General features: G+C 63.3%; 52 protein-coding genes (2 of these 52 only partly in view). 27 read left to right on the top strand and 25 right to left on the bottom strand.

Annotation, left to right across the window (positions count from 1 at the left end):
- Both MON38_RS17590 and MON38_RS17585 read right to left on the bottom strand, forming a co-directional pair.
- Window positions 1–335 carry the 5' portion of a hypothetical protein gene (locus tag MON38_RS17590; RefSeq protein ID WP_241937458.1) on the bottom strand. 361 nt of this gene lie to the left of the window's left edge, so the window shows 335 of its 696 coding nt (coding positions 1–335); the start codon lies at window positions 333–335; its stop codon lies off the left edge, out of view.
- A gap of 62 nt (window positions 336–397) precedes the next feature.
- A complete protein-coding gene (locus MON38_RS17585; protein ID WP_241937457.1) occupies window positions 398–1,825 on the bottom strand; it encodes a TlpA family protein disulfide reductase in 1,428 nt (475 codons plus the stop codon).
- A gap of 188 nt (window positions 1,826–2,013) precedes the next feature.
- Between MON38_RS17585 and MON38_RS17580 the strand changes: the two genes are divergently transcribed.
- Genes MON38_RS17580 through MON38_RS17555 form a run of 6 tightly spaced genes read left to right on the top strand, consistent with a single transcriptional unit; the run spans window position 2,014 to window position 6,412 of the window.
- A complete protein-coding gene (locus MON38_RS17580; RefSeq protein WP_241937456.1) occupies window positions 2,014–2,463 on the top strand; it encodes an ABA4-like family protein in 450 nt (149 codons plus the stop codon).
- Window positions 2,464–2,474: 11 nt separating this feature from the next.
- On the top strand, window positions 2,475–2,945 hold the full coding sequence (locus MON38_RS17575) for a DUF1772 domain-containing protein (protein WP_241937455.1): 471 nt from the start codon (window positions 2,475–2,477) through the stop codon (window positions 2,943–2,945).
- Window positions 2,946–3,004: 59 nt separating this feature from the next.
- A complete protein-coding gene (locus MON38_RS17570) occupies window positions 3,005–3,865 on the top strand; it encodes a hypothetical protein (protein WP_241937454.1) in 861 nt (286 codons plus the stop codon).
- Window positions 3,866–3,914: 49 nt separating this feature from the next.
- Entirely contained in the window at window positions 3,915–4,973 is a 1,059-nt protein-coding gene (locus MON38_RS17565; RefSeq protein ID WP_241937453.1) for a sensor histidine kinase, read from the top strand.
- Complete coding sequence (locus tag MON38_RS17560) at window positions 4,970–5,791, top strand: LytR/AlgR family response regulator transcription factor (RefSeq protein WP_241937452.1); 822 nt, start codon at window positions 4,970–4,972, stop codon at window positions 5,789–5,791. Before MON38_RS17565 ends, MON38_RS17560 begins: the two co-directional genes overlap by 4 nt.
- A 36-nt stretch (window positions 5,792–5,827) precedes the next feature.
- A complete protein-coding gene (locus tag MON38_RS17555; protein ID WP_241937451.1) occupies window positions 5,828–6,412 on the top strand; it encodes a Uma2 family endonuclease in 585 nt (194 codons plus the stop codon).
- Between the two features lie 108 nt (window positions 6,413–6,520).
- On the opposite strand, the gene MON38_RS17550 is transcribed toward MON38_RS17555, so the two are convergent.
- From MON38_RS17550 to MON38_RS17540, 3 genes are all read right to left on the bottom strand, one after another.
- Window positions 6,521–7,330, bottom strand: coding sequence for a LytR/AlgR family response regulator transcription factor (locus MON38_RS17550; RefSeq protein ID WP_241937450.1), 810 nt, complete (start codon window positions 7,328–7,330; stop codon window positions 6,521–6,523).
- A 173-nt stretch (window positions 7,331–7,503) separates the two neighbouring features.
- Complete coding sequence (locus tag MON38_RS17545) at window positions 7,504–8,643, bottom strand: sensor histidine kinase (protein WP_241937449.1); 1,140 nt, start codon at window positions 8,641–8,643, stop codon at window positions 7,504–7,506.
- A gap of 142 nt (window positions 8,644–8,785) precedes the next feature.
- Window positions 8,786–9,490: a hypothetical protein gene (locus tag MON38_RS17540; RefSeq protein ID WP_241937448.1), complete on the bottom strand. Its 705-nt coding sequence runs from the start codon at window positions 9,488–9,490 to the stop codon at window positions 8,786–8,788.
- A 242-nt stretch (window positions 9,491–9,732) separates the two neighbouring features.
- On the opposite strand from MON38_RS17540, the gene MON38_RS17535 reads away from it, so the two are divergent.
- A complete protein-coding gene (locus tag MON38_RS17535; protein ID WP_241937447.1) occupies window positions 9,733–10,419 on the top strand; it encodes an outer membrane beta-barrel protein in 687 nt (228 codons plus the stop codon).
- Window positions 10,420–10,542: 123 nt separating this feature from the next.
- Here MON38_RS17535 and MON38_RS17530 read toward each other — a convergent pair whose 3' ends face one another.
- The 5 genes from MON38_RS17530 to MON38_RS17510 form a co-directional block, all read right to left on the bottom strand.
- On the bottom strand, window positions 10,543–10,917 hold the full coding sequence (locus MON38_RS17530; protein WP_241937446.1) for a hypothetical protein: 375 nt from the start codon (window positions 10,915–10,917) through the stop codon (window positions 10,543–10,545).
- A 384-nt stretch (window positions 10,918–11,301) separates the two neighbouring features.
- Window positions 11,302–11,763, bottom strand: coding sequence for a helix-turn-helix domain-containing protein (locus MON38_RS17525; RefSeq protein ID WP_241937445.1), 462 nt, complete (start codon window positions 11,761–11,763; stop codon window positions 11,302–11,304).
- A 177-nt stretch (window positions 11,764–11,940) separates the two neighbouring features.
- The gene (locus tag MON38_RS17520; protein ID WP_241937444.1) at window positions 11,941–12,315 is read right to left on the bottom strand and encodes a hypothetical protein; all 375 of its coding nucleotides are present in this window, start codon (window positions 12,313–12,315) and stop codon (window positions 11,941–11,943) included.
- A 13-nt stretch (window positions 12,316–12,328) separates the two neighbouring features.
- Window positions 12,329–12,961, bottom strand: coding sequence for an ADP-ribosyltransferase family protein (locus MON38_RS17515; RefSeq protein ID WP_241937443.1), 633 nt, complete (start codon window positions 12,959–12,961; stop codon window positions 12,329–12,331).
- A 112-nt stretch (window positions 12,962–13,073) separates the two neighbouring features.
- Window positions 13,074–16,139: an Eco57I restriction-modification methylase domain-containing protein gene (locus MON38_RS17510; RefSeq protein ID WP_241937442.1), complete on the bottom strand. Its 3,066-nt coding sequence runs from the start codon at window positions 16,137–16,139 to the stop codon at window positions 13,074–13,076.
- A 261-nt stretch (window positions 16,140–16,400) separates the two neighbouring features.
- Between MON38_RS17510 and MON38_RS17505 the strand changes: the two genes are divergently transcribed.
- Window positions 16,401–17,429 (top strand): TonB family protein, encoded by a 1,029-nt coding sequence (locus tag MON38_RS17505; RefSeq protein ID WP_241937441.1) that lies wholly within the window; start codon window positions 16,401–16,403, stop codon window positions 17,427–17,429.
- A gap of 35 nt (window positions 17,430–17,464) precedes the next feature.
- Here MON38_RS17505 and MON38_RS17500 read toward each other — a convergent pair whose 3' ends face one another.
- Window positions 17,465–19,711 carry a TonB-dependent receptor gene (locus MON38_RS17500; RefSeq protein ID WP_241937440.1) on the bottom strand — a complete coding sequence of 749 codons (2,247 nt, stop codon included), beginning with the start codon at window positions 19,709–19,711 and terminating at the stop codon, window positions 17,465–17,467.
- 170 nt (window positions 19,712–19,881) lie between these two features.
- Here MON38_RS17500 and MON38_RS17495 point away from each other — a divergent pair, with 170 nt between their 5' ends.
- The gene (locus tag MON38_RS17495; RefSeq protein WP_241937439.1) at window positions 19,882–20,484 is read left to right on the top strand and encodes a Riean_0653 family protein; all 603 of its coding nucleotides are present in this window, start codon (window positions 19,882–19,884) and stop codon (window positions 20,482–20,484) included.
- 40 nt (window positions 20,485–20,524) lie between these two features.
- Here the strand turns inward: MON38_RS17495 and MON38_RS17490 are convergent, their stop codons facing one another.
- The 4 genes from MON38_RS17490 to MON38_RS17475 all read right to left on the bottom strand — a co-directional run bounded on the left by MON38_RS17490 (window position 20,525) and on the right by MON38_RS17475 (window position 25,778).
- The gene (locus MON38_RS17490; protein ID WP_241937438.1) at window positions 20,525–21,613 is read right to left on the bottom strand and encodes a formylglycine-generating enzyme family protein; all 1,089 of its coding nucleotides are present in this window, start codon (window positions 21,611–21,613) and stop codon (window positions 20,525–20,527) included.
- A 144-nt stretch (window positions 21,614–21,757) separates the two neighbouring features.
- A complete protein-coding gene (locus MON38_RS17485) occupies window positions 21,758–22,483 on the bottom strand; it encodes a class I SAM-dependent methyltransferase (RefSeq protein WP_241937437.1) in 726 nt (241 codons plus the stop codon).
- A gap of 109 nt (window positions 22,484–22,592) precedes the next feature.
- Complete coding sequence (locus MON38_RS17480; RefSeq protein ID WP_241937436.1) at window positions 22,593–23,417, bottom strand: alpha/beta fold hydrolase; 825 nt, start codon at window positions 23,415–23,417, stop codon at window positions 22,593–22,595.
- A gap of 81 nt (window positions 23,418–23,498) precedes the next feature.
- The gene (locus MON38_RS17475) at window positions 23,499–25,778 is read right to left on the bottom strand and encodes an aconitate hydratase (RefSeq protein ID WP_241937435.1); all 2,280 of its coding nucleotides are present in this window, start codon (window positions 25,776–25,778) and stop codon (window positions 23,499–23,501) included.
- A gap of 216 nt (window positions 25,779–25,994) precedes the next feature.
- Here MON38_RS17475 and MON38_RS17470 point away from each other — a divergent pair, with 216 nt between their 5' ends.
- Complete coding sequence (locus MON38_RS17470; RefSeq protein ID WP_241937434.1) at window positions 25,995–26,885, top strand: hypothetical protein; 891 nt, start codon at window positions 25,995–25,997, stop codon at window positions 26,883–26,885.
- A gap of 105 nt (window positions 26,886–26,990) precedes the next feature.
- A complete protein-coding gene (locus MON38_RS17465; RefSeq protein WP_241937433.1) occupies window positions 26,991–28,313 on the top strand; it encodes a peroxiredoxin family protein in 1,323 nt (440 codons plus the stop codon).
- A gap of 125 nt (window positions 28,314–28,438) precedes the next feature.
- On the opposite strand, the gene MON38_RS17460 is transcribed toward MON38_RS17465, so the two are convergent.
- A complete protein-coding gene (locus tag MON38_RS17460) occupies window positions 28,439–29,857 on the bottom strand; it encodes a cytochrome P450 (RefSeq protein ID WP_241937432.1) in 1,419 nt (472 codons plus the stop codon).
- A gap of 142 nt (window positions 29,858–29,999) precedes the next feature.
- On the opposite strand from MON38_RS17460, the gene MON38_RS17455 reads away from it, so the two are divergent.
- A complete protein-coding gene (locus tag MON38_RS17455) occupies window positions 30,000–30,308 on the top strand; it encodes a hypothetical protein (RefSeq protein ID WP_241937431.1) in 309 nt (102 codons plus the stop codon).
- Between the two features lie 190 nt (window positions 30,309–30,498).
- On the opposite strand, the gene MON38_RS17450 is transcribed toward MON38_RS17455, so the two are convergent.
- Entirely contained in the window at window positions 30,499–31,506 is a 1,008-nt protein-coding gene (locus MON38_RS17450) for a polyprenyl synthetase family protein (RefSeq protein ID WP_241937430.1), read from the bottom strand.
- Window positions 31,507–31,693: 187 nt separating this feature from the next.
- Here MON38_RS17450 and MON38_RS17445 point away from each other — a divergent pair, with 187 nt between their 5' ends.
- A complete protein-coding gene (locus MON38_RS17445; RefSeq protein WP_241937429.1) occupies window positions 31,694–32,554 on the top strand; it encodes an alpha/beta hydrolase family protein in 861 nt (286 codons plus the stop codon).
- Window positions 32,551–33,063 carry a 2-amino-4-hydroxy-6-hydroxymethyldihydropteridine diphosphokinase gene (folK, locus tag MON38_RS17440; RefSeq protein ID WP_241937428.1) on the top strand — a complete coding sequence of 171 codons (513 nt, stop codon included), beginning with the start codon at window positions 32,551–32,553 and terminating at the stop codon, window positions 33,061–33,063. The genes MON38_RS17445 and folK overlap by 4 nt, the downstream gene beginning before the upstream one ends.
- On the opposite strand, the gene MON38_RS17435 is transcribed toward folK, so the two are convergent.
- From MON38_RS17435 to MON38_RS17425, 3 genes are all read right to left on the bottom strand, one after another.
- Complete coding sequence (locus MON38_RS17435; RefSeq protein WP_241937427.1) at window positions 33,010–34,332, bottom strand: hypothetical protein; 1,323 nt, start codon at window positions 34,330–34,332, stop codon at window positions 33,010–33,012. The two genes, folK and MON38_RS17435, sit on opposite strands and share 54 nt — an antisense overlap.
- A 175-nt stretch (window positions 34,333–34,507) precedes the next feature.
- Window positions 34,508–35,395: an ACP S-malonyltransferase gene (gene fabD, locus MON38_RS17430; RefSeq protein ID WP_338423786.1), complete on the bottom strand. Its 888-nt coding sequence runs from the start codon at window positions 35,393–35,395 to the stop codon at window positions 34,508–34,510.
- Between the two features lie 133 nt (window positions 35,396–35,528).
- A complete protein-coding gene (locus MON38_RS17425; RefSeq protein WP_241937426.1) occupies window positions 35,529–38,492 on the bottom strand; it encodes a T9SS type B sorting domain-containing protein in 2,964 nt (987 codons plus the stop codon).
- Between the two features lie 237 nt (window positions 38,493–38,729).
- Between MON38_RS17425 and MON38_RS17420 the strand changes: the two genes are divergently transcribed.
- From MON38_RS17420 to MON38_RS17410, 3 genes are all read left to right on the top strand, one after another.
- Window positions 38,730–39,488 carry a succinate dehydrogenase cytochrome b subunit gene (locus tag MON38_RS17420; RefSeq protein ID WP_241937425.1) on the top strand — a complete coding sequence of 253 codons (759 nt, stop codon included), beginning with the start codon at window positions 38,730–38,732 and terminating at the stop codon, window positions 39,486–39,488.
- 103 nt (window positions 39,489–39,591) lie between these two features.
- Window positions 39,592–41,526 (top strand): fumarate reductase/succinate dehydrogenase flavoprotein subunit, encoded by a 1,935-nt coding sequence (locus MON38_RS17415; protein ID WP_241937424.1) that lies wholly within the window; start codon window positions 39,592–39,594, stop codon window positions 41,524–41,526.
- A gap of 136 nt (window positions 41,527–41,662) precedes the next feature.
- A complete protein-coding gene (locus tag MON38_RS17410; protein ID WP_241937423.1) occupies window positions 41,663–42,418 on the top strand; it encodes a succinate dehydrogenase/fumarate reductase iron-sulfur subunit in 756 nt (251 codons plus the stop codon).
- Window positions 42,419–42,591: 173 nt separating this feature from the next.
- On the opposite strand, the gene MON38_RS17405 is transcribed toward MON38_RS17410, so the two are convergent.
- Window positions 42,592–43,452 (bottom strand): aldo/keto reductase, encoded by an 861-nt coding sequence (locus tag MON38_RS17405; protein WP_241937422.1) that lies wholly within the window; start codon window positions 43,450–43,452, stop codon window positions 42,592–42,594.
- Between the two features lie 169 nt (window positions 43,453–43,621).
- Between MON38_RS17405 and MON38_RS17400 the strand changes: the two genes are divergently transcribed.
- The 3 genes from MON38_RS17400 (at window position 43,622) to MON38_RS17390 (ending at window position 46,353) form a co-directional block, all read left to right on the top strand.
- Window positions 43,622–44,860, top strand: a complete 1,239-nt coding sequence (locus MON38_RS17400) for an MFS transporter (protein WP_241937514.1) — start codon at window positions 43,622–43,624, stop codon at window positions 44,858–44,860.
- A 245-nt stretch (window positions 44,861–45,105) separates the two neighbouring features.
- On the top strand, window positions 45,106–45,540 hold the full coding sequence (locus MON38_RS17395) for a carboxypeptidase-like regulatory domain-containing protein (protein ID WP_241937421.1): 435 nt from the start codon (window positions 45,106–45,108) through the stop codon (window positions 45,538–45,540).
- A 246-nt stretch (window positions 45,541–45,786) separates the two neighbouring features.
- Window positions 45,787–46,353 (top strand): hypothetical protein, encoded by a 567-nt coding sequence (locus MON38_RS17390; protein ID WP_241937420.1) that lies wholly within the window; start codon window positions 45,787–45,789, stop codon window positions 46,351–46,353.
- 355 nt (window positions 46,354–46,708) lie between these two features.
- On the opposite strand, the gene MON38_RS17385 is transcribed toward MON38_RS17390, so the two are convergent.
- The 3 genes from MON38_RS17385 to MON38_RS17375 all read right to left on the bottom strand — a co-directional run bounded on the left by MON38_RS17385 (window position 46,709) and on the right by MON38_RS17375 (window position 48,592).
- Window positions 46,709–47,071: a hypothetical protein gene (locus MON38_RS17385; protein WP_241937419.1), complete on the bottom strand. Its 363-nt coding sequence runs from the start codon at window positions 47,069–47,071 to the stop codon at window positions 46,709–46,711.
- A gap of 56 nt (window positions 47,072–47,127) precedes the next feature.
- A complete protein-coding gene (locus tag MON38_RS17380) occupies window positions 47,128–47,493 on the bottom strand; it encodes a hypothetical protein (RefSeq protein ID WP_241937418.1) in 366 nt (121 codons plus the stop codon).
- Window positions 47,494–47,875: 382 nt separating this feature from the next.
- Window positions 47,876–48,592 carry a carboxypeptidase-like regulatory domain-containing protein gene (locus tag MON38_RS17375; protein WP_241937417.1) on the bottom strand — a complete coding sequence of 239 codons (717 nt, stop codon included), beginning with the start codon at window positions 48,590–48,592 and terminating at the stop codon, window positions 47,876–47,878.
- Between the two features lie 516 nt (window positions 48,593–49,108).
- Between MON38_RS17375 and MON38_RS17370 the strand changes: the two genes are divergently transcribed.
- Window positions 49,109–49,636, top strand: a complete 528-nt coding sequence (locus MON38_RS17370; protein ID WP_241937416.1) for an NADPH-dependent FMN reductase — start codon at window positions 49,109–49,111, stop codon at window positions 49,634–49,636.
- Window positions 49,637–49,706: 70 nt separating this feature from the next.
- Here MON38_RS17370 and MON38_RS17365 read toward each other — a convergent pair whose 3' ends face one another.
- On the bottom strand, window positions 49,707–50,255 hold the full coding sequence (locus MON38_RS17365) for a DUF2062 domain-containing protein (RefSeq protein WP_241937415.1): 549 nt from the start codon (window positions 50,253–50,255) through the stop codon (window positions 49,707–49,709).
- A gap of 104 nt (window positions 50,256–50,359) precedes the next feature.
- Between MON38_RS17365 and MON38_RS17360 the strand changes: the two genes are divergently transcribed.
- The 6 genes from MON38_RS17360 to MON38_RS17335 form a co-directional block, all read left to right on the top strand.
- Window positions 50,360–51,295, top strand: coding sequence for a YihY/virulence factor BrkB family protein (locus MON38_RS17360; RefSeq protein ID WP_241937414.1), 936 nt, complete (start codon window positions 50,360–50,362; stop codon window positions 51,293–51,295).
- A 176-nt stretch (window positions 51,296–51,471) separates the two neighbouring features.
- Window positions 51,472–52,923, top strand: coding sequence for a DEAD/DEAH box helicase (locus MON38_RS17355; protein ID WP_241937413.1), 1,452 nt, complete (start codon window positions 51,472–51,474; stop codon window positions 52,921–52,923).
- Between the two features lie 127 nt (window positions 52,924–53,050).
- Window positions 53,051–53,377, top strand: a complete 327-nt coding sequence (locus tag MON38_RS17350; RefSeq protein WP_241937412.1) for a low molecular weight protein tyrosine phosphatase family protein — start codon at window positions 53,051–53,053, stop codon at window positions 53,375–53,377.
- A gap of 33 nt (window positions 53,378–53,410) precedes the next feature.
- Window positions 53,411–54,700 carry a hypothetical protein gene (locus MON38_RS17345; RefSeq protein ID WP_241937411.1) on the top strand — a complete coding sequence of 430 codons (1,290 nt, stop codon included), beginning with the start codon at window positions 53,411–53,413 and terminating at the stop codon, window positions 54,698–54,700.
- Between the two features lie 36 nt (window positions 54,701–54,736).
- A complete protein-coding gene (locus MON38_RS17340; RefSeq protein WP_241937410.1) occupies window positions 54,737–55,681 on the top strand; it encodes a M90 family metallopeptidase in 945 nt (314 codons plus the stop codon).
- Between the two features lie 85 nt (window positions 55,682–55,766).
- Window positions 55,767–55,954, top strand: partial view of a M2 family metallopeptidase gene (locus MON38_RS17335; RefSeq protein ID WP_241937409.1) — the 5' portion only. Its footprint extends 1,681 nt past the window's final position; only the first 188 of its 1,869 coding nucleotides appear in the window; the start codon lies at window positions 55,767–55,769; the stop codon falls past the right edge of the window.

The following is a 55,954-nucleotide window of genomic DNA, read 5'->3' as shown; positions in this document are numbered from 1 at the left end:
TAACGGAAACGGATTTCAGCGTCGGCGTCCTCGGCGGCGTTGTCGGGCTTGGCTTGGCGCGAGGGCACGCCGGTGCTGAGGAAGTAGATGGCGGCCCCGGTGCGGAAGCGGCTTTTGAACTCGAGGCCCAGCTTGAGGCCGTTGATGGTGGTGAGGTGGTGGTTGAGGATGGAATAGCGCGAATCGTACTGCACCACGAAGCGGTTGTGCGGCAGGCGCGCGACGTTGGGCCGGCGCACCACCGAGTCGGGCCGGGCCAGGCCCACGGCCTGCGCCTGCGCGCCCATCGGCAGCAGCGCCCCAATCAACCACACAAGACGATACAACCAGCGCATAACAACCGTGAAACACCCCTTACGGCCTACCGGGGTTTCGCGGCCACAAAGGTACGCCCGGCCTAGCGCGCCAGCGCCTGCTCGATGGCCGCCACGGCCTCGGCCCCGGCGCTGGGGCGCGGGGCCGTGCGGGTGAGGATGCGGCCATCGCGCCCGATGAGCCAGTACGTGGGAAAAACCTGCACCTGGTAGCGGCTGGCTACGTCGTCGCCCTCGGGGCTGCGCAGGTGCACGCTGTTGGGGCTGAGCAGGTGTTGGGCGGCCAGCACCTGCTGCCATTTTTCCTCTTTGTCGCCCACCGAAATGTAGACGAACGCCACGTCGCGGCCATTCATTTTCTGCTTCAGCTCGATGCTGGCGGGCATTTCCTGCAGGCAGGGCGCGCACCACGTCCCCCAGAAATCGAGGTACAAAACTTTGCCGCGCAAGTCGGCCAGCGATACTTTCTTGCCGGTGTTGTCGAGCAGCGTGAAAGCCGGAGCCGGGCTGCCCACTTGCACCGCCAACTGCTGAACGATGAGCGTGCGCAGGGTGCGGGCAAACGTGGAATCGCGGTTGTGAGCACGGAAAGCGGGGTAAGCGGCTACCACGGCATCCGGATTGAAATTGAGCTTCCAGCTGTAGAACTGAAACATGGCCAAGTCGATGCTGGCCGGGTTGGGGCCGAAATCGACCTGGGCGAGGGCGTAGTGGCGGCGCGCCTCCGCAGCATCGGTGCTGAGCACGCCGCTGGGATTTAAGCGGTTGGCGTAGGAGGTGAGAAAGCGCAGCACGGCGGTTTTGCCCTTGCTGCCCCGCTCGCCCAGGTATTGGTCGAAGGTTTTGAGCGGCAGTTGCTGCAGAAAGTCGAAATAATTGGCCGGCAACACGGGCTCCTGCTTGGCCAGGGCGCGGTAGTGGCCCGGGTATTCGAGCAAGGCAATGGCCCAACCGAGGTCGATGTCGAGCTTCTCGCTGCGCTGAAACTCGGCGGGCAGCGGGTGGGCTTTGGCGGAGGCGGCCAGGAAGTTGCGCTGCGCCTGCCGGAAAGCATCGGCCTGCTGGCGCATTTGGGCGGGCGTGGTAGTGGCGGTGGGCACGGGGCGCGGCACGTCGGCGGCCGGCCCAAACTCAAACTTCCACAGCGACCGGGCCAGGTAGTTATTGGCATCGGCCCCGCGCCCGGTGTAGCGCAGGCTTTCGTCGAAGCGCGGGAAATCGAGGGTCATCCCCACGTCGTCGCCGGGCGCGAGGTAGAGGCTGGCGTGCTGGCGGGCGTAGTTGAAATCGACCGGGATGCCGGCGGTCAGGTCTTTCAGGGTGATGGTGAAATTGCCGGCCGGGTCGAGCACGGTTTTGGCCGCTTGCGAGCCCTGGTGGCGGCCGTAGCTCAGGCGCACGGTGTCGCCGGCCGGGGCGTGGTCGAGGTGGCCGTGGAGCCGGGCCGGGGCCGGCGGCGCGGGCTGGTGCAGCGCCGCCGCGAGGGCCAGCGCCGATAGAGAAAACAGCATGAGAACAGTGGAAAGGATGAAACGTGGGGCAAGATACTTCTCGGCACAGAGCCGTTCGGTGGCGCATTGGTTGCTTCGCCCCCGCCCAAATGCCGTTTCACCGCCCGCCCCCGGCGCTTCGCCCCGATGGCGCTGGCAACGGCCGGGCCGCGCCACTAGCTTTGGCCCAACACCTTGCTCCTGCCCCTATGCTCACTCCCGACCTGCTGTTCACCATTGCCAACAATGTAGCCGTGGTGGGCTGGGTCCTGCTGGTGCTGGCCCCGCGCTGGCGCGGCACCCGCGCCGTGGTGCTGAGCGGGGCGCTGCCGCTGCTGCTGGCCGCCACCTACGCGGCAGTTATCGGCTACCAAACGGTGGCGCACCCGGCGGCGGGCGGCGGCTTTGGGTCGCTGGCGCAGGTGGCGGCGCTGTTTCGGCAGCCGTGGGCACTGGTGGCCGGCTGGGTGCACTACCTCTGCTTCGATATGTGGACCGGCGCCTGGGAGTTGCGCGATGCCCAGCGGCGCGGCGTGCCGCACGGGCTGCTGGTGCCCTGCCTGCTGCTCACGTTTATGTTCGGGCCGGTGGGGCTGCTGCTGTATTTCGGCGTGCGGCAGCGGTATCCAGTGCCGGTGGTTTTGGCATTACCCAATTAACCTGATTACGCATGATTTCCGCTGCTGAAATATTACTCTGGCTGTTTGTTATCGGCCTGGGCGTGGCGTTTGGGGCCGGGCTCTACGAAACGCGCATCATCCTGCCGCAATGGTTCAGGCCATCGGCCGAAGGCTACCGCGTGGATGGGGAAGCCATGCAGCGCACCGACGTGGGCCGCCGGTTTTGGGGGCCGGTTACCACCGGGCCGCTCACGCTGCTCACGCTGGCCAACCTGGCGGTGGCGTGGTCGGCCCCGGCGCCCCGGCACGGGTGGTGGCTAGCCGCCGCCCTGCTGGCGCTGGCCGAGCGGCTCGGCACCTTCGGCTTCTTCATTCCGGCTGCTCTGCGGCTCCAGCGGGCGGCTGCGGGCCCGGCCACGGCCCGGCTGGCGGCGTGGTGGGTGCGCCTGAACTACGGCCGCAACCTGCTCACGCTGCTGGCGTGGCTGGCAGCGCTGCGGGCTTTTTCTCTGCCGTTTTAGGCTCATTCCTGGTTCGACAAACAGCTGAACCCAGTCTTCACTTATTTCTTCTGAACAGCATGAAAACTGCCCTGCTTCCGCTCACTGTGCTCTCGCTGGCCGCTGGCCCAGCGGCTTCCCAAACTGCTTTTTCGCTGCCCACGGCCCTGCGCGTACTGCACCGCGTGAACCCGGTGCTTTCCTATACCGGCTGGCTGAACATAGCGCTGGCCGTACTGGCCCTGGCCCTGCTGCCCCTCGACCACCGGCTCGTAACCGGCGCGCTGGTGTGGCTCAAGCCGCTGAAGTTTGCGCTGTCCATCGCGGCGTTTGCCTTCACGCTGGGCTGGCTGCTGGCCGACCTGCCGGCCCCGGCCCAGCGCAGCGTGCAGCTCATCAGCTGGGGCGTGGCCCTGAGCATGCTGGTAGAGCAGGCCGTGATTTTTGCGCAGGCGGCGCGCGGCACCACTTCGCACTACAACAATTCCACGGGGTTCGACGCTGTGCTGTTCGGGCTCATGGGCGTGTTCATTGCCGTGAACACCCTGATGAGCGCCTGGGCCCTGTTCCTGGCCTGGCGCTACCAGCCGTTTGGGCCAGCCAGCTACGCGTGGGGCGTGCGCCTGGGGCTGCTGGTGTTTCTGGTCGGCTCGGTGCTGGGGGGCTTCATGATTCATAACCAGCAGCACACGGTGGGCGCGGCCGACGGCGGCCCCGGCCTGCCCGGCCTGGGCTGGAGCACCCGCGCCGGCGACCTGCGCATTGCTCACTTTCTGGGCATGCACGCCCTGCAGGCGCTGCCGCTGCTGGGCTGGGCCCTGAGCCGCTGGGCCCCGCAACAGGCCACCGGGCTCACCTGGGCCGGGGCGGCGGTGTATGCGGGGGCGGTGGCCGGGCTGTTTGCGCTGGCGCTGGCGGGCCGGCCGCTGTGGGCCGCGTAACAAAGCGCGCCCCCTATTTTTGACTGCTCACCAAGCCCCGCGCCCGCCCATGCCCACCCTGAATGACCGTCGGTTTCTGCTGGGCGGCATTCCGTTGCTGAGCCTGGTTATTGCCTTGGTCGACGTGCCTGCCGGCACCGCCGGCCGCGTGCCGTTGCTGCTGGGCCACTGGGCCGTTTCGCTGTACTTCACCACGGGCTACTGGCTGGCCAACCGGCAGCTGTGGATGACGCTGCTGGCCCGCCTGCCGCGCCCCGAGCAGACGCCGCGCCGCCTGTGGCTCCTGGCCGGCCTGGCGGTGCTGGTGACGGCGGCCGCGTCGGTGCTGCTGCTGTTGCTGCCGCACGCGCTGCTGCCCACTGACTTTCCGCTCACGCTCCCGGCGCTGCTCAAGCAGGCCCGCTTTAGCCTGGTGCCCACCGTGGCGGTGCTCACGCTCTACGAAACCATGTATTTCTTCGAGCAGTGGCGGGCCAGCCTGGGCCGGGCCGAAGCGCTGGGCCGCGCCCAGAACCAGGCCCAGCTCGACGCCCTGCAAAGCCAGCTCGACCCGCATTTCCTGTTCAACAACCTCAACACGCTCGCCGCCCTCATCGAGCCCGGCAACGCCCCGGCCCAGGATTTTGTGGAGCAGCTGGCCGACGTGTACCGCTACGTGCTGCTGGCCCAGGGCCGCGCCACCGTGCCGCTGGCCGAAGAGCTGGCCTTCATCGAAACCTATCTGGCGCTGCACAAGGCCCGTTTTCGGGATAATCTGCGGGTCGAAATAGCTATTACGCCCGATGCCCTGGTGCGACACGTGGCCCCGCTCAGCGTGCAGCTGCTGGTAGAAAATGCGCTGAAGCACAACGTCGCCTCGCGCGAGCACCCGCTGCGCCTGCGCCTGGTAGCAGAGGCCGACACCCCAGATACTTTGGTGGTCGAAAACACGCTGCGGCCGCGCCAGGCGGGTTTCGCGCCCGGCACGGGCACGGGCCTGGCCAACGTGCGCCGCCGCTACGAGCTGCTGGGCGCGGGGCAACCGGTAGCGGCCGGCGCGCGCAACGGGGAGTTTGTCGTACACCTGCCCTTGCTGCCGGCGCAGCGTTCATCTGCAACTCCACTATGACCGTTCTTCTCCTCGAAGACGAGTACCCCGCCGCCGAGCGCCTCCAGCGCCTGTTGCTGCAAGCCGCGCCCGAAGCGCAGGTGCTGGCCGTGCTCGATACCGTGGCTGGGGCGCTGGCCTGGCTGGCCACCCACCCCACGCCCGACCTTATCCTCAGCGACATCCAGCTGGCCGATGGGCTGAGCCTGGAAATCTGGGAACAGGCCGTGGTGCCCAGTCCGGTCATCTTCACCACGGCCTTCGATGCGTATGCCATCCGCGCCTTTCAGGCCCACAGCGTAGCCTATCTGCTCAAGCCGGTGAAGCTGGCCGAGCTACAGGCCGCCCTGGCCAAGCAGCGGCAGTGGAGTGAGTTAAATCAGTTAAGAGTTAAAAGTGAAGAGTTAACAGTTAAATCTTCAGATGCTCTCGCTTCAACTCTTAACTCTTCACTTTTAACTCTTAACTTCATCGAGCGAATGCTCGATACCCTCCGGCCTTGTAAAACGCGGTTTCTGGTGCGGCAGGGCGAGCAACTGCTGCCCCTGCCGGTGGCTGAAGCGGCCTGGTTTCTGAGCCGCAACGAAACCGTGACGCTAGTGGCCGCCGACGGCCGCCGCTTCGTGCTCGACTACACCCTCGAACAGCTCGAAGGCCGGCTCGACCCGGCCCGGTTCTTCCGCCTCAACCGCCAAATAATTGCCCAATTGCCGGCCGTGCGCCGCCTGCACCCGCATTTCGGCGGCAAGCTTTTGGTCGAGTTGCACCCCGCGCCGGCCGAGGAAATCGTGGTGAGCCGCGAGAAAGCCCCGGCCCTGAAAGCCTGGCTGGAAGGGTAGGTTTTGCCGTATCTTGTTGCACTAACCCCCATTGCCATGACTGCCATCACCCTGAAAAGCGCCGTGCTTGAACGCCTCACCGACGAGGAATTCTATCAGTTCTGCATGGACAACCGCGACCAGCGCATCGAGCGCGATGCCAATCACCAAATCACCATCATGCCCCCTACCAATTCCGAAACCGGCGCGTCGAATAGTGAAATAAATTACCAGCTCGCACACTGGAATCGCCAGCACGAATTGGGCAAGACGTTCGATTCTTCCGCCGGCTTCACCCTCGATACCGGGGCCATGCTCTCGCCCGATGCCAGCTGGATTGCCTGGGAAAACTGGAACGCGCTGAGCCTCGACGACCGGCGCGGCTTCGCCCGCATCTGCCCCGACTTTGTGGTGGAGCTGCTCTCGCCCACCGACCGCCTCACCGACACCATGCGCAAGATGGAGCACTGGCTCGAAGCGGGTGCCAAGCTCGGGTGGCTCATCGCGCCCGGCACCGAGTCGGTCTACATTTTCGAGCCCGGCCAGCCCGTGCGCCCCGTCGTGGGCTTCGACCAGGAGTTAGTGGCCGGGTCGGTGCTGCCCGGCTTCGTGCTGGAGCTGCGCCGCCTGCGGGCGGAGTAATTATCCGTCTGTCATCCTGAGCAAAGCGAAGGACCTTATCCCGTCAGAACAAGCCGTTTGTTCCAGCGTGATAAGGTCCTTCGCTTTGCGCAGGATGATAGGCGAAACCTACCTGTCCAGCCAGCTCTTGAACACGTTCACTTTTTCGCGACTCACCAGCACCTGGGCGTCGGGCGCGGTGGGTTTGAGCACGGTTTGCAGGCGCGAGTTGGCGTAGTGGATAATGTCCTGAATGGCCGACTGCTGGGCCAGGTAGGCGCGGTTGAGGCGGAAGAAGCGGCGCGGGTCGAGCAGCGTTTCGAGCTGGTCCATCGTGTAGTCGACCACGAATTTGCGGCCCTCGGTGGTTTGCAGGAAGGTGGCTTTTTCGAGGCTGAAGAAGTAGGCAATCTGGTCGAGCGGCACTACTTTCAGGTGCTCGCCCACGCGCACCACAAACTGGGTTTTGTAGCTGGCAGCGGGTGCGGCGCTTTGCTGCATCTGCTGCACGAGCTGGGCCAGCAGCGCGGGGTCGAAGGCCGGCGCCGGGGCTGGGGCAGCGGCGGGCAATGGCGCGGCGGGCAGGCGCTGGCGCAGCTTGGCGAGGGCGGCAGCCAGCTCGTCGGCATCGATGGGCTTGAGCAGGTAGTCCACGCTGTTCACCTTGAAGGCCTGCAGCGCATACTGGTCGTAGGCGGTGGTGAAGATGACCGGGCAGCGCACCGCCACCTGCTCAAAAATCTCGAAGCTCAGCCCGTCGGCCAGGTTGATGTCGAGAAACAGCACGTCGGGCGCTATTTCGCGCAACAGCTTCACCGCCTGCGCCACCGATTCGGCCGTGCCGAGGATTTCGAGCGGCTCGGGCTGGCGGGCCAGCATATCGGCCAGGCGGCGGGCGGCAAGGGGTTCGTCTTCGACGATGAGGGCGCGGATGGGCATTGGGGCAGCAGCGGAGTAATTGAATCCCAAAAGAACGTCATGCTGAGCGTAGTCGAAGCATCTCTACCGCGCAACTAATTCCGACGATTGGGTTTCAATTAGATTTACTACTGCGGTAGAGATGCTTCGACTGCGGCTGCGCCTCCGCTCAGCATGACCGTTCTCACGCCTGTCTACAGCACCAGCAGCGGCAGCGTCACCACAAACTCGCCGTTTTCCTCGCCGCTCACCAGCGGCTTGTCGGTGAGGAAGGCGTAGCGGGCGGCCAGGTTGGCCAGGCCCCGGCCCGACGACTCGCCCGGGGCCAGCCGGCGCGGGCGGCGGGTGTTGCGCACGGTCAGGGTATGGGCCGCGGGGTCCAGGGTCACGCGCAGGTGCAGCGGGTCGGCCTGGTAGGCGGCGTTGTGCTTGAGCACGTTTTCGAGCAGCAATTGCAGGGCCAGCGGCGGCACGTAGTACGGGGCCACGGCCGCGGGCGGCAGGTCCATATCCACGGCCAGGGCTTCGCCGAGGCGGGTTTTCTGGAGGTAGAGGTAGCTTTCGGCGAAGGCAATTTCGTCGGCCAGCGGCACCAACTCCTGGCTTTCGCTGTCGAGCACGTAGCGGTACACCTGACTGAGCTGGCGGATGAAGCGCACGGCCCGGGCGGGGTCGTTTTCCTCCACCAGCGAGGTCAGCGCATTCAGCGAGTTGAACAGGAAGTGCGGGTCGACCTGCCGGCGCAGCGAGTCGAGGCGGGCCACGGCGGTTTCCTTTTCGAGGCGCTCGACGCGCACCGTGGCCTCGCGCCAGCCCAACAGGAAGGAGCGCGAGTGCATGAACAACGACACAATCACCGTCAGAATCAGGGGAACTACCATCTGCCTCAGCACATTGTCTTGAAAAACATAGCTCGGCGGCCGGTGCCACAACAGCAGTGCTAGGGCCTCGCCTATCAGCACAATCACGGTCAGCGAGGCCGCCAGCGACGCGCCCACCGTGAGCAGCAGCCGGCGCACGGGCCGCTCGTTCCAGCCCATGCGCCGGTTCAGCCAGTCAGAAGTGTAGCCGTTGGCCAGCCACAGCCCCACAAAATAGGCCAGCGAGATACCAAAGCTGATGCCGAAATCGACCGGGTGCTGCCAGGGGTGCGCCTCGTTGGAAAACGCGAAAAAGAACGTTCCCAGCAGTATCCACCAGCGCCGCTCCCAGATGCTGCGCAGCTGCGAAGGCTCGGTGGTCGTCACCCAGGGCTGGGCCAGGCGGGCGTTGGCGGCGGCAGAAAACGAGTCGGAATGGGGCGGACGCACGGCGGCAGGCAGGCAAGTTTCCATCAAAGTAAGGGGCTGAAGGTAGAATGGAGCTGGTTGCACGACGTAGGGGCGGGGCTTGCCCCCGCCCGTCGTCCGCACTGCGTTATCGATTCCGTTCAACGACGGGCGGGGGCGCGCCCCGCCCCTACGTCGTGCTCGTTCCCTACTTCGCGGCCGTGGCGGGCGCTTCGTACTGTTTCATGCGGCCTTTCAGCTGGCCCTGGCCCCAGTTGGGGGCCAGCGGGCCGGCGGGCACGAAGGCCGCGAATTTCGCCTGGGCCTGCACGTAGAGCGGCTTGGCAGCCTCGGCGCCACCGCCAAACATCTTGGGCGTGAAGTTCACGTTGTTGGCCTCCACCAGGTAAGGGCGCGGGTTGGCGGGGTTCAGGGCCTGGGCCTTGGCCACGGCCTCGCCCACCAGCTCCGAGTATTTCATCGAGCGCATCATGGGCGCGATGCCCAGGCGGGCCTGGTAGGCGTAGGCCTGCAGCGTGAGCAGCTCCGACTCATCGCCGTGCAGCTGGCGGGCTTTGGCCAGGGCGGCCTCGGCCTGGTCGAGGGTTTTGTCTTTGGCGTCGCCGTCTTCCTTGCTCTGGAACACGTTAATCACCAGCGCATAGGCCTGGTAGTAGCGGGGCAGCCAGTCGTTGGGCGCCACGGTGGCGGCGCGCTCAAACTTGGCAGCCACGGCTTTGAGCACGGCCGGGTCGCCGGTGCTCATCAGCTCGGTGATGGTGGCGGCCATCATCGTGGTATAGGCATCGGCAGGAGCAGCGGCGGTAGTGGCGACTGCGGCAGCGGGTTGGGCCTGGGCGCTGGCGGTGAGGACAGCGGCAGCGAGGGCGAGCGTGAGGACGAAGGTTTTCATGGGAGTAAGCTGGGGGTTGATGGTGGAGGATTGAAGTGCCGTGGTTGATGATTCAAAGGTGGCGGCGGGCCGGGCCGGCCGGAAATGCCTGTTCCCGAAGCGTCGGATGAGGCGGATGAACCGGCGGCGGCGGGCGACGGGCGGGCGGTGGCTTTTTGGGGGCCGCCGGCGCGGGCAATGCAACGCCTGCGCCGGCCAAGAGGCTCCTGGTTGTGTTCCACCCCACTTTTCAGCCCTTGCCCATGCGTTTGCCTTCCCTCGCTCTCGGCGGCCTGCTCCTCGCCGCCGCCCTCCCCGCTCACGCCCAAACGGCCCCCGCCGCCGCCCGCTACTACGTGGGGCTGGCCGCCTACAGCAGCTACTTCCAGCCGCTGGGCGACCTTTCGCAGGCCAACCGCAACGAGGTGCGGGTGCCGTTGCAGCTGGTGGCCGGCTACCAACTGCGCCCACGCCTGGCGGTGCAGGTGGGCGTGGCCTACAGCGGCACCACGGCCAGCTACGCTACCGCCGGGCGGGCCTACAGCCCCGCCAACCCCACGCAGGGCACGTATTTCGACTACAATGCCACCGATACCCAGCGCCGCGTCACGCTGTCGGTGCTGGCCCGCTACACGCTCACGCGCAACGCGGCCCACCGCGTGCAGTTCGACGCGCTGGGCGGCTTCACCCTCGAGCACGGCCGCACCTTCCTGCGCGGCACCCAGGCCGACAGCGTCGGCGGGGCGTTCGTCGTCAGCCCGTTTAGCTACCACGCCTCGCGCACCAACCTGCTGCTCACGGCGGGCCTGGGCACCCGCCTGCGCCTGAGTCCGCGCTTCACGCTGTTCTATGATTTCACCCTGAACAAAAACCTGAACATGCCCGGCTACCTGCCGGGCAGCCTCACCAGCAGCAGCGCCCTGGGCCTGCGCTATCGGTTTGGGCGGTAGTCTTCGCTTCGGGCCCATGCAAAAAGCGGCCGCCCCTGGCAGGGGCGGCCGCTTTTTGCGCGGGCTGGCCGTCAGGCCCTAGCTGGGCAACGTACCCTTGTGGGCCGTCACGGCCTGAATGGCCTAGTCGAGCGTCGCAATCTGGGCATCCACCTGGTCGGCGTCCACGTCGGCGAGGTAGGCGGTGGGGCCACTGGTGGTTTCGCTGCTCAGGGTCAGGTTGTCGCGCCGCGAGGTGGCGGCGATGAGCGCCCGCTTGGCCGCGCGCAGCTCAACCGGCGTGAGGCCGGTGCGGGCAGCCTCGGTGGTGTAGTGGGCCACGTCGTCGGTGGCTTTGGCCAGCTGGGCGGCCACGGTGGTGGCCCGCTCGGTGGCCCGCCCGTCGGCGTAGGTCTGGGTGTAGTCGCGGTAGGCGTAGGTGGCCTTTTCTTTGGTGAGGCTGTCCAGGGCCTGGTCGCACTCGGCTTTGGTGGTGAGCAACGTTACATCGGCTGCCATAGAACTTGTAGGGGGTTTTTGAGTGGGAATAAATGGGTTGAGCCCAAATGTAGCCGGCCGCGTAAATCGCACAAAATCACTCCCAACAAAGGACAAAAGCCGCGCTTTTCCCCGGTTTGGGCCGGTTGTGGGCGGGGCACAACTGCCCGTCAGGCAGCGCGCAGCGAAGCATCTTTACCGCAGTAGTAATTGAGTTTACTATCGCGGTAAAAATGCTTCGCTGCGCGCTGCCTGACGTTCTTTTTATTTCCTCCTTCTTCCCTACCCTTCTCCCAGCAGCGCACCCAGCGCCGCGGCCTCGGCCTCCAGGGCCAGCGCCCGCTGGTGCCCGAGGTGCCAGGCAGCCAGCACCTCGGGCGGCAGGGCCAGCGGCACGGTGGCCAGCTAGGCGTGCACGTAGCGCAGGCGCACAGCCTCGCGGGTGGCGGGGGCCTCACCCGCGGGCGGGGGCGGCGGCAGAGCGGCCAGCAGCGTGGGCAGGGCGGCGGCCCAGCGGGCGGCCACGGCGGCTTGCTCGGGCAGGTCGCGCAGCTGCCAGCGCAGGGTGCGGGCCTCGTGCAGGCAGGCGGCCCGGCGGCGCTGCAGGGGGCCGGCGTCGAAGGGGCCGGGCGGCGGGGCGGTGTCAGGTGCGGGCGACGCGGGGGTGACTTCGGCAGCTTCGAGCGGGGCCAGGAAGGGGGCCAGCCGGGCACTCACATCGCAGGTAAGGGCGCGGGCCCCGCTTTCGAGCTGGCTCACCAGGCCGGGCGATATGCCCAGCAGGACCGCCAGTTCCCGGCGGGTCAGGCCGTAGTAGCGGCACACCCGCGCCAGGCGGGAATCGGAATAGTTAGCGAAACGGGCCATGCAAAACAGGTGTAAAGAATTCGGACGAGGCAGTAATAATTCTTTACAAGGTATGTAAACAATTATCATCAGCCTACCTGAATTCTTTACACCCAGCAATGCGACGCAACCTGATACATAGCAAGAATCCCCGGCTGCGTTGGCAGCCGGGGATTCTTTTGTTGGATTCGTCAGCGCTTACACTAATTCGAAATCGGGTATTATAGCATAATCGGTGCGTTCAGCGAGGCGCTGACTGGCCCGCTCAATACCGGCCTGCCGGGCCGGGTTTGCTGCTAATTCGGCCTCTTCACGGCACTTGTCACGCTGGGAGATGTAGCTCATCATTTGCGAAACCTGCGCGTCCGTCATATGGGCCGCGTGCATGTGGAGCAGATGGCTCAGTAAGGTAACTTCTTCAGCGAGCGCAAGACCGGATACTGGCTGCGCGGTACAGGAACTGCTCAGGATGCTTTCCAACAGGTATTTCTCCGATTTGGGCGCAGCACCCAACCCATCCCACTTGCGCGTAGAATAGGAAACCGTACTGGGAGCAAGGGCAAAATCAAGCATGGCAAAAGGATATTTACGATTCTACTAACTGAATTTCGGTAAAAGAAGTTTGCTTACGCAGTCCGACAACCCGAAACGAGGTGTGGGGTAAAAATAGCACCTCTTGTTCATTTTCAATACCGTACCGCCCGTTACTTCCATAGTGCGAAAGGCCCTCAATGTAGCGCCCGGTGCGGGATAAGATGGTCAACAGGCAATTTTTACGATGTAGATTGTCGAAAAGAATTTTTCTGGCTATCCTTTGGGAAGTACTGGAAGACATAAAATTTGGCCAATGCTGGTTGGCTAATGTACCGAATGGTTCCCCCTGAGCCTCTCGCTGGTGCAGTTCCTGCAGCACCTCCGCAGGCCACTGTTCGGCGCTATACACCGGGCCAACGTGGGCCGGTAGCCTAGTCAGGGCCGCTTGCAACCACAGGCCCGCGGGCTCGGCAATATTGCCGCCAGCCTTGGCAATGGGGCCTTTTATAGCATTTGCGCAGTCATGGGAGAGGGTGTAGTAGTAGATAATGGCTTTTTCTTCGGGCGTGAGGTCGGGGTGGGCAGCGGCATAGCCACCCTCCTGCACTACCCGCAATGCGTGAATCAGGGAAGGGTCGGTAGTGAAATCGAGGAGCGGTAGCGGGTTCATCAAAAGCAGCAGCAAGCCAGTTTGGTTTGGTCAAGATGGGGGTGACTTACAAAGCCCCGGTGCCCTCCACCAGCTCGATTTCGGCCGGGGTGAGCTGGTAAAGCTGGTACACTAGTGCGTCTAGGTCCTAGTCGCGCTGGGCCAGGTGCTGGCGGGCGGTGGCCTGCGCCTGCTGGTGCGCCGCGTGGTGCTTCAGCCACTCTCCTTTCTCCTTAAGACCGAGGGCGCGGCCGATGCTTTTTTCGAGGGCCGTGCTCCAGGGCTTCCACTCCTGCGTGAGGGCCAGCTTGCCGCTAAGTGGGGCGCTCAGGCCCAGCTCGGCGCGGAGTAGGGCGGCAAAGTCGGCATCGGCGGCGTGCAGGGCGCGGTGCCCGGCCAGCAGCTCGTCGGCCAGGGCAATGAAGGGCTGTTGCTCGGCGGGGGTGATGTTGGGGATGGGAATTTGGGCCAAATACTCCTTGGAAATATTAACCGTCAGTTTCGATTCATTGGTGAACCGAACCGTGTAAAACCAATTAACCAACCTCGAATTAAGAAGCCCTAAAATGTATTTTATTGAAAATGGTATGTCAGCCTTTAAAATAAGGTTATTAATTGACTCCTTATCATAGAACTGTTGGTCATCGTAAGCTACAGTAATGGGCCGACTGCCACCTGTGATTCGCTGAATCAACAGCTTCTCCTTAGCCTCAAATATTTTAGGAGTTCTTGCTCTATGAAGTTGTTTCGGGTCGTAGTTCAGGTATTTAAAACCTCTCACGATGTAGCGACCAACGTGCTTTCCTTCCAGAAATCTTTTGTAGCCTGGTTGCGGAGAATCCGAAATTATGTCATCCTGATTGTGCGTGATTACGACACCGAAAATCAACTCCTCACACAAATCCCCAAGCAGGATTGAACTATCAACAATTTTATCCAGAATTATGCTATTGGCAATATTCGTATTGATTCCGATAACATAACCAGCTTTCTTAAACTCGTCCTGCTTAATCACCTGCTCAATATCTGATTCGGTATCGAATCGAATAATTGTTTCCTGACTGCTGTTATCCCTGTTTTTCTCTACTGAAATAACAATTGCGCTAGTAGTTGCATCTGCAAAAACACCACCACCAAGGTCTGTTAAAAATTCGAGCCTTGCATTATCCAGAAGAAACCTGCGCGAACTATCATATGACGTCACACGCAAAAATGTATTTGGAATAATGAAAGACAGTTTACCAAATTCTTTGAGCAGACCAATAGACAGCTCATTGAACAGAGTAAACAAGTTGACTTTTCCCGAACCTGATTGATAGTTCTTTTGGAAAAACTTCTTTTCCTCTTTTGAAAGCGTGGCATTGCCCCCAAATACATACGGCGGGTTCCCCACCACCACGTCAAACCCACCAGATTCAAATGCTTCGGGGAAGGCGGCTTGCCAGTCGAAGGCGCGGTCGCCGGCCACGGCGGGGTCGGCGATGAGGGAGTTGCCGGTGCGGATGCTGTGGTCGAGGGACGTGAGGGGCCGGCCGGGGTTGGCAGTCTGGAGCCAGAGGCTGAGGCGGGTAATCTGGACGGATTCGGGGTTGAGGTCGACGCCGTAGAGGTTGTGCTGGAGGATGTGGCGGTCGAGGTCGAACAGCTCGCGCTGGCCGGCGCGCAGCTCGGCCAGAGCATCGTTCACCACCTGCCCCTCGCGCAGCAGGTAGCCAAAGGCCTCGTTGAGAAACGCGCCCGAGCCGCAGGCGGGGTCGAGCACGCGAATGGCGCGCAGGCGCTGGCCGTAGGCCTCCCAGGCCGCGAGGTGCTTCTGCACTCGGGCGCTGGGCACGAGCAGGCGCTTGGTTTGCTGGTTCACGCCGATGGTGGCGCGGTCGGCATCCGTGAGCTCAGGTAAGTTATCGAGGCCGGCCTCCTGGCGGCGCTCGCGCAGCCAGCCGCCCACGGCCTGCTGCACAATGTAGCGGGTGATGTAGTCGGGGGTGTAGAAAATGCCGTCCTGCTTGCGCTTGCCCTGCTTGGCGCTAGGCGGGGCCTCGCCCAGCAGGCGGGCGCGCTCGGCCTCTAGGTCGGCGAGGCTCTGCTCGAAGATGTGGCCGAGGATGTTCACGTTCAGCTCGGAGGCGAAGTCGTAGCGCTCCAGGCTGAGGACCGGCCCGAGGGTGCGGTCCTTGATGACGAGGGCATCGAGGGCGGCATCGGGGGCGAAAAGGCCGCCGTTGAAGCGGTTGATGTTGGCGCCGGGGTTGCCCAGGTCGATGCTCTGGAACAGGCCGCGCACGGTGCGGTAAATCTTGTCGTCGGCGGGGTCGAAGACGTTAGCCCGCACGGCATCGAGCAGCCGCCGGAAGGTGAGGCGCGGAATAATGTTCTTGTCTTCGCAGAAGCACACGAAGATGATGCGGTCGAGCAGCTTCTGGGTATGCCCGAGCAGGGCCAGCGGCGGCACGTCGGGGTTCTGCTCGATGAGGTGGTCGAGTAAGTCGCGGCGGGCGGTGCGGTAGTCGCGGTAAAACTCCTTACTGATGCGGGCCTCCTGGTCCTGGCGCTGGCGCAGAGCCTGGTCGAGGGGGGCATCGGGCTGGGCCGGGGCGGGCAGCAGCTGCCCGCTGCCCAGCAGCGCAAAGAAGCGCACGAGGGCCAGCGGGCTATCGGGCAGGGAGCGGAAGTCGAAGACTTCGGCGCGGGTCTGGTCGTTGGCGGCATACAGGCGCAGTTCCACGAAGTTGCTCACGATAACCCAGCGGCAGCTCGGCCCCATCTTGGAGGGGTAGCTGAAGGCTTGCTCCACGGGGCTTTCGGCGCGGCCCTTGGGGCCCAGCTTCTGCTTGGCGTCGAGGTTCTGCTTGGCCGATTTTAGCTCCACCACCGCCCGCACCGGCCCGCCGAGGGCACCCTTGCCATCGGCCCCGAAGTCGCCGAGGGAGCCGTCGGGCTTGGTGCCGTCCACGTTGGTTTTCTTTTCGAGCAGCAGCTGGCGGTAGTCGGGCCGCTGGTGTTCATAGCCCAGCGCCTCCCCAAACACGAGGGTCAGAAACTCGGCCTGCAAAGCTTCCTCCTTCTGGCTGGTGACGTAGCCGGAGGCAATGCGCTGCTGCCACTGGCGCAGCTTCTCCACGCGGGCGGGCCAGTCGGGCAGGGCGGTGGCGGGTTGGTAGGTAGCAAGCGGCGCGGGCAGGGCGGCCGGGGCGGGAGCGAAAAGGGGTAGCATGCGGCGAAGGTAGCGGCAGAGCCGAGTCCAGCGGCGCGGCCAAGGCCGAAAAGGGACCAACAGGTGTGTAAAGAATAAATGAATGCAGCGCGAAATTCTTTACGCGCATTGTAAAGAATTTCGCGCTGCATTCATTTATTCTTTACATCGAGCAGAAGTTCGTTGTTGGCTTGTATTGGCTTTGCGCCGCCAACCCGGGCATTAGGCGACGCAGTCGAGACGTTGACAACGCCAACCCAGCAAACCCGCCACCTTTGCCCCATGATGCTACTCGCTACCGCCGCCCGCGCCCTACTATTGGCCAGCCTGCTGCTGGGCCTGCCCGGCCACTATAGCCCCGGCAGCACCGCCGCGGCCCAGGCTTTTGGCCTCACCAGAGTGTACCCGCCCGATGTGCAGCAGCTGCCCCAACTGCCCGGCTGGGGCGGTCCCGAAGCCACCAAGATAGCCATCGAAGACGCCATTGAGTGGCCGCTGGAGGCCCCCCGGCCGGCGGGTCGCGTCGTGGTCCGGTTCACCATCGAGCCCACGGGCGCTACCGACAGCCTGCGCATCGTGCAGGGCCTGAGTGCCGCGGCCGATGCCGCCGTGCTGGCCGCCGTGCGCCGCCTGCCCGCCTTTGTGCCGGGCCGGCAGGGCGGCCGGCCAGTGCGGGTGGCCTACGCGCTGGGCGTGGCGCTGCCGCCCCCGCCCACGGGCGAGGCCCTGGCCCGGTACCGCGACGCCCAAACCCGCCAGCAGGGCGTGGCTCGCCGCCGGCCGGGCGAAGCCGACAGCGCCTTTGTGCGGCGGGTGCTGCCGGTGGCCTACGGCCAGGCCCCCAACCTGCTGGCGTATGCCTGGCGGCCCAGCGACTTTGGCAAGCAGCTATTTTTCTCGGTGCAGGATGAGGAAGGCAATGTCGAGCTATTGGTGCTCGACCCTTACCAGGCCGATACCTACGCCGTGCAGGCCTTGCCCCTCACCTCACAGGGCGACATTACTACGCTGGAAGCCCTCTTTTTCGCCGATGCCAACCACGACGGCCGCAAGGACCTGCTGGCGCTTTCCTCGTGCAGCCTGCGCGAACGAGTGAAAGTTGACGGTCATTGGATGTTCGCCCACAACACGCACTACGTCACCGACACCTGGCACTACCTGGGCCCAAACCAAGCCGGCCGGCCGCAGTACGAGTCGGGTCCCGAGCGTTCCGACCTCAACGAGCTGGCCACGGCCGCCGACGTGCGCCGCGCCCTGGCCGCGCCCGTGCGCTCGCCCCAGCCCAAAGCGGCCACGAAAGCCCGCCGCTAGCACGTAGCGTGGGCTCTGCGAGTCCACGCTACAGTTCAGTCCGGCCGCTTGTCCAAATCCACTTTCGTGGTTTTGTTGATGGAGATGAACACGCCCACGAACAGCATGCGCGGCGCGGGTGGCAGCACGGCCGCGCTGCGGAACTGGCCGCTGGCATCGGGCGTGCCGGCGAAGGTGTAGCCGTAGATGTTCTGGCGGTTGAGCACGTTGCTGGCCGAGACGTAGACGATGGTGAACTGCTTGAACCAGTGGGTGAGGTAGCTCACGTTGAGGCTCAGGTCCTGGTAGGCGGGCAGGGTGGCCTGGTTGTAGCCGGCGCGGTTGGGGTCGAAGTAGCGGCGGCCGCTGCCGTAGCTGTAGGTGAAGCCGAACTGGGTGTGCATACGGGCCACGTAGTACTTGCCCACCACGCTCAGGTTGTGCCGCGCGGCGAAGGTGGGAATGGCGGCCACGGGGTCGGCCCGATACTGGCGGCGGGTGTCGAGGAAGCCGTAGCTCACCCAGTAATCGGCCATTTTGAAGGTGCTGCGGTCCCGAAACAGCACGTCGAGGCCACGGGCGTAGCCGTTGCCGGCGTTCTGGTAGCCGGCCGGGTTGAAGACGTTGGCGCGGTCGTAGGTCACGAGCTGGCGGTAGTTTTTCTGGTAGAGCTCGGCGCGCAGGGTGCGGTCCTGCACGGTGCGCTCGAATAGCAGGCTGTAGTGCTCGGCCCGCTCGAAGTTCAGGGCGTGGCTCACGCGCAGCAGGTCGGTGGTGGGCGTTTGGTAGAAGTAGCCCCAAGCGGCCGAGAACTGGCTGTGCTCGCCGGTTTTGTAAGCCAACCCCAAGCGCGGCGCGGCGTTGAACTGGTTTAGTAGGGCCGAATACTCGGCCCGCGCCCCCACCCGGGCGGCCAGGCGGTGGCTCAGCACCATCTCGCTTTCGGCGAAGCCGCTGCCGCGCTGCTCATCCACGGCCAGGGCCAGTGTGGGGGCTTCGGCCGACGACTGGTACTGCTGGCGGTAGCGCTGGGCGTAGCCTTCGAGGCCCACCTTGAGGTTGAACCAGGTACTGGCCGAGTCGTTGGTGAGCACCAGCCGCGCCACGGCCGACTGGTCGAGGTCGCGCACCGACTGCACGTCGGGTCGGATGAGGTTGTCGTCCACGGTCAGGGCCAGGCCGGTATTCAGGCTCCAGCCGCGGCGCAGCGGGGCCCGGTAGGTGGCGTTGAGGTAGGCGTTGTCGTTGGCCAGCGCGACGGGGTGGCCGTCGGCGGCGTAGGCGGGGCTGGGGTCGGGCTGGCGCAGGGCCAGGCGCTGGCGGCTGTAGGTGCTGTATAGTTTCAGCATGCCGGCCTCCCCTACCTTGTGGGCCACTTTGAGCGAGCCGCCCAGCGCCAGCGGGGCGCGGTCCCAGCCCAGGTTCTGGGGCACGAGGTTGTAGTAGGGCGCGAGGTTGGTGTAGTCGGCGCTCACGGCCACCGAGGTGCGGTCCCAGCGCCGGGTGCGCCCAAGGCTGCCGCCTACCGACATCAGCGACACGCTGGACTGCGTTTCCGGGGCCAAATCCGTCGAGTTCTGCACCACCACGGCGCTCAGCGCCTGTCCGTACTCGGCCGAGTAGCCGCCCGTGCTGAACACCAGCCCCTTGAACAGGAAGGGCGAAAACCGGCCCCGCGCCGCCACGTTGGGTACCGCGCCGCCGTAGGGCGTCTGCACGGGCAGGCCGTCGATGTAGTATTTGGTTTCCGAAGCCGCTCCGCCGCGCACGAACAGCTTGCCGTCCTCCCCCACCCGCGTGGTGCCGGGCAGGGCGTTGAGCGCCCCGGCCACGTCGCCGAGCGCGCCGGCCGTGGTCACAATGTCGAGGGGCTTAAGCAAGGTGCCGCGCTTGGTGTCGCTGGCTTCAAACGCCCCAGCCGTCACCACCACATCGCCGAGGGCGGCGGGGTTGGCTTTCAGGCGGATGTTGGGCAGCGAGATGGAGCCTTCGCCCAGGCTCACCAATAGCTCCTGCGGTACGTAGCCGATGAAGCTCACCACCAGCACGGCCGGCCCGGCGGCGCGGTCGGAGCGGAAGTCGAAGCGGCCCAGCGAGTCGGTGCTGGCCCCGTCGAAGGTGGTTTTCAGGAACACGTTCACGCCCGGCAGGGGCTGGCCGGCGGCATCGCGCACGGTGCCGTGCAGGCGGGTTGGTGCGGTGGCGGATTGGTGGGTTTTGGCGGCCGACGCAGTTTGGGCCTGGGCGGTAGCGGCTTGAGCGGCGCTCAGCAATAGGAGCAGCGGGAGTATCGGAGTTTTCATGGCGGCGGGCGGTTTGAATGGCTCAAAGGTGCCCGTGGGCCGCCCCGGCGCTCAACTTCCCGTTGCCGAACCGTCGGATGAGGAAGATGAACCGTCGGGACAGCCGATGGACCGACGCAACCAAATTTCCCGCCTCGGTATCTTGCTGCTGCATCTTTCCCTTTCCCACCATGCGCTTCCGCACTTTCCTCACCTACCTCAGCCTACTACCGCTGAGCGCCTGCACCAAGTCGTGCAACGAATTCGATAACAACGAGGAATTCGCCCACGCCAAGCTACCTGCCTATACCGAAACCGGGGCCAACACGCTAGGCTGCGTGCTGGGGCCGCAGACCTGGACGGTGCTAGGCAAGTACAACAGCGGCCTTAATTACGGAGGCCGCTGGCAGCCCAATGGGCTGGAAGCTTATGCCGGAAGCTATTCGGGCATTTTGCAACTACGGGCAGGAGGCCGGATGACTGGCGTGCGCAACTCCAAAGAGTTTTACGACGCCGAAATTGGGCTCACCTTCCAGCTTACTGATACTTTGGGTGGGCTGCGCCTGTTAGCCGACACCTCGCGTGTGCCCGGCAAGGCCGAATTTATGGTGGCTACCAATTTTATTGAAGGAATCGATTTTAAGAGCAGCGCCCGCCACCCCGTGCGCCTGTTCGTGCGCAAGCTCGACCGCCAGCAGCGTATTGTGAGCGGCACATTCTCGGGCATGCTCTACCAAACCAACGGTCCCGATTCGCTGGCCGTAACCGATGGCCGGTTCGATTTGCGGTATTGAGTCAGCCTGTGACTCTGGCAGATAAAGCCAACCGCTCACCTTATTTAACTGGCTGGTGCACCACGCACACGGCCCGGAAGCCCACCGTGGGCGCGGGGCCTGCAACGTGCCCGCGCGCCTGGATGCGGCAGGCGGCCAGGTCGTCGCGGTAACTGCCACCTTTGGTCAGGCCGCGCTCCTGCACCATTTCGGCCACATTGCCCAGCATCTGATAGATGCCGAAGTCGTTGGGCGGGCCCTGGTACACGTAGCCCGGCGTGGCCAGTTGCAGAAAGTAAGGTTCGGCCTGGGCGTAGTTTATCCAGGCGCGCACCGGGTGGCGGCGGTTGTAAGCCGCGATGTCGGCCGCGATTTGGGCCACCGGCTGCGTGCTGCCCGAGCGTTTCTGCAGGTACGCAGCGGCTTTGGGCGCTACCCGCACCGGCAGTTCCAGGCAGGTAGTGCCGTAGGGCAGGCCGCTGCGCACTTCGGCCGCTTCCTCCCATTCGGCCTCGGTGGGCAGGCGGTATTCCACGCTTTCGCCCGCGAAATGGCTGTCCTGCTTCAGGCTTTCGTTCACGGCCTGCGTCCGCCATTGGCAATACTGCTGCGCCTGCTCGTAGCTGATGCCCACCACCGGGTAGTAGGCATAAAACGGGCTGCTATAATAGTCGGGCACGGGCAGCGCGGCCGGGGCGGGCAGCAGCGCGGGCCGGATGTCATTCGACGAGGAATCAGCCGGAAATACGTCGGCCACAAACAGCCGCCAGTCGAGGTTGGTGATTTCCGCCTCGTCCATGCCCAGGCCCGAATGCGAAAAATGCACCATGCCCGGCCCCTGCAGCATCCGGCTCAAATGCCCCAGGTTGGGCACCTGAAACGTGTCGCGGCACAGCTTTGAGCCCGGCCGGTATTTCAGCACGGAATAATCGGGAAACGGGGCCGGGTTGGGCAGGGGTTGGCTTTCGATGTTCAGGATGCCCGGCGCACCGGCCGGCTCCTCTGCCACGTAGGCCGCCGGCCCCAGCGGCACGCCCGTTGTGGCGCTGTAGTGGCCCGGGCTCAGGCTGCTGGGCAGCGTGGCGCAACCACTGAGTAGCGCCAGCAACGCAGGCCCAGCCAGCCGCCGGTGCTGTTTTCGATTGAACATGCTGCGCATTGGGAAGTAATCGAATAAACCAAAACGTCATGCTGAGCCTGCCGAAGCATCTCTACCGCAGTAGTTGAATTTACTATTGCGGTAGAGATGCTTCGGCAAGCTCAGCATGACGTTCTATTGAATTCCTTTTCTACTCTACACCCGCCCCTCGCCCACGCAGGTCACGCCAGCAACGCGGTTGGCGCGCGAAAATTTCATTTCCAGCGAATTCAGGCCCAGCAGCACCTTGTTCACCAGCGGGTGCGAGGGCTTCATGTTGGAAGCCGCCTCGTTTTTGCGCAGGTTGTTCAGGCGGCGCACCGTCCAGACCAGCGGAAACAGCGCCCCATACAGGTAGTAGTTGCGAATGCGGCGGAAGCCGGCCTTGTGCAGCACCCCGCTCAGCATCGGGATGGTGTAGCGGCGGTAGTGCTCCAGAAACACGTCGTGCCCGCTCCACAGCGACTGAAACGCCGGCACCGTGATGAAGAAGTGGTTGTTGTCGCCCACGCTCGCTTGCTTCACGCGTTGCAGCATGGCCAAGTCGTCGGGCAGGTGCTCCAGCACGTCCATCATGATGAACAGGCCGTCGGTCACGTTCATCGGCACGTCGTGCACCATCTCGATTTTTTTGCCGCGCGTCGGGGCCATTTCCGCCTCCGAGTAGCCGATATCCACCAGCCACACTTTGGCGATAGCCGCACCCAGCGTCTTTTCCAGCTCGTAGGCAAAGAAGCCCGAGCCCGAGCCGATATCAATAATGGTCAGCGGCTTGCCGGCCTTGGCCAGCTGCTCGGCGAAGCGCAGCAGCGGCAGTTTCTTGCTCTGGTAGTACCAGTGCGTGTCGGGATTAACGCCGTTTTCGAGTTCTTTTAAATCCATGTGGAATGCGCAAGGTGTGGCAAGTTAGGCATTCGGGCGGATGTGCGCTGATTCGCTGACGCAAAGTTGCTAGTCACGCGTCGGCTGGCTACTCCCCAACGGGCAGTAGTTAGTGCACCGGCGGTAGCACGGTCTTCGCCTGAAAGAACTCGTCGGCCTTCCGGTTGAATTCGTCGGCGTGCTCCCGCACAGTGGCGTGGCCGCTGTTGGGAATTATCCAGAGCCAGGCGTGCGGCAGGTGGCGGTAAATAGCTATGGTGTGTTCCGGCACGATGATGTCGCGGTCGCCCGCCACGATGAGGGCCGGTGCCCGCACGCCTTGCAGCGCCGAGAGCGGAATGTTGGGTTGAAACACGTCGAGGCAAAACACCTTCCAGTCGTTTCGGCGCTTGGGGTCGGTGAATTTCACGCTCTTATTTTCCTGATAGCCGCGCTGCTGCTGACGCCACAAACTGGGCATCAGCGCCGTCGAATCGGGCCAGAGGTTGGCGCCCGTAGCTACCAGCCGCTTCACCTTCTCGGGGTGCCGCATGGCCAGTACCAGCGCGTTGATGCCGCCGTCGCTCCACCCCAGCACGTAGGCCGAGTCGATGCGCAGGCTGGTGAGCAGGCCGGCAAAGTCGTCGGCCATCATCTCGAAGCTCAGCGAGTCGCCGGGGTCCACGGACTTGCCGTGGGCGCGGCTGTCCACGGCAATGACGCGGTAGTGCTGGGCGAGAAATGGAATGTTGTTTTCAAGTTTTTTGATGCTGCCGCCGTTGCCGTGTAGCAGCAGCAGCGGTGGGCCCTGGCCGTAGGTTTCGTAGTACAGCTTCACACCGCGCACCAATTGGTAGTGCCCGGCGGCGGGGTTGCTGCCGTAGGGAACCGGGGTTTGGGCGGAGGCCAGCAAGTAGCAGAGAATCAAGCTGAACATCAGCAGACAGTTTTTCATGTCCACAATATAGAAAAACGACAACGGCCGCCCCAGTTTCCTGGAGCGGCCGTTGTTTCTGCAGCGATAACCGGGCGGGAATTACACCGTCTGGCCGGCTTCTTTCAGGCGAATCAGGTTCAGGGCCGAACCGGCCTTGAACCACTCAATCTGGCCCTCGTTGTAGGTGTGGTTGAGGGTGATGAGGTCGGTGTCGCCATCTGCGTGGTGCAGGCGGGCCTGCAGGGGCTGGCCTTCGCGGAAGGTGGTCAGACCCAGGATGTCGATGGTGTCGCCTTCCTCAATCAGGTCGTAGTCGGCCTTGTTGGCGAAGGTGAGGCCGAGCATGCCCTGCTTCTTCAGGTTGGTTTCGTGGATGCGGGCGAAGCTTTTCACAATCACGGCGCGCACGCCGAGGTGGCGGGGCTCCATGGCGGCGTGCTCACGCGAGCTGCCTTCTCCGTAGTTTTCGTCGCCAATCACCACAGTGCCGATGCCCATGCTCTTGTAGGAACGGGCCGACTGCGGCACGGTGCTGTAGTCGTCGCCCTGCACCGCGAAGTTGCGCACCTTGTTGGCCTCACCGTTGAAGGCGTTGGTGGCCCCGATGAGCATGTTATTGGAGATGTTATCGAGGTGGCCGCGGTATTTCAGCCACGGGCCGGCCATCGAGATGTGGTCGGTGGTGCACTTGCCCTGAGCCTTGATGAGCAGGCGCAGACCCATGAGGTCGGTGCCTTCCCAGGCCTTGAAGGGCTCAAGCAGTTCGAGGCGGTCCGACGAGGGGCTCACCAGCACCTGCACGCCGCTGCCATCGGCGGCGGGCGCCTGGAAGCCGGCATCCTCCACGGCGAAGCCGCGCGGGGGCATTTCCACGCCCTGGGGCTCATCGAATTTCACGGGGCCGTTGGTACCGGGCAGCGTGTCGGTGAGGGGGTTAAAGGTGAGGTCGCCGGCGATGGCAAAAGCCGTCACGATTTCGGGCGAGGCCACGAAGGCGTGGGTGTTGGGGTTGCCGTCGTTGCGCTTGGCGAAGTTGCGGTTGAAGCTCGTGATGATGGAGTTACGACGCTTGGGGTCGTCGGTGTGGCGGGCCCACTGGCCGATGCACGGGCCGCAGGCGTTGGCGAGCACCACGCCGCCCATGTCGGCAAAGGTGTCGAGCAGGCCGTCGCGCTGCACCGTGTAGCGCACCAGCTCCGAGCCGGGCGTGATGGTGAACTCGGCGGCCACGGTCAGGCCCTTGTCTACGGCCTGCTTGGCGATGCTGGCGGCGCGGGTGATGTCCTCGTAGCTCGAGTTGGTGCACGAGCCGATGAGGCCTACTTCCAACTTCTCGGGCCAGCCGTGCTCCTTCACGGCGGCGGCAAACTCCGAGATGGGCCAAGCGGCGTCCGGCGTGAACGGGCCGTTTACGTAGGGCTCCAGGGTGTTCAGGTCGATTTCGATGAGCTGGTCGTAGTAGCGCTCGGGCTGGGCGTACACCTCGTCGTCGGCGCGCAGGTGCTGGCGCACGGCGGCGGCGGCTTCGGCTATTTCGGCGCGGCCGGTGCCGCGCAGGTAATCGCCCATTTTCTCGTCGTACGAGAATACCGAAGTCGTAGCGCCAATTTCAGCGCCCATGTTGCAGATGGTGCCTTTGCCGGTAGCCGAGAGGTTTTCGGCACCGTCGCCGAAGTACTCGATGATGGCGCCGGTGCCGCCCTTCACGGTTAGGATGCCGGCTACTTTCAGGATTACGTCTTTGGCCGAAGTCCAGCCGTTCATTTTGCCGGTCAGCTTCACGCCGATGACCTTCGGGAATTTCAGCTCCCAGGCCATGCCGGCCATCACGTCCACGGCATCGGCACCGCCCACGCCGATGGCTATCATGCCCAGGCCGCCCGCGTTGGGGGTGTGCGAGTCGGTGCCAATCATCATGCCGCCGGGGAAGGCGTAGTTCTCGAGCACCACCTGGTGGATGATGCCGGCGCCCGGCTTCCAGAAGCCCAGGCCGTATTTATTGGAAACCGAGGCCAGGAAGTCGTACACTTCCTTGTTCTCGGAGTTGGCTTCGGCGAGGTCGGCGGTAGCGCCGTCTTTGGCCTGAATGAGGTGGTCGCAATGCACGGTGCTGGGCACGGCGGCCGTGGCCTTGCCGGCCTGCATGAACTGGAGCAGCGCCATCTGGGCGGTGGCGTCCTGCATGGCCACGCGGTCGGGGGCGAAATCGACGTAGGAAACGCCGCGCTCATACGCCTGCTTTACATCGCCGCCGTAGAGGTGGGCGTAGAGGATTTTCTCGGTGAGGGTGAGCGGGCGCGCCACGGCGGCACGGGCCGCCTCGATGCGGGAACCCATGCCGGAGTACACGGCGCGAATCATTTCCAGGTCGAAAGCCATAGGATGCGAGGTAAATAAGGGTGATGGCCGCAAAGGTAGTACCCACGCGAAGTTGGACCTAGCCCAAGGGACGGTTATCAGGGTTAACGAAAGTTGGGCGGGTGGCGTTCGGGAGATGTTGCCTTATCCGGGGAATTGGCGGCACTTGTGGCGGGCTAAACTGGCAATCGGCCGGGGTATGGCGGTTGAGTTTCTGTTCGGACCTTTGCCCCCATCATGAAAGCATTTCCCCTGTACCTGCTGGCTACCGCCGCGCTGTGCCTGAGCCTGACCAGCTGCGACACGACCAGTTCCAAAAAAGAAGCCGCCCAAACCAGCGAAACGGCCGCCACAGCGGACACGGCCGCCGCTTCCACGCCCAACGCCGACGGCAGCGCCCCGGCGGCAACCACTACCACCACTCCCACCGCCACCAACCCGGCCGCCGCCCAAGCCAGCGCCGTAGCACTGCCGGCCGGCCTGAAAGCGGGCCGGTGGCAGGGCTACCTCGTGGCGAAAAACCACGCCGTGCACTTCGGCTTTGAAGTGGCCGTGGAGGCTAACAAAGCCATTGCCTACCTCATCAACCAAGGCTCCGAGGGCCAGGAGCGGCTGCGCTGCGACACCGTGCGGCCCATCGGCGACTCGGCCATCATCAGCCTGCCCGGCACCCAGGCCACGCTGGTAGTACGCGCCAACGGCACCGACCACCTGACCGGGGCCTGGGTGCAGCCCGAGGGCAAAAAAGCCGCCCGTACGGTTTTCAACGCGGTGTATGGCGAGCAAAGCCCGCTACGCCAGGATGCGGCCACGCCGAACCTGGCGGGTACCTGGCGCGCCACTTTCAGGAGCGACCAAGGCAAAACCTACCCGGCCACGGTAGTCATCGCGCAGCAGGGCGCAAAGCTGGCCGGCTCGCTGACTGGTTCCGGCGGCACCTACCGCTACCTGTCGGGCGCGGCGCTGGCGGGCGGCATGGGCATCTCCAGCTTCGATGGCCGCAATGGAGTGCTGCTGCAGGCCAAGAAGCTGCCCAACGGCACGCTGAAAGGCAATTTCTACGCCGGCCAGCCGAACCACGAAACCTGGACGGCCGTGCCCGTTCCGCAAGGTGGTGCCAGTCAATAAAGCGGCTTATTGGCGTTAGCACGCGTCGCAGGCGCGCGCCAGCAATTTTAACCTAACCGGCCGGCGCGCGGTTGTTGAGCTTCTGTTTGCACATTTGCGCTTACCATGAAATTAACTCCTGCTTACCTGCTGGCTACGGCCGCACTGGGCCTGGGCCTCGCCGGCTGCTCCTCCCCTTCCACTTCTTCCGAAACGGCCACGGGCGGCTCGGCCGCAGCGCCGACGCTCACGCCCGGCCCCTGGCGCGGGGTGCTCGCCACGCAGGGCCAGGAAATCCCGTTTTTGTTTGAGGTGAAAACCGAGGCCGACAAGCCGGTGGTGTACCTCATCAACGCCGGCCTGAACGGCGAGGAGCGCCTGCGCTGCGATGATATCAAGTCGGCCGGCGACTCCACCACCATTCGCCTGCACGCCTTCGATGCCGCCCTGGTGGTGCGCGCCGACGGCACGGGCAAGCTGAAAGGCACCTGGGTGAAGTACGATACCAAAGACCCCTACCGCGTGCCGTTGACGGCCACAGCGGGCGCGCAGGAGTTGTTTCCGGCGGCTAAATCAAGCGAGAAAACGGGCAGCTTCGGCGGTACCTGGCGCGCCAACTTCGGCGAGGGCGAGGAGAGCTACCCCGCCACGGGCGTGTTCACCCAAAAGGGTGACAAGCTCACGGGCACCTTCCTCACCACCACCGGCGACTACCGCTACCTCAGCGGCCAGGTGAGTGGGCAGGATATGCGCGTGAGCACCTTCGACGGCAGCCACGCCTTCTTGTTCACGGCCCACAACGGGCCCAAGGAGCCGGTCGACATCACCAAGGAATACGCGCCTAACACGCTGTTTGGCGACTTCTACTCGGGCAAAGCCGGCCACGAAACCTGGACCGCCGTGCCCGACCCCAAGGCCAAACTGCCCGATGCCGACACGCTCACCTACCTCAAAAAAGGCGAAAGCCGACTGAATTTCAAGTTTCCAAACGTGATTGCGGGCAGTAGCATCTCCCCTACCGACCCGAAGTACCGTGGCAAAGTGGTGGTGCTGCAAATTCTGGGCTCGTGGTGCCCCAACTGCATGGACGAAACCAACTTCCTGGCCCCGTGGTACGAGAAGAACAAGGCCCGCGGCGTCGAAATCATCGGCCTGGGCTACGAGCGCAGCGGCGACTACGCGGTGTCGGTGCCCAAGCTGCGCAGCATGCGCGAGCGGTTCAAGATGGGCTACGACGTGGCTTTTGCCGGCGTGAGCAATAAGGATTCGGTGGCGCAGTCGCTGCCGCAGCTGGCGAAGTTTCTGGCCTTCCCCACCACCATTTTCCTTGACAAAAAGGGCAACGTGCGGAAAATCCACACCGGCTTCAGTGGGCCGGGCACGGGCAAATATTATCAGGAAGAAATCGACGGCTTCAACCAGACGATTGATAAGCTGCTGAAGGAGTAGAATATTTCTTTAGCAGTTTGTCATCCTGAGCACAGCGAAGGACCTTATCACGATTGAACAGTTTGCAGCAATTTCTGCCACTGTCGTGATAAGGTCCTTCGCTGCGCTCAGGATGACAGAAGGAGCTAACGCACCTGCAGGCGCACCCGAAAATCGTGCTTTGGGCGCAGCGTGATGAGCGGCTGCATCGTCACGGCCGGCTGGCCGGGCACCCATTCGATGTCGAACTGCCGCAGCAGTTCCAGCGCCACAAGGTGCATCTCCGTCAGGGCGAACTGCATGCCGATGCACAAGCGCGGGCCGCCGCCGAAAGGCACGTAGGCGTTGGCCGGCACCGGGCGGGCCTGGCCGGTACCGAAGCGGGCGGGGCGAAATTCCCCGGGCGCGTCCCAGTACTTGGCATCGTGGTGCAGGCCGTGGAAGTAGAGCGAAAACAGCGTGCCCGCCGGAATGCGCAGGCCCTGAAACTCGTCGTCGGCCAGGGCTACGCGGTCCACCATCCAGGCGGGCGGGTAGAGGCGCATGGCTTCCTGCACGGCGTGCAAGGCGCGGGGCAGGCGCGGCAAATCCTCAAAAGCCGGGGCGCGGCCGGCCAGAACGGCGGCGCTTTCGGCCTGAATTTCGCGGGCCTGCCCGAGGTGGTGAGCCAGCAGGTAGGTGAGCCAGGTGAGGGCGTTGGCGCTGGTTTCGTGGCCGGCAACCAGCAGAATTAGTGATTCGTCGATGAGGCGGTCGCGGCTCATGGGCTCGCCGGTGTCTTCGTAGCGCACGTCGAGCAGCATTTGCAGCAGGTCGTCGGGCGGCGCGGGGGCGTTGGGCTGGGCGTTATCCTGCTGGCGCTGGGCGATGAGGCCGCCCAGCAACGTGCGCAGCTCCAGCGCCAGCGCGTCGTGGTAGGCAAACTGCCCGCGTAGCCGGAACCACGGCTTGAGGTAGGGCTGCCGGATAGAACGCACAAAAAACGCCTGAATCTCGGTAATCAGCCCCGCCAGCCGGTCCAGCTCGGCCTCGGGGAAGTTGGTACTGAACACCGAGCGCGCGATGATGCGAAAGGTCAGCCGCGTCATCAGTTCGTGCACTTCCACGGTGGTTTCGCCGCCGCTGGCTACGGCCTGGGCGGCCAGCGGCGCCAGGCTTTCGGCCGTTATTTCCTGCATCAGGCCGGTGAGGCCGGCCACCCGCTGGCGGTGGAAACCGGGCTGAATGAGCCGGCGCTGCCGCAGCCAGTCGGGGCCTTCGTTGGTGAGCAGGCCGTGGCCGATGTAGCGCGAAAAGCCCTGCGTGAACTTCGATTTGGCGTAGTTGCGGTGGTTTTTCTGCAACACGTGCTGAATCAGGCCCGGGTCGCGGGTGAGGATGCTTTTCTCCACTCCGCCGATGTACAGCTCCACCGTGTCGCCGTGGTAGGCCAGCACGGCATCGAGCACCGGCAGCGGGTTTTTGGCCAGTGCAAACGAGCGCAGCAGCGAGCGCCAGCGCGGCACGCGCGGCAGCCTTTTCGAGCCGGCCGGCGCAACGGTTTCGGAAGGCAGCAGCTCGGGCATGGCGCGGGGCCGCAATGGGATGCAGCCCCCAAAAATAACGCTGCGCCGGGACCGGCCTATCTTTTTTCGGGCGGGCCGCGTACAGCCAACCATGGCCCCGGCCCTACCCTGTTCTTTCACCCTCCCAAAATCCCCGCACCTTATGTGGATTCAGCAACAACCCAACGCCCCCGCCCCGCTCGCCGACCTGCAAGGCCGGGCCGTGGGCATCAAATTCGAGTGCAATAAGTGCCACACCGAAGTCTTCACCGACCTCATCGGCGTGCCCGCCCCCAACGACCAGGCCGACTCGCCTGCCCACGCCGACAACCACGAAATCGAGGAAGTGAAGTGCCCCGGCTGCGAGATGACCCACACGCTGGAAGTCGATAGCACCTTCGACGGCGTCACCTTCAAAGTAAGCGAAGTGCAGCCCGGCAGCGTGAGCTACCAGGTGGCCGAGCCGAAGTAAGGGCATTTGTCATTGCGAGCGAAGCGCGGCAATCCTCCCGCTCGATGCAGAAAGTCTGATAATGTGACACGCTTTTTTGAAGTAGAAAGCCCCGGCACTGCGCAGTGCCGGGGCTTTTCACATATTGGGGGTTGGTCGCTATAAGAGGAAGGATTGCCACGGCCTGCGGCCTCGCAATGACAATTCCATTCTACTTCTCCCGCTCAATTGTGTAGTTAATCAGCTGCTCGAGCGAGGTGCGGCTCGGCGACTCGGGGAAGGTGTGCAGGATGGCCAGCGCCTCGTCGCGGTAGTTTTTCATGGTCTGAATTGCGTAGTCGAGCCCGCCCGATTTCTTCACAAATTCGATAACCTGCTGCACCCGGTCGCGGTGGCCGGCATTGTTTTTCACGTTGAAGATGACCTGGCGCTTTTCGAGCCAGCTGGCCTGCTGCAGGGCATAAATCAGCGGCAGCGTCATCTTTTTTTCCTTGATGTCGATGCCCACCGGCTTGCCGATTTCGGCCGTGCCGTAGTCGAACAGGTCGTCCTTAATCTGAAAGGCGATGCCGACCTTCTCGCCAAACAGGCGGGCGCGCTCAATCGTCTCCTTATCGGCCCCGACGGAAGCCGCGCCCACGGCCGTGCAGGAGGCAATGAGCGAGGCCGTTTTCTGGCGAATGATGTCGAAATACACGTCCTCCGTGATGTCGAGCTTACGGGCTTTTTCAATTTGCAGCAGTTCGCCTTCGCTGAGCTCGCGCACAGCGTTGCTCACGATTTTGAGCAGGTCGAAGTCGTCGTTTTCGAGCGAAAGCAGCAGGCCACGCGAGAGCAGGTAGTCGCCCACGAGCACGGCAATCTTGTTCTTCCACAACGCGTTGATGGAGAAGAAACCCCGGCGGTAGTTGCTTTCGTCCACCACGTCGTCGTGCACCAGCGTGGCGGTGTGCAGTAGCTCGATGAGGGCCGCGCCGCGGAACGAGGCGTCGGGCAGCGGGTCGCCGGTGTTGGGCTCGGGGCGGGCGGCGCGGGCCGTGAGAAACACGAACATCGGCCGAATCTGCTTGCCCTTGCGCTTCACAATGTAGCCCATTATCTTGTCGAGCAGCAGCACTTTGGTGCGCATCGACTGACGAAACTTGTGCTCAAACTCGGTCATTTCGGCCGCGATGGGGGCCTGAATCTGGTCGAGGGAGAAGGTGGACGGGTTGGGCATTGCGCCGGCAATGATACGCCACGAGTGGGGAAAAGGTGAATTGGCGGGGCATAATGCCCGTCATGCAGAGCGCAGCGAAGCATCTTGCGTGCGCAACGCAACCCAATTGATAGGATTACTGGTGGCACGCGAGATGCTTCGCTGCGCTCTGCATGACGTTCTTTTACCAACCCGCTACCTTCGCGCCATGCTCACTCACCAGTCTTTTCTGCTCACCGGCCCCGCCCACGGCCGGCCTTTCGAAGCCGATGCCACCTACCGGGCCGACGGCCGCGCCAAGCCCGTACTGCTGTTCGTGCACGGCTTCAAGGGATTCAAGGACTGGGGCCACTTCCCGCTGCTGGCCGATTTTTTTGCGGAGCGCGGCTTTGTGTTCGTGAAGCTGAACCTCTCGCACAACGGCCTAGTAGTGGGCGGCACCGGCGATTTAGAGGATTTAGAAGCTTTCGGCCGCAACAACTTCAGCATCGAACTCGATGACATCGGGCAGGTTATCGACGTGCTGTTCACGCCCGGGGCCACGCCCGTGCCGGCCGCTGAGATGAATTTGAGCCGTTTTTTCCTGGCCGGGCACAGCCGGGGCGGTGGCCTGGTGCTGCTGAAAGCCGCCGAAGACCCGCGGGTGCGGGCCCTGGCCACCTGGGCCGCCATTGCCGAAGTGCATCCGCAGTGGCCCCAGGCCATGTTTGACGAGTGGCAGCGCACCGGCGTGCTGCACGTACCCAACACGCGCACCGGCCAGCAGCTGCCGCTGCACTACCAATTGGTGGAAGACTACCAAACCAACCGCGCCCGCCTCGACATTGCCCATAACGTGCGCCGCCACCTGCGCCAGCCGCTGCTCATCATCCACGGCGATGAAGATGAAACCGTGAACGTAGCCGCCGCCCACGCCCTGCATCGGCTGCGGCCCGATGCCGAAATGCTGCTGCTGCCGGGCGTCACGCATATGTTTGGTGGGGCGCATCCCTGGCCCCTGGCCGAACTGCCCGCCCCCGCTCGCCAGATGGCCGAAGCTACGGCGGCCTTTTTCGAGCGGCAGGTATGAGTGACGGAACCGCACCGGCAACGATGCTGGCCTACCTGTTGCTGGGCTCCAACCTCGGCAACCGGGCCGCGCTGCTGGCGGCGGCCCGGCAGCAACTGGCCGCAACGGCCGGCGAAATCGTGGCCGCATCGGGTCTTTACGAAACTGCCGCCTGGGGCCGCGAGGACCAGCCGGCTTTCCTGAACCAGGCGCTGGCCGTGCGTACCTCGTTAAGCCCCGAAGCCCTTCTGGTTGCCTGCCAGGCCATCGAGCAACGCGCTGGCCGCCAGCGGCTGGAGCATTGGGGTAGCCGCACGCTCGATGTTGACATCCTGCTTTTTGAGGATGAAATCATCGATACGCCCACGCTTACCGTGCCGCACCCGCGCCTGCCCGAGCGCCGCTTCGCGCTGGTGCCGCTGGCCGAAATTGCCGCGACGCTGCTGCATCCGCAGCTTCACGAAACCATCGCGACGTTACTTCTCCACTGCCCCGACCCTTTGCCGGTGCAGCTCTGGGCCGGGAAATGAGGCCGGAGCCAGCGGCGGCACCCGTCGCAGGTCCTGTGCCACGTGCGCTACCCGCACCGCTGCCCCCAGCAGCCACAGCCCCAATAGCAGCGCGCCCAGCCAGCGCGGGGCCCGGGCCGGCCAGGCAGCCAGCACCAGGATAACGACCGGCCCGAACAATACGCTGGCGTACCGCTCGGCATCGTGCACACCGGCCGCGCTCTGGGCAAATACGGTGAGGCCCGCCACCAACGTTACCAGCGCCACGGCCGCCGCCCACAGTACCTCGCGCACCAGCTGCGTGCTGAAGCTAAGGCCGTGCGTGGCCGGGAAAGCCGTGTTGGCCGGCTCAGCATCGGGGGTGCTGGGGGCAGCTAATGCGCCTACCTGTCGCCAGGGCCGCCGCCGGGGCCACAGTGCCGCAAACAGCCCCAGCAGCGCCGCTGCCCACAGCGCATTGGGCAGCCCCACCCGCGCCGACGCGGGCAATGGCAGCAGCCAGCGCCCCAGTACAAAGCCATAGTCGGCCGCTGAACTCAGCAGCTGGGCCCAGCCCCGGGGCGGATGGTAGCGGCTGGGGGCGGCCACTACCAGCAGCGCGTAGGCTTGCCACAGCACGCCACCCAGTCCACTCAGCAGCAGGTGCAGCAGAAGCAGCCAGCGGCCCCGCGCCGCCAGGTGCCGCCAGGTGCCCAGCAGCAACGCCACGCCCACCCCCGCCAGCAGAAACAACCCCAGCGTGCGCTGCAACGGCAGCAGCAGGCCCGCCACCGTGGCCATGGCCATCCACTCGCCCCGGGCCGAGCGCAGCCATTGCAGCAGTGCCGCCGCGTAGGCCGCTACCAGCAGCATAAACACGCATTCGGCCCACACGAACTTGCCCACCAGCAGCCCGGGAGTGCCCAGGGCCAGCAGCACCGGCAGTAGCAAGGCCTGTCGGCGGGGCAGCAGCTGCCGGCCCAGCCAGCTCCACAGCAGCAGGCTGCCCAGCAGGGCCGCGCCGTGCAGCAGCCGAATGCCGTTCAATGAGCCCACGGCGGCCAGCAGCATGGGATACAGCGGTGGCCAGTAGCGGTAGGGTGAGCCGTCGGGGTGCAGCAGCTGGCCGGTGGCGCGCAGTGTATGGGCCGCGTGCAAGTACAGGCGCGAGTCGCTGGTGCCGGCCAGGCCGGGCGCGGTGGTATAAACGAATAAACCTAATTGCATCAGCACGCCCATTAGCAGCACCCATCCGATAAGCGGCCGGGGACGGCGGCGAGCGGCGCGGATTGGAAGCGGAGTGGCGGACATTGGCTGGCGAAAACGAGACAGGCGGCTCTGGCGGGGCGGCTATGCCCGGAGCTCGACGGAATAAAAAAACTTGTACCCCGAATTTTCAATTCGGCCACCAAAACGAGCTGAGTACGCGTCGTTCTGGCGGCCGAATTAAAAGTTAGGGGTACAAGCGCTTACGTTTTATGTTGGGCTAAAAGCTGCCTACTGTAGCCGTGGGCACAATTTTCTTCACCAGCCCCTGCAGTACCTTGCCGGGGCCGCACTCCACAAAGTCGGTGGCGCCGTCGGCGGCCATTTGCTGCACCAGCTGCGTCCAGCGCACGGGGGCCGTGAGCTGGGCCAGCAGGTTGGCCTTGATTTCGGCCGGGTCGGTGTGGGGCAGCGCGTCCACGTTCTGGTACACGGGGCAGCGGGCCGGGCCAAAGGTGGTTTTCTCGATGGCCTCGGCCAGGGCGGCGGCGGCGCTCTGCATCAGGGGCGAGTGGAAGGCCCCACCCACGGGCAGCGGCAGGGCGCGCTTGGCCCCGGCGGCTTTCAGGGCCTCGCAGGCCTGGGCCACGCCCTCGGCCGAGCCGGAAATGACGAGTTGGCCGGGGCAGTTGTAGTTGGCCGCTACTACCACATTGCCGGCATCGCTGATTTCCTGGCAGATGCGTTCCACCACGGCATCCTCCAGCCCCAGAATGGCGGCCATGGTGCCGGGCTGCTCCTCGCAGGCGGCCTGCATGGCCCGGGCGCGGCGCGCCACCAGCGGCAGCGCGTCCTCAAATTTCAACACCCCGGCGGCTACCAGTGCCGAGAACTCGCCCAGCGAGTGGCCGGCCGTGCTGGCGGGCTGCGCCTCCGGCTTGGCCACAAACTGCGCCACCGAATGCACAAAAATGGCTGGTTGCGTCACATCGGTGCGGCGCAGGTCTTCATCCGAGCCCGCAAACATGATGTCGGTGAGGCTGAAGCCCAGGATGTCGTTGGCGCGGGTGAGCAGGGCGCGGGCGTCGAGGTTCTGGTCGAACAATTCGCGGGCCATGCCTGGAAACTGGCTGCCCTGGCCAGGGAAAATAATGGCGGTGTTTACCACGGGAAGAAGATTAAGCGGGGTTGAAAGCCCAAAGAAACGCGCTGGCCCCGAAATGTGCTCGCAGCGCCGCCGGCCCCAACAAAACGGGCGGGCCAATTGGCCCGCCCGTTAAGCAGCTGGTATCAGGCACGCGCTAGCGCACTATCTCAACCCAGCCTTTATAGGTTCGCTTGGTGTTGGCAAAGTCAGCAAACTCCACCTCGGCCAGGTAGAAATATACCCCATCCGACACCTTGCGGTTGGCCGTATTTTCGGTTACGGCCCCACCGCCATCCCAGTTGATAAGGATGCGGTCGCTGGCCGTCGTGGTATTTTCAAACACCTTCACCCCCCAACGATTGTAGGCCTGGAAGTGGATGCTCCGTATTGGGCTGTAGTTCTTGGGCCGGAACACGGCGTTCTGCCCGTCGCCGTTGGGCGTGAAGATATTGGGCAGCTTGAAGAACAAGCAATTGTCCTGGCAGACCACGTTGCTTGAATCGCTCACCAGGCCACTGGACGCCACGGCCTGCACCCGGTAGCAGCCGGCCGAGAAAATCAGGTCGGTGTGCACAAAACTGGTGGCGGTGGTAGTGCCCACCAGGCGGAAGGGGCCCGACTGGCTCGGCCGGTAAAAGACGTTGTAGCTAAGGTTGCTGGCATCGCAACCTGCGGGGGTATTGGTCAGGGGTGTCCAGCGCAGGCGGTTCACGTACCGGTCGTTCTGCCGGGGAAATTCCTGCAGACTGGCAAGGCTGTCGCAGTTGACCGACAGCAACGTCAGTTGCGGCGTGCAGGGCGGCGCACTCAGCACCACACAATTCTCCTGGCTGCGGTTGGGCAGGTTGTTCAGGAATGGATAAGCAGCGTAGCGCCCAACGGTGCGCACGTAGTAGCAATACTGTTGGTTTTTTACCAGCGTGGGGTCGTTGTCGGCATAAGTGCCGCCGGTTGCTGTGCTTGTGGCCGTGCCCACCTGCACATAGGCCCCGGTGGTGCCAGGGCCCTTGCGGAACACCTGCGTAAGCTGAGCAGTATTATCCCAGGGCACGTTAAATGTCCAGCTCACGGTAGCGGCCGTGCCCCCGTTGCGCGGTACTGCGCTGGTCCGCACGCTGCTAGCCGGGGCTGTCGTTTCCGTAATGGCGGCACCCTGTCCGGCAGGGAAAGTCCGTACAAAGCTCAACTTGTAGGTGTATTGCTTGCTTAGCGTGTTCAGGGTGCCATCGGTGTAGCAGGTATCAGCCAGCGAGGTAATGGTGGCGATGTCGCGGAAATCAGCCACTGCCGGGTTCAGGCCCTCGGCCCGCGCCAGCACGTAGCTCGCGGTGCCGGTGAAGGCCGCGCTGGTGCCCGTGCGCGGTTGCGTCCAGCACACCTGAATCTGGCCGGTAGTAGTGCCGGTAGTTGCTACGTCAACCTTGGTCAGCAATGCCTCGCGGCCCGGAATAACCGTACAGGCCTCGTTCGAGGCAATGCTCTCGCCCAGCGCCGGCGGCGGAAAGCCCGCGTAGATGCGGTAGCAATAGTTCACACCCCGCTTCAACCCCCGGGCCGTGCCCGTGGCGTCGGGGTTGTTGTCGAGATAGCCCAGGTCCGAAGCGGCTACCCGCTTGATGAGCGTGTAGCCCGCGCTGGCCGGAATACCCGTGAGGCAACCGCCCGGCACGAAACCCGTCGAAGGCCCTTCCTTGCGGTAGACGTACATATACTGGGCGTTGGTGCAGGTATACGAGTCCCAGGTCAGCTGCACGTTGTTGTTGGCCACGGGAGTAGCGACCAGATTCTGCGGGGGCGGGCCCACCACCGTTATGCGCCAGGTTTTCTCATCAATCAGGGGCGGATTGGTATTCGTGTTCGGGCTCGGGTTGTCCTGCGCCTTAAATACCACCAAATAAGGCTCCTTGGCCACATTGTTACAGGCCGTGTTCCAAGTAAAGTTTGCCGTGGCGGTGGGCGGCCCAGCCTGCGTTTGCACAAACGTGGCGGGCGGCAAAATACCCGAGTAGGCAAACAGCGTCACGGGAGTTTGAGTGGTATTGGCTCCGGTTCCATCCACGGCCGTTACCACGCCGCGCACCTGGGTGCCGGCAACCACGCACAAGTCGGCCGGAATCGTCAGCTTGGGCCGCACGTTGCTGGTCGCCGCAATGGTAATCTGCATATCCCTTATCACCAGACCGATGAGGTCGAACCCACCCGGCGAGCGCCGGTATTCCAGTATTTCAATTGCTACGTTGTACTCGCCCGCGGCCACTGGTGCATTCCAGGTTAGCTGGCCGGTGCGGGCATCTATTTCGAACGTAGCCGGGGAAGTACCGTCCTCTTTCACCGCAGGCGCCGCCACCACCGGGTCGTTTGGATAATGGTAGCCGGTACAGGGAATCGCAACCAGCTCCGGCCGGTTAGTCCCCGTAGGGCTGGTGCCCGTGCCTACGCAGGGCGGCCCCAGCACCGACGCAAGCGCACCACTGCCACCGGGCACTTGCCGACTGGGAGCCAGGCGAAAGGCCAGCGAGTCGCCATCGGCATCATACGCCGCCGGGTTGTGCAGAAAAATCTGCCCCATTGCTCCTCGGTCAATGGCTGGTGCCCGTAAAATGGCACCGTGGTTGCCGCGAAGCGTAGGGTCGAGGTAAATGGTCGTAGCAATGTAAAAATTCTGCGTACTTGGCGTCGCCATGTTACGCACGGTCCCATTTCTATTTTCACCTACGAAGCTGACGACGTAGGTACCGGAGGCCGGGTAGATGTGTTCGAACAGGTAAACGTTGCTGCCTACTCGGGGGTCCGATGGCACCGGTACGGCATCGGGCGTTGTGCGCGGTATTTCTTGGTTGGGGCAAGTGGCAGTTCCATCGCCGAAAAAAATAGTCGCCGTTGGCTGCTTAGCATAGGCAGAATTAGAGATGTCCGTGTAAAGAACCATCCGAAAAAACACCCGGCGTGGGTTGTAGCTAGGGCCCGTAGTGGTGTCGTAGGTAGCCTTGATGTCGCCGGCGCGCAGGTGAGTGGCATGAGCAGAATCGGGGCGCAAGGCCATAAAAGCCAGCAAACCCAGCAGCGCCAGCGCCAGCCGGGCCCCGCTCCGTACCCGAAGGGAAAAGAGTGTGGTCATAGGTAATCAGAAATAGTACGGGAAAAGGAAGTGCAGGCAAGCCGCCCGGCGCGTTAACAACCACGGGGCCGTGCGTGTTAACGATGCCGGCGGCGGATAGATTCACCACGGCCGGCAATGTTTAACGCAACCCGGGTTGCGCGCAAGAATCGGGCCGGTCGTTGGCCGGTTTGCGGGTTGGGGCCTACCTTTGGGCGACCTAAACATACTTCTTCACTTCCCAAGTTTGGCGACTTTATGAGTTGGATAACCAAAACACTCACCAGCAGCATCGGCCGGAAAATTATTATGGCCGTTACGGGCCTGTTTCTGTGCACGTTCCTGGTGGTTCACCTCATTGGCAACCTGCAGCTTTTCAAGCACGACCAGGGCGCGGCCTTCAATACCTATTCGCACTTCATGGGCACCAACCCCATCATCCGCACCATCGAGTGGGGCTTGGTGCTGGGCTTTGGCTTTCACATTTTTGAAGCGTTTGCCCTCACCCGCCGCAACAAGGCGGCCCGCGGCAGCCAGGGCTACGTGAGCAACCACTCGGAGCAGAACTCGGAATGGACCTCGCGCAACATGGGCATCCTGGGCAGCATCATCCTGATTTTCCTGATTGTTCACCTCTACAACTTCTTCTGGCGCGCCCGCTTTGCCGGCGACCTGCCCCGCATGGGCGGAGCCGACGAAGCGACCCGCGACTACGACAACCTGTACATGGCCGTGGTGTCGTCGTTCCACATCTGGTGGTACGTGCTGCTGTACGTGGCTGCTCAAATCAGCCTCGGCTACCACCTGTGGCACGGCTTCCGCTCGGGCTTCCAGACCCTGGGCCTGAACCACCGCAAGTACACGCCGCTCATCAAGTACGTGGGCTATGCTTTCGCCGTGGTGGTATCGGCAGGCTTTGCGTCGATGCCGCTGTACTTCTTCCTGTTCACCAACGAGCAGGGCGAGCTGGCTGCCAACGCGCCGGCGCTGCTGCACAGCGTAGCTTCTATTTTTTAATTGACCGGCGCCGATAAAACCTACCGGCCGCGCTAACCTCCGCAACCGTTTGCGGTTACGCTAGCAGTCAATCACTCAGTCACTCCCTCAATTCCGTCACCCTATGCTGTTGGAATCCAAAGCCCCCGAAGGCCCCCTCGCCGAAAAGTGGGAAAAGCACAAGTTTAACGTTAAGCTCGTGAACCCCGCCAACAAGCGGAAGTACGACGTGATTGTGGTGGGCACCGGCCTGGCCGGCGGCGCAGCCGCGGCCTCGCTCGCCGAGCTGGGCTACAACGTAAAGGCCTTTACCTACCACGATTCGCCCCGCCGTGCGCACTCCATCGCCGCGCAGGGTGGCATCAACGCTGCTAAAAACTACCAGAACGACGGCGACTCGGTGTTCCGCCTGTTCTACGACACCATCAAGGGTGGTGACTACCGCGCCCGCGAAGCCAACGTGTACCGCCTGGCTCAGGTATCGGTGAACATCATCGACCAGTGCGTGGCCCAGGGCGTGCCCTTCGCCCGCGAGTACGGCGGGCTGCTCGCCAACCGCTCGTTCGGCGGCGCGCAGGTGAGCCGCACGTTCTACGCCCGCGGCCAGACCGGGCAGCAGCTGCTGCTGGGTGCCTACTCGGCCCTCAGCCGCCAGATTGCCTACGGCAAGGTGAAAATGTACACCCGCTCGGAAATGCTCGACGTGGTGGTAATTGACGGCCAGGCCCGCGGCATCGTGACGCGCAACCTGATTACGGGCGAGATTGAGACGCACTCGGCCCACGCCGTGGTGCTGGCCACGGGCGGCTACGGCAACGTGTTCTACCTGAGCACCAACGCCATGTACTGCAACGTGACGGCCGCCTGGCGCGCCCACAAAAAGGGCGCCTACTTCGCCAACCCCTGCTTCACCCAGATTCACCCCACCTGCATCCCGGTATCGGGCGACTACCAGTCGAAACTGACGCTGATGTCGGAATCGCTGCGCAACGACGGCCGCGTGTGGGTGCCCAAAACGGTGGAAATGGCCGAGCGCGTGCGCAAAGGCGAAATCAAGCCGCAGGACATTGCCGAGGACGACCGCGACTACTTCCTGGAGCGCAAGTACCCCGCCTTCGGTAACCTGGTACCGCGCGACGTGGCCTCGCGCAACGCCAAAATGATGTGCGACGAAGGCCGCGGCGTGGGCAGCACTGGCCTGGCCGTGTACCTCGATTTCTCGGACATCATCAAGCGCACGGGCGCCGAAGCAGTGAGCCAGAAGTATGGCAACCTCTTCGACATGTACGCCAAAATCACCGACGAGGACCCCTACAAGCAGCCCATGCGCATTTACCCGGCGGTGCACTACACCATGGGCGGCCTGTGGGTTGACTACAACCTGCAAACCACCGTGCCCGGCCTGTATGCCACCGGCGAGTGTAACTTCTCCGACCACGGGGCCAACCGCCTCGGCGCTTCAGCGCTGATGCAGGGCCTGGCCGACGGCTACTTCGTAATCCCCTACACCATTGGCGATTACCTGGCCCAGACGCCGCCCAAGCCGGTGAGCACCGACCACCCCGCGTTTGCCGAGGCGAAAGCTGGCGTGCAGGCCCGCACCGAGCAGTTGCTTAACATCAAAGGCAACCGCACGCCCGATGATTTCCACAAAATCCTCGGCCACATCATGTGGGAGTACTGCGGCATGGCCCGCACCGCCGAAGGCCTGAAACACGCCAAAGCCGAGATTCAGAAGCTGAAGAAGGAATTCTGGAGCGACGTGAAAGTGGTAGGCAGCGGCGAGGAAATGAACCAAGCGCTAGAGAAAGCCGGCCGCATTGCCGACTTCATCGAGCTCGGCGAGCTGATGGTGGACGACGCCCTGAACCGCAACGAAAGCTGCGGCGGCCACTTCCGCGAAGAGTACCAGACCCCCGACGGCGAGGCACTGCGCGACGACGACAACTACGCCTACGTAGCAGCCTGGGAGTACATGGGCGACAACCAGCCCGAGAAGCTCAACAAGGAAGAATTGACTTTCGAAAACGTGAAGCTGACCCAGCGCAGCTACAAGTAATTATTTTGAGCTGTTAGCCATTAGCTGCTGGCTGTTAGCATTGTTCTAACGTCTTGCAGTATCAAAAGCTAACAGCTATCAGCTAACAGCTAATAGTTTACAACCAATGGCCGGTTCCAACCCCAACGCTAAACCGATGAACCTGACCCTGAAAGTGTGGCGGCAGCCCAACCGCCAGGCCCAGGGGAATATTGTGGAGTACCACGTGAAGGACATTTCGCCCGACATGTCGTTTCTGGAGATGCTCGACGTGCTGAACGAGGACCTGCTGCGCGGCGGCCAGGACCCGGTAGCCTTCGACCACGACTGCCGCGAGGGCATCTGCGGCTCGTGCGACTTGTTCATCAACGGCCGCTCGCACGGCCCCGAGAAGGGCACGACCACCTGCCAACTCCACATGCGCAAGTTCTCGGATGGCGACACCATCACCATCGAGCCCTGGCGCGCCAACGCCTTCCCGGTGAACAAGGACCTGAGCGTGGACCGCTCGGCGTTCGACCGCATCATTCAGGCCGGCGGCTACGTGAGCGTGAACACCGGCGGCGCCCCCGACGGCAACGAGATTCCGATTCCGAAAGAAATTTCGGACCGCGCGTTTGAGGCGGCTACCTGCATCGGCTGCGGCGCGTGCGTAGCGGCTTGCAAGAATGCATCGGCCATGCTGTTCGTTTCGGCCAAGGTGTCGCAGCTCGCGCTGCTGCCCCAGGGCCAGGTCGAGCGCAAAACCCGCGTCGAGAACATGGTGGCGCAGATGGACAAGGAAGGCTTCGGCGCCTGTACTAACATCGGCTCGTGCGCGGCCGAGTGCCCGGTGGGCATCTCGCTGGAAAACATTGCTATTCTGAACCGTGAGTTCCTGGCTGCCAAAGCGGCGTCGAACAACCTGGCATAAAGCAGTGAGACGGAAGAAACGAAAAGCCCCGGCAGTTTCAACTGCCGGGGCTTTTCGTTGAGTTGAAGAATAATGTAGAGACGCGACACTTCGCGTCTCCGGCACCGCGTCGTTGTGATATCGTTCAACGACGAGACGCGAAGTGTCGCGTCTCTACATTGGGCTAATGCTCTTTAGGCCGGCTGAATGGCATCCAGTGCCTGCATATCCTCAGCCGACAACCGGATGTCGGCCGTTTTCATGTTCTCTTCCAAGTGCTTCACTTTGGAGGTGCCGGGGATGAGCAGGATGTTGGGCGAGTGGTGCAGCAGCCAGCTCAGAGCAATTTGCTGGGGCTTCACGCCGTGTTTGGCAGCCAATTGGTCGAGGGCTTTGAGGGCGTCGGCATTGCCGCCGCCGAGCGGGAACCACGGGATGAAGGCAATGTTCTGCTCGCGGGTGTAGGTGAGTTCGGCTTCCCACTTGCGGTTTTCGACGCTGTACATGTTCTGTACCGACACGATGGGCACGAACTCCTGCGCCTTTTTAATGTCGGCCACGCTCACTTCAGACAGGCCGATGTGCTTGATGCGGCCATCCTGCTGCGCTTTTTGCAGGAATTTGAGCGTATCTTCGAAGGGTACGTTGGGGTCGATGCGGTGCAGCTGGTAGAGGTCGATTTGGTCGACTTTCAGGCGTTTGAGGCTACCGTTGAGGGCTTCTTCGAGGTGCTTGGGGCTGGCGTCGATGGGCCACTCGTTGGGGCCGGTGCGCAGCAGGCCGCCCTTGGTGGCGATGACGAGGCCGTTGGCATATGGGCGCAGGGCTTCAGCAATCAACTCTTCCGACACGTTGGGGCCGTAGCTGTCGGCCGTGTCGATGAAGTTGACGCCGAGCTCCACGGCCCGCTTCAGCACGCGGATGGATTCGTCGTGGTCGGCGGGCGGGCCCCAGATGCCTTCGCCGGTGATGCGCATGGCGCCGTAGCCGAGGCGGTTTACGGTAAGGTCGCCGCCGATGGTGAAGGTGGCGGGATAGGTGGTGTTATTGGGCATGTGCAGTAGGTTAGAATGAAAAGCCCAGGTGTTGGGGCGTTTTGTAAGACGCTTGAGAAACAGAATTGTTTGAAAGGAGCTGCAGCGCGGACTTTGTAGTCCGCGTTTCTAGGCAAGACAATCAGGCGCGGACTACAAAGTCCGCGCTACTTTTACCGCCGTGCCCTTGATTCCGACTGACCGCCGCCTGCCGCTGCTCTACGCCATTATTCTGGTTGATGTGATTGTGGGGGCGGCAGTGGGACCGGTGCTACCGGAGTTTGTGCGGGGGTTGCCCCGGCCGCAGCTGTGGCTGAGCGTGGGCACGGGCGTTTTTCTGGGCGTGCAGCTGTTTTCGGCCCCGCTGCTGGGGCGGCTGGGCGACGGCTACGGGCGGCGGCCCATCTTCATTCTGTCGGCGGTGGGCACCCTGCTGGCCAATGCGCTGCTGCTGCCGGTGCGGGCGGGGCTGTACTTCGTGAACCGCGTTTCCGACGGCCTCACCAACGGCATGTATGCCACGGTGCGCTCGGCTATTACCGATATTTCGAAACCCGAGCAGTTGTTTCGCAACCTCGGCATCGAGGGCGCGATTATCTCGCTGGGCTTCGTGCTGGGGCCCATGGCTTCGGGGCTGATGCTGACCTTTCTGCAGGTGCCGCCGGCCCAGCAGGCTGGCTACGTGGTGCGGCTGGCTGTGGCCTTAGCCGCCCTGAATATCGGACTAAGCCTGTGGCTGCCCGAAACCCATGCCGGGCGCGGGGGCGTGCGCGGGGCCGAGCTGCGCGCCGAACTGGCCGCCAGCCTCAACCCGCTCACGCTGTGGGCCCGACTGCGGGTGAAAGACCAGCAGAGCCCCGGTGTGCGACGCATTGTGCTCACGCAGGTGTGCCTCACGCTCAGCACGGGGTATTATTTCTACTTTGTGCCGTTCGTCAGCCTGGGGCCGTTGCACCTCGATGCGCGCCAGATTTCCTACTTCTTCATGTTTTTCGGGGCGCTGAGTGTGGCGTTGAATTACGGATTTTACACCTTTCTGGCCGACCGGCTCGACCAACGCCGGGCCATTGTGTGGCTGGCGGCACTGGGCACGCCGGTGCTGGCCGGCTACGGCCTGATGGGTACCTCGAAAGTGGCCCTCTACGCGCTGGTAACGGCCGACTGCCTCACGCTCTCGCTCATTCAGGGGCTGCTGGAGGGGCGGCTGGCCCGCCGCACTACCGAAGCCGACCGTGGCGAAATCTTCGGCCTGAACCAGGCGTTTCAGTCGCTGGCCAGCTTCAGCACGGCATTGGTATTTGGGGGGCTGTCGGTGCTCGATTTGCGGCTGCCGTGGGCGTGGTTTGCGCTGTGCCTGGCGGCGGTGGCCGGGCTGGCAGCGTGGCCGGAACCCGCGCCCGCGCCCGCTACTGCAACTACCCCGCAATAGCTAGCTGGAATACCCCTTGCCGATAAGGACTGGTGGGCCGCCATTCAGTGCGATTTTACGTTGATTCACAGAGTAGTCCGCGCTACGTTAGCAAAGGAATTGCTACATTGGCATGCCTAGCTGTTGTCCGGGCCGGTTGTTTTCTACCGCATCGTTCGTTTATCTGTTTTGCCGGCGGGAGGCGGGCCATTACTGGCCCGCTTCCCGCCGCGCCTCATTCCATTCTGTTTGTTTGCGCTTCTCTTATGAAGTACCTGATGATGATGGTGAAGCTGGCTTTGCTCCTGACGGCTACTATTGCGCGGGCCCAGCAGCAGCCAGCCTCGCCAGCAGCCCCTGCCACGCTGCCTACCGAACTGGAATGCCGGGTGCTGACCGGCCGCGTCACCGACCCGTTTGCTTATCCGCTTACGGGGGCTACCATCATGCTGCGCATCCCCGGCCAAGGCTTCAGCCCCGATGCTTTCAGCACCAACTCGGAGGGCCACTACATCATCACCGCCAAGCAGGCCATTCCGCGCAATACTGTGATGGAAGTGACGGCCGTGGGCTACGCCACCCTGGAGCTGCCCCTCATCAACTGCAAACCGCTCGACCTGACCATGATGCCGCTGGTGAGCACGAGCTACAAAGGGAAACCGCGCAATAAGAAGCCTTCCGGCAGCGGCAAGGTGCGCTAGGGGGCTGCGGGGAGGCCCGTCTGGCTACCAAAAAAGCCCCGCGCAGGACGCGGGGCTTTTTTTCTATGGTCTACCCGTTCCAGAGCGTCTACCCACGCGCTGGAACAGACGCAAGATAGGGCATGTCGGGAAATATATCTGCCCGGATTGGGCGCTGACAATATGGCCCCGGCCAGCACGTTAGCCTCCCGAAGCCGAGCTTGACGGCCAGGCGGTTATCTTCCCTAACCTTTATTTTTTACGCAGATGGCAAATGTCAAGAATAACATCGTGACGCAGGGACTGAGCGGCATGCTCGGCGGGCAACTCGTATTTCGGCAAACCAGCCGGGGCACCGTGGTGGGCGTGGCCCCGCAGACTCCCAGCGGGCCGCCCTCGGCCGGGCAGCTGGCGCATCAGGTCCGCTTTCAGGAGGCGGTGATTTATGCCAAGGGGCAGGCCCAGGACCCGGCCGTGCAGGCCGAGTACGCGGAGCAGGCCAAGCAGGAAGACATCAGCGTGTACAATGTGCTGCTGCGCGACTTCATGCGGGCACCCAGCATTGCCGACGTGGACCTGAGCCAGTACACGGGCAAGGTGGGCGACCTCATCGGCATCACGGCCACCGACGACCACGCCGTGAAAAGCGTGCACGTGAAGATTGAGAACAGCGACGGCAGCCTGGTGGAGGAAGGCGACGCCACCCAGCAGGCCGACCCCAACCAGTGGCTCTACACGGCCACGGCCCGCAACGCCACCCTGGCCGGCGACAAGCTGACGGTGACGGCCACCGACAACCCCGGCCACAGCGTGAGCAAGACCCGCACACTGTAAATAATCCAATCGGCAGCTCCGGGGGCGAGCGGGCCGCCGGGGTATAGCTCGGGTATAGGCTGGATATAGGAAGCGCCTGCTCAGGGCGAAGCCGGGGGCCGGGCAGTTCCCACGAAAAATCTATTCTTGGCTAATTTGGACCTGGCGTGGAAGCGCAAAGACAGAAAGAAGCCCCGGCTGCTGTGGTAGCCGGGGCTTTTTTCTATTTCATATAATCTGGTGGCGGTGGCTTATTACTGCACGTTGGCTACGACGGACCCAATCAGGCAGTTCCGGGCAACGAATCGATTATAAACAAAGCAGCCCGCCAGCAAAAACGCCAGCGGGCTGCGCAATCAGGCCAAAACCTTGGCACTTACAGCAGGCCGGTGGTGTGGGCTTTCATAATCTGACGGGCCTGCGCGAGGTTGGTGTCGCGGGCATTCACGGCTAGGTATACAAACTGGTCGCCTTTGGGCGAGAGTTTCAGCAGATGCAGCTGGTCGGTCAGGGTCAACAGAATGTCCTGCACTGTCTGGTTCAGCTTCAGGGCCGAAATGGCTTTTAGCTTGGCTTTCACTACCTCGGTATTGTAGGCGGCAGCTGTTTCAATATCGAAGTCGGCGATGTTGGAATGAGAAGCCAGCGGCATGCCGGTTTCGGTTTCGACCACGGCAACGGCCAGCAGGGTGGGGAGGTCGGCCAGGATGTCTTTAACTACTTGCTTAGGGGTTGACATAATGTTGGTTGGGAAAAAAGATTGGGTTGAAAAAATGAGGATTGGAATACCTGAAGTCAGTTCATGGAAGTGTGCCGACGCATGATTTCCTTGGCGATGCCCAGGTTGGCGTCGGCGGTGTGCACGGCCAGAAAGCAGTACCATCTGCCGTCGTTCATGGGGCGCAGGTGATGAAGTTGGTCTTCCAGCATTACGGATATGTCGGTAAGCGACCCACCCGCCCAAGCCTTGGCAGCTAGGGCATCTTCCACGATGCGCAGCAGCTTGGCGTTGCGCAGGCTGATTTGGTTGGGATTGTAGGCGTTGCTAACCGTATAAGAAGCCAATACGCGACCCGACTGGACATTCACCACGCAGGCCATCAGCAGGTCGGGCAGTTCCTGCAACAAGCCTTCGATTACTTCCCTGGAGCGCTTGGCCATTGTATCGTCGATATCGGTTGCAACGGTTATTTTCTTTAATGGCAGTCGATTGAAAAATGGTAAGTTCATTGCGTAGTAATAGCGAAGATGTTCCGGCAGGGTCTTCCGGGCCAGCAATCTGCAGCCCGCTCAACTGCTCCCTCTCAGCCGGTTGGCCATCGGCTCGCGCCGGCTTAAGAGGAAGCAGCTTTTCGGGCAGAACACTCGGCAATACAAGCGCTGATAGGCCGCCGACCCGGCCCCGGCAAAGGAACCGTTGGCATGCGGGCAGCCAACCAGACCAAATCAGTAAGGCAGTGAAGGGCGTTAGCTTCCGTCACCGGTATCCGCGTTCAGAGCATGCTGCCGCCACAACAGAGTGTCCCGAAGAGAAATCAGCCGCCTAGAACTGCCACCAATGGTGCTTCTTGGCTTTGATTGGCTCGCTGGAGCGCGGCACCAGCGTCACGTTCTGCACGCTGTGGCCTTTTACTTGTACTTGTAGCTCGTCTTCGTCGTAGCCGCCGTAGCCTACTTGCAATTTCGCAAGCTGGTTGGCGGGCACGGCCAAGGTGTAATTGCCCTGGGCATCGGTACTCACGCCCCGGCCGCGGGCTTTGTCGAGCACGGTGGCCCCGATGAGCGGATGACCGTTTTCGTCCAGAATACGGCCGGAAACGGTTGTCATGCGGGTAGTCGCTGCCGAAGCTTCAGCTACTTTTGTCACGGCGGCTACATCCTCACCGGTTACCGGCAGCACCACGCCTTTCGACAGGTTGGTGCTGGCAGTGCTGTGCAGGTTGTTGCTGGCAAAGGCCGCGCCGCTCAGCAGAGCAGCTACGGCAATGATAGAGCCGGCACGCCGACGGAAGCGGGCGGGCTCGGTACGAATCAGGTCGAACTGGTTTTGCAGCCAGCCGACTGGGCGCACGTCGTGGCCCTTCTCCTTCAGCGTGTGGAAGCGTTGGAACGCTTCGCCGCCCTTGTCCGGGTTTGCTTTCAGGTAAGCGTCCACCAGTTCGGTGTTCTTACCCGATAAGTCCCCCCGGAGGTAGGCATCCCGATACCCCGGAAGCAACTCCTGGGTAACCGGGTGGAATGGGTGTGCAGTTAATGCCATAAAATGGAATGATTAGGAGGAAAAAAATATGGCGGCTAGCACAGGCTATCAACTTGTACTGTCGAACAATACTACGGGTGGTGGGAAGCGCAAGAGCATGCTTTTCGACCAAGCCAGAAATTTGACCTACAAACAGCAGGAATAGCGAGACTAAAAAACGCAATTCCTGATTTAGGAAAATAAAGCCCTAAAAAGCGACTTATTAAAAGCCAAAAGCTTTATAACAAAGTACATGAATAAAAGCTCAGCTGTTAATTATGTCAAATGCATTACTCAGGAAATTACATAATCTGAGCTTGGGTGAAAAACTACATCTAATCATATTCCCAATATGGGACAATCATGAAATACTAATTGCCTTCTCTAATACACCAAAATCCAACATGGCGTACAATATAAATTTCCCAATAATACCCTTGCGTTATAGATATGGGGGAGCAGGCAGGCACAAACAAGAGCATGGATTATCAGTTAGCATCACGTTATCCTTCGCCATCTGATTTATAATAGCCCGTTTTGATTACCATTATTTCCGGCACCAACCGCCCGGCTTCCCGCGCCCGGCGCGTGGCCGACTACTACGCCACCCTCCTCGCCGAATTGGGGGCCGAGCACCAATTGCTGGACCTGGCCGAGCTGCCGGTTGATTTCATCAGCACAGCGCTTTATGCCAATGCGGGCACGCACCCCGAATTCAACCGTCTGGCAGCTCAGCTGGCGGCCAGCAGCCACTGGGTCATCGTCACGCCGGAGTATAACGGCTCGTTTCCGGGCGTACTCAAGGCGTTTATCGATGGGCTACCCTACCCCGGCGCGTTCAAGGGCAAGAAGGCGGCGCTGGTGGGCCTGAGCAGCGGCGGCCAGGGCGGCCTGCTGGCCATGACGCACCTCACCGACGTGCTGATGTATCTGGGAACCGCCGTGCTGCCCCAGCGCGTGCGCCTGCCCTTCATCAACCAGGACCTCGACGCCGAACTGGGCCTGCGCCAGGAGCTGTCGCGGCAGCTGCTGCGCGAGCAGGCCGCCGCGCTACTGGCATTTTGATTCAGTTAAAAGGTAAGAGTGAGAAGTGATGAGTTAAGCCGCTGGATACTGCTGATTCAACTCATCACTTTTAACTTTTAACTTCCTCCACCTGTCGGGCCACGATGCGGGTGAAAACCGGCTTCAGCACCAGGTAGAGCACACCCACCAGCATGGCCCCGCCGGCGGCCCAAAGCAGCAGCGCGCCCAGCTCGGCCCGCCAGAGCAGCTTGCCCACCGCCTCCCAGCCCTCGCGGTCGATGAGCTGGCGCAGGCTGGCCACGGTGAGGTTGGCCACCTTATCGCCCTGGCCCATGAGGATGGCCCCGGCGCGCAGCAGCGGAATAAGCAGCGCCAGCTGAAAAAACGTCATCAGGTGCGTGGCCAGCTGCATAATGGCCACGTTGAGGCGCAGGCGCAGGGCCACGGCGGCACTCAGCAGCGTGGTGAGGCCGAAGGCCGGAATCAGCCCGATGGCCACGCCCAGCCCCACGGTAAGGGCCAGCTGCCCGGGCGCGAGGCCGGCTTTGAGCTGGTCGAGCAGGGGGTCGAGCACGCGGCGCTGGAGCCACGAGCGCGGCGGCAGTGGGGCAACGGGTGGCACGGCGGGCGGCGGCAACGGAATTTCGGAAGGCGACATAGGTAAAATTAACGGGGCCGAAAGCCGGGCCGCACGGCAGCCCGTACCTTCGTCGGGGGCCTGCTTCTTACGGCAGCGCGCCAATAGGTTGCCTCCGGGTAGTTATGACAAAGTTAGATTCGCCGGCCGAGTTGCCGGGTCCGTGGTGGCGCGAGCTGCCCATTTTGCTGCACCGCGCCGGCCGCGAGCTAGGCCAGAACGACCCGCTGCGGCTGGGCGCGGCCACGGCGTTTTTCACGTCGTTTGCGCTGCCGCCCATTCTTATTATTCTCATCGCGCTGCTCAGCTCGCTCTATCCGTCGTCGCTGGTGCGGGTGCTGCTGTTGGGCAAGGTGAGCAACCTAGTGGGGTCGTCGGCGGCCGGGCTGGTGGCCCAGATTGTGATGAATGTGGCCGACCCCATGCGCAGCCGGCTCGTCACGGTAGCAGGGTTTATTTTCCTGCTGTTCGTGGCCACCACGCTGTTCACCATCATTCAGCACTCGCTCAACCAGCTCTGGCAAATCCGGCCCAAGCGGGGCGCGGGCAAGGTATCGCAGGCCGTGCGCGAGCGGGCGCGCTCGGTGGGCATTTTGCTGGCCACGGCGGGGCTGTCGCTGCTGGCTTTCGGCACCGATGCGGCGCTGAGCCTGTTTGCCGAAAGCATCCGCGACTTCGATGCCACGTTCGGCTATTTCGTGGTGCGGGTGCTCAATGCCCTCATCGCCTGGCTGATTCTGGCGGCCTGGTTTGGCATCACCTTCCGCACCCTGAGCTTGGCCAAAGTGCCCTGGCGGGCCGTTACGCGCGGGGCGGCGCTCACGGCGCTGCTCATCAGCCTGGGCGAGGTGGTGCTGGGCCAGCTGCTGGTGGCCCGCGATTTGGGGCCGGTCTACGGCCCGGCTTCCAGTCTGGTGCTGGTGCTGCTGTTTGTGTTCTATTGCGCCATGATATTCTATTTCGGGGCGGCTTTTACGAAGGCGTATGCCCACCGCATCGGGCTGGATATTAAGCCGAAGAAAACGGCCGTGCGCTACCGGCTGGTGAATGTGGAGGAGTAGCCGCACGTGATAGAAGCACGTCATGCCGAGCGCAGCCGAGGCATCTCGCGTGTGGTGGTAATCAACGTCGTCGAACGATAGAGTCACTATTGCACGCGAGATGCCTCGGCTGCGCTCGGCATGACGTTCTTTTTAATCATTCAATAGCCCGAAAACTCAAGCCGTACCTTTGCCCCGTGCAAACTCCCGATACCTCCGCCGCCGGGGCCGCTGCCGCAGCGCCCAAAGCCACTAAGCCCGACCTGCAATTCGCCGATTTTGGCCTCTCCCCCGCCCTGCTGGCCGGCGTGGCCGAACTGAATTTCACCCAGCCCACGCCCGTGCAGCAGCTGGTGCTGGCCCCCGCCCTCGAGGGGCAGGACGTGGCCGGCCAGGCCCCCACCGGCTCGGGCAAAACCGCTGCCTACGGCCTGGCCATTCTGCAGCAGGTCGACGTGACCTCGGCCACCATGCAGGCGTTGGTGCTGGTGCCCGCCCGCGAGCTGGTGATGCAGGTGCGCGACGCCCTGCGCAGCCTCGGCAAGCACATGGCCAACCTGCGCGTGGCCGGCTACTACGGCGGCCACGCCATGCGCGAAGAAGTGAAAGGCCTGCAGCAGATGCCGCACATTGTGGTGGCCACGCCCGGCCGCATGCTCGACCACTTGGAGCGCCGCACCATCGTACCCAACCGCCTGAAAGTGCTGGTGCTGGACGAAGCCGACAAGCTGCTGGAGCTGGGTTTTCAGGAGGAAATGGCCACCATCATCAGCCGCCTGCCGCAGCGGCGGCAAACGCTGCTGTTCTCGGCCACCATGCCCGACAAGGTGCTGAACCTGGTGCGTGAGTACCTCACCCGACCCCGGGTGATGAACGTGGGCGGCTCGAACGCCACCACGCTGCCCGAAAGCCTGGTGCTGCGCGGCCACGTGCTGCAGGCCGCCGACCAGAAGCCCGCCGCCCTCTTCCAGCTGCTGAATGCGCCCGATGCGGGCCGCGCCCTGGTGTTTGCCAACACCCGCGACCGCGTGGAGGAACTCACCCGCTTCCTGCGCGGCCGGGGCCTGGCCGCCGAGGCGCTGCACGGCAAAATGCTGCAGCCCGAGCGCGACAAAAGCATGATGAAGCTGCGCAACGGCTCGGCCACCGTGCTGGTGGCCACCGACGTCGCGGCCCGCGGCCTCGACGTGAGCGAGCTCGATACGGTGGTGCAGTTCGACCCGCCGCACGACACCGACACCTTCCAGCACCGGGCCGGCCGCACGGCCCGCGCCGGCGCCGTGGGCACCGCCCACCTGCTGGTAACACCGCACGAGCAGGAGAAAATCAAGAACTGGCCCGCCGCCAAGTCGGTAGACTGGAAGGGCCTGCGCCCGGCCGCCCTGCCCAACGCCCTGCCCAAAGCACCGCGCCCGAGCACCGTTACGCTGCACGTATCGGCAGGCAAGAGTGAGAAAATCAGCCGGGGCGACCTGGCCGGAGCCTTCGTGAGCGTGGGCGGCATGGAGCGCGAGGCCGTGGGCCGCATCGAAGTGTTCGACCACCACAGCTTCGTGGCCGTGCCCGAATCTCAGGCGGAAGAGATATTGGCCCGCATGCAGGGTGCCAAGGTGAAAGGCAAAAAAGTGAAGGTGGCGCTGATTCGGTAAATCAGGACATCTGTCATCCTGAGCGCAGCGAAGGACCTTATCACGTCAGAACAAATCGTTCGAACGTGATAAGGTCCTTCGCTGCGCTCAGGATGACAATAACGACTCCTCTTCCCCACCTCTGCCCATGCGCCTCCTCTTCATCTGCAGCCAGAACAAGTGGCGCAGCCTCACCGCCGAGCGACTGTTTGACGAGCACCCGCACTACGAGGCGCGCTCGGCCGGCACCGAGCCGGGAGCCCGGGTGCGCGTGGCGGCTGGCCACCTGGGCTGGGCCGAAATAATCTTCGTAATGGAGCGCCGCCACGCCGACCGCCTGCGCGAGAAATTCGCCGACGAGCTACGCGACAAAATGGTGGTTACGCTGCGCATTCCGGATAAATACCCGTTTGGCGATGCGCGGCTCATTGCCCTGCTGCGCGAGAAGCTGGCGGCGCATTTGCCCTTACTTTAGCGGCGAATTTCTACCCGATTCTCCCGCTTATATATGAAGCTGCGACTCCTTTTTGCCCTGCCGGCCCTGCTGCTGGCTTCCTTTCTCGCCCACGCCCAAACCTTTGAGCCGGGCCTGCTGGTGCGCAGCACCGGCGACACGCTGCGCGGCGAGATTGAAAACGGTTTTTGGGTCGAGCCGCCGACGTTTATCCGCTTCCGGCCCGCGCCCGGCAGTGCCGCCCAGCTGCTGGAGCCGCGGCAGCTGCGCACGGTGAGCTTCACGGGCGGGCGCTACTTCCGCTACGCGGCCCTGCCGATTAATCACGCCGCCGAAACGCAGCTTGACCGGCTGCCGCGCGGCTACTCGACCGATATGCGCACCGACTCGCTGCTGGCCGAAGTGCTGCTTGAAGGCCCGGCCGAACTGCTGCGGGTGGTGCGCAGCGGCGTCACGCACTTCCTCATTCAGCGCACCGGCCAGCCCTACCTGGAGCTCAGCGAGCGAAAATACCTGCGCGAAACACCTCAGGGCACCTGGGTGGTCGCAGATGGCAACAACTACGCGGCCCAGCTGAGCCTGTATTTCGGCGACTGCCCGGCAGCGGCCACTGCGGCCGCAACCGCCCCTTTCACGGCTCCCGGCATGGCGGCCGTGGTGCAGGCTTACGATAAGGCATGTGCGGGCAGCACCCTACCCGGCCGCAGCTGGCTGGCGCAGGCCCGGCCCCGGCGGCGGCTGGCGTTTCAGGGCGGGCTGCTGGCAGGCGGGCGCTACAACCGCACCGAGCTCCTGGGCTACTACGGCCTGAGCCAGAGCGACTGCAGCGACTGCCAGATGCACCCTTACGCGGGGTTGTACGCTGAGCTTCTGCAGCCCAGCCGCACCTTCGCGGTGTATGGCGAGCTTAGCTTCAGCCCGTTTCAGGGGCAGGGCCGCACGTATAGCTTCACCAACACAGGTAGCGTGCTCGACGAATATGGCTACCGCGGCCTGCTGGGCACGGCCCGGTTGGGCATCCGCTATTTTTTTCCGCTGCGGCACGAGCAGCAGCTGCTGCTCGGGTTTGGCTACGAGCTGAACAACGTGCTCAGCATCCGCCAGACCAGCGGCGCCAATGCCTACGTGCTGCCGGCCCAGAACGACTTTTATGCCTCCCCGACGTTGCTGCCCAACGTGGCCCTGGGCTGGCGGGCGCAGCGCTTCACCGCCAGCATCGATGCGCAGCTGTACCATGATTCGCAGCGCGTCGATTTCAGCGGCAATTTCTTCGGCAGCAACTACGCGGCCCGCGTAGGCCTGAGCTACCGCCTGGGTCGCAACCCGGATGCGGCCCGGCAATAGCCCAACCCCGCCGGCCCCGGGCCGTACTACCGGGCCATGCCTTATATCCTGTCGCTGGCCGTGTTGGTGGCCATTTTGTACGCGTTTTACCAATACGTCACTGCCGACTCGCGCCGCACTTCGGCGGCGCTGGCCCAGCCCTTTCCGCCGGCCTGGCGCGCCATTCTGGCCGAGCGCGTGGCTTTTTACCTTGCCTTGGCCGAACCCGAAAAAGCCCGTTTCGAGCAGCAAACGCAGGTTTTTCTGGCCCGCACGCGCATTACGGGCGTGCAGACCGATGTGGACGATACGACCCGCCTGCTGGTGGCCGCCTCGGCCCTGATTCCGACCTGGGGCTTCCCCGACTGGCAGTACACCAATCTGGGCGAAGTGCTCATCGTGCCCGATGCCTGGACGCTGCCCGACGCGCCCGATAAAGAAGTAAAACCCTTGCAGGGCACGCTGCTGGGCTCGGTGCAGGGCTTCCAGAACCAACACTACATGCGCCTGTCGAAGGCTTCGCTGGAGCAGGGCTTTCGGGATGCGACCGACCGGCAGAACGTGGGCATTCACGAGTTTGCCCACTTGCTCGACGAGGCCGACGGCGTGATTGACGGCGTGCCCCAGGCCGCCATGCCGCCTGAGCTGCTGCAGCCGTGGACGGCGCTGATGCACCGCGAAATCGCAGCCATTCGCGAGGGCAAGTCCGAAATTAACCCCTACGCTGCCACCAACGACGCCGAGTTTTTCGCCGTGGTCACGGAATACTTCTTCGAGAAGCCCGAAAAGCTGCAGGAGCACCACCCCGAGCTGTATGAATTGCTCACTCAGGCCTTCCACCAGAACCCCAAGAAGCGCTTCCTGGGCCTGCCCACCGACCCGCGCCAGTGGTTGAAAACCCTGCGCAGCCGCCGCAAATTCGGCCGCAACTCGCCCTGCCCCTGCGGCAGCGGGCGCAAGTATAAGGAGTGCCACCTGGCGCGCGAGGTTACGCAAGGTTAAAAGAGGTTTCGCAAGGTTTGCCCAACCGCAACCTTGCGAAACCTCTTTTAACCTTGCGTAACCTCGCGCGACTTTACTTTGCCGGATGAAAACGCACTTGCTCCCGCTGGCGGCCGCCGCCATGCTCACCGCCTGCGCTTCCACCGCGCAAACCCCGGTGGTGAAATCGCCCGCCAAGCCCACCACGGCGGATGTACCCCCGCCCCCGCCCGCTCAGCCCGCCCACATCGACTACGGGGCCATTGCCGACGAATTCCTGCGCGACTACAATGC

Origin of the sequence: Hymenobacter cyanobacteriorum (assembly GCF_022631375.1) — a bacterium.
GTDB classification, from domain to species: domain Bacteria; phylum Bacteroidota; class Bacteroidia; order Cytophagales; family Hymenobacteraceae; genus Hymenobacter; species Hymenobacter cyanobacteriorum.
The sequence above is the reverse complement of the archived record's forward strand: the minus strand, read 5'-3'. Positions and strand labels throughout refer to the sequence as shown.

Bases quoted from the DNA above. Each gene is read 5' to 3' on its own strand.
- MON38_RS17445 (WP_241937429.1), top strand. From the start codon at position 31,694: ATGCTCACTCACCAGTCTTTTCTGCTCACCGGCCCCGCCCACGGCCGG.
- MON38_RS17340 (WP_241937410.1), top strand. From the start codon at position 54,737: ATGCCTTATATCCTGTCGCTGGCCGTGTTGGTGGCCATTTTGTACGCG.
- MON38_RS17570 (WP_241937454.1), top strand. From the start codon at position 3,005: ATGAAAACTGCCCTGCTTCCGCTCACTGTGCTCTCGCTGGCCGCTGGC.
- MON38_RS17460 (WP_241937432.1), bottom strand. From the start codon at position 29,857: ATGCCCGAGCTGCTGCCTTCCGAAACCGTTGCGCCGGCCGGCTCGAAA.
- MON38_RS17535 (WP_241937447.1), top strand. From the start codon at position 9,733: ATGCGTTTGCCTTCCCTCGCTCTCGGCGGCCTGCTCCTCGCCGCCGCC.
- MON38_RS17385 (WP_241937419.1), bottom strand. From the start codon at position 47,071: ATGTCAACCCCTAAGCAAGTAGTTAAAGACATCCTGGCCGACCTCCCC.
- MON38_RS17520 (WP_241937444.1), bottom strand. From the start codon at position 12,315: ATGCTTGATTTTGCCCTTGCTCCCAGTACGGTTTCCTATTCTACGCGC.
- MON38_RS17580 (WP_241937456.1), top strand. From the start codon at position 2,014: ATGCTCACTCCCGACCTGCTGTTCACCATTGCCAACAATGTAGCCGTG.
- MON38_RS17390 (WP_241937420.1), top strand. From the start codon at position 45,787: ATGGCAAATGTCAAGAATAACATCGTGACGCAGGGACTGAGCGGCATG.
- MON38_RS17360 (WP_241937414.1), top strand. From the start codon at position 50,360: ATGACAAAGTTAGATTCGCCGGCCGAGTTGCCGGGTCCGTGGTGGCGC.
- MON38_RS17525 (WP_241937445.1), bottom strand. From the start codon at position 11,763: ATGGCCCGTTTCGCTAACTATTCCGATTCCCGCCTGGCGCGGGTGTGC.
- MON38_RS17375 (WP_241937417.1), bottom strand. From the start codon at position 48,592: ATGGCATTAACTGCACACCCATTCCACCCGGTTACCCAGGAGTTGCTT.
- MON38_RS17455 (WP_241937431.1), top strand. From the start codon at position 30,000: ATGTGGATTCAGCAACAACCCAACGCCCCCGCCCCGCTCGCCGACCTG.
- MON38_RS17545 (WP_241937449.1), bottom strand. From the start codon at position 8,643: ATGGAAACTTGCCTGCCTGCCGCCGTGCGTCCGCCCCATTCCGACTCG.
- MON38_RS17470 (WP_241937434.1), top strand. From the start codon at position 25,995: ATGAAAGCATTTCCCCTGTACCTGCTGGCTACCGCCGCGCTGTGCCTG.
- MON38_RS17485 (WP_241937437.1), bottom strand. From the start codon at position 22,483: ATGGATTTAAAAGAACTCGAAAACGGCGTTAATCCCGACACGCACTGG.
- MON38_RS17435 (WP_241937427.1), bottom strand. From the start codon at position 34,332: ATGTCCGCCACTCCGCTTCCAATCCGCGCCGCTCGCCGCCGTCCCCGG.
- MON38_RS17450 (WP_241937430.1), bottom strand. From the start codon at position 31,506: ATGCCCAACCCGTCCACCTTCTCCCTCGACCAGATTCAGGCCCCCATC.
- MON38_RS17420 (WP_241937425.1), top strand. From the start codon at position 38,730: ATGAGTTGGATAACCAAAACACTCACCAGCAGCATCGGCCGGAAAATT.
- MON38_RS17560 (WP_241937452.1), top strand. From the start codon at position 4,970: ATGACCGTTCTTCTCCTCGAAGACGAGTACCCCGCCGCCGAGCGCCTC.
- MON38_RS17500 (WP_241937440.1), bottom strand. From the start codon at position 19,711: ATGAAAACTCCGATACTCCCGCTGCTCCTATTGCTGAGCGCCGCTCAA.
- MON38_RS17410 (WP_241937423.1), top strand. From the start codon at position 41,663: ATGAACCTGACCCTGAAAGTGTGGCGGCAGCCCAACCGCCAGGCCCAG.
- MON38_RS17585 (WP_241937457.1), bottom strand. From the start codon at position 1,825: ATGCTGTTTTCTCTATCGGCGCTGGCCCTCGCGGCGGCGCTGCACCAG.
- MON38_RS17540 (WP_241937448.1), bottom strand. From the start codon at position 9,490: ATGAAAACCTTCGTCCTCACGCTCGCCCTCGCTGCCGCTGTCCTCACC.
- MON38_RS17475 (WP_241937435.1), bottom strand. From the start codon at position 25,778: ATGGCTTTCGACCTGGAAATGATTCGCGCCGTGTACTCCGGCATGGGT.
- MON38_RS17425 (WP_241937426.1), bottom strand. From the start codon at position 38,492: ATGACCACACTCTTTTCCCTTCGGGTACGGAGCGGGGCCCGGCTGGCG.
- MON38_RS17565 (WP_241937453.1), top strand. From the start codon at position 3,915: ATGCCCACCCTGAATGACCGTCGGTTTCTGCTGGGCGGCATTCCGTTG.
- MON38_RS17575 (WP_241937455.1), top strand. From the start codon at position 2,475: ATGATTTCCGCTGCTGAAATATTACTCTGGCTGTTTGTTATCGGCCTG.
- MON38_RS17395 (WP_241937421.1), top strand. From the start codon at position 45,106: ATGAAGTACCTGATGATGATGGTGAAGCTGGCTTTGCTCCTGACGGCT.
- MON38_RS17345 (WP_241937411.1), top strand. From the start codon at position 53,411: ATGAAGCTGCGACTCCTTTTTGCCCTGCCGGCCCTGCTGCTGGCTTCC.
- MON38_RS17480 (WP_241937436.1), bottom strand. From the start codon at position 23,417: ATGAAAAACTGTCTGCTGATGTTCAGCTTGATTCTCTGCTACTTGCTG.
- MON38_RS17465 (WP_241937433.1), top strand. From the start codon at position 26,991: ATGAAATTAACTCCTGCTTACCTGCTGGCTACGGCCGCACTGGGCCTG.
- MON38_RS17405 (WP_241937422.1), bottom strand. From the start codon at position 43,452: ATGCCCAATAACACCACCTATCCCGCCACCTTCACCATCGGCGGCGAC.
- MON38_RS17510 (WP_241937442.1), bottom strand. From the start codon at position 16,139: ATGCTACCCCTTTTCGCTCCCGCCCCGGCCGCCCTGCCCGCGCCGCTT.
- MON38_RS17490 (WP_241937438.1), bottom strand. From the start codon at position 21,613: ATGTTCAATCGAAAACAGCACCGGCGGCTGGCTGGGCCTGCGTTGCTG.
- MON38_RS17380 (WP_241937418.1), bottom strand. From the start codon at position 47,493: ATGGCCAAGCGCTCCAGGGAAGTAATCGAAGGCTTGTTGCAGGAACTG.
- MON38_RS17350 (WP_241937412.1), top strand. From the start codon at position 53,051: ATGCGCCTCCTCTTCATCTGCAGCCAGAACAAGTGGCGCAGCCTCACC.
- MON38_RS17550 (WP_241937450.1), bottom strand. From the start codon at position 7,330: ATGCCCATCCGCGCCCTCATCGTCGAAGACGAACCCCTTGCCGCCCGC.
- folK (WP_241937428.1), top strand. From the start codon at position 32,551: ATGAGTGACGGAACCGCACCGGCAACGATGCTGGCCTACCTGTTGCTG.
- MON38_RS17505 (WP_241937441.1), top strand. From the start codon at position 16,401: ATGATGCTACTCGCTACCGCCGCCCGCGCCCTACTATTGGCCAGCCTG.
- MON38_RS17495 (WP_241937439.1), top strand. From the start codon at position 19,882: ATGCGCTTCCGCACTTTCCTCACCTACCTCAGCCTACTACCGCTGAGC.
- MON38_RS17415 (WP_241937424.1), top strand. From the start codon at position 39,592: ATGCTGTTGGAATCCAAAGCCCCCGAAGGCCCCCTCGCCGAAAAGTGG.
- MON38_RS17530 (WP_241937446.1), bottom strand. From the start codon at position 10,917: ATGGCAGCCGATGTAACGTTGCTCACCACCAAAGCCGAGTGCGACCAG.
- MON38_RS17365 (WP_241937415.1), bottom strand. From the start codon at position 50,255: ATGTCGCCTTCCGAAATTCCGTTGCCGCCGCCCGCCGTGCCACCCGTT.
- MON38_RS17555 (WP_241937451.1), top strand. From the start codon at position 5,828: ATGACTGCCATCACCCTGAAAAGCGCCGTGCTTGAACGCCTCACCGAC.